Annotated in this window: 50 protein-coding genes and 1 pseudogene (2 of these 51 only partly in view); 25 read left to right on the forward strand and 26 right to left on the reverse strand. The window is 68.5% G+C overall.

From position 1 onward, the window contains the following. The 5 genes from ACSFA5_RS18275 to ACSFA5_RS18295 form a co-directional block, all read left to right on the forward strand. On the forward strand, window positions 1–724 hold the 3' end of the coding sequence (locus ACSFA5_RS18275) for a LamG-like jellyroll fold domain-containing protein (protein ID WP_435445470.1). The gene continues 1,277 nt to the left of window position 1, outside the view; only the last 724 of its 2,001 coding nucleotides appear in the window; its start codon lies off the left edge, out of view; it ends in the stop codon at window positions 722–724. 39 nt (window positions 725–763) lie between these two features. Continuing rightward, window positions 764–976 carry a hypothetical protein gene (locus tag ACSFA5_RS18280; RefSeq protein WP_435445471.1) on the forward strand — a complete coding sequence of 71 codons (213 nt, stop codon included), beginning with the start codon at window positions 764–766 and terminating at the stop codon, window positions 974–976. Between the two features lie 32 nt (window positions 977–1,008). Next, window positions 1,009–3,222, forward strand: coding sequence for a phosphocholine-specific phospholipase C (locus tag ACSFA5_RS18285; RefSeq protein ID WP_435445472.1), 2,214 nt, complete (start codon window positions 1,009–1,011; stop codon window positions 3,220–3,222). Continuing rightward, window positions 3,219–4,226 carry an ABC transporter ATP-binding protein gene (locus tag ACSFA5_RS18290; RefSeq protein ID WP_435445473.1) on the forward strand — a complete coding sequence of 336 codons (1,008 nt, stop codon included), beginning with the start codon at window positions 3,219–3,221 and terminating at the stop codon, window positions 4,224–4,226. The genes ACSFA5_RS18285 and ACSFA5_RS18290 overlap by 4 nt, the downstream gene beginning before the upstream one ends. 65 nt (window positions 4,227–4,291) lie before the next feature. Next, complete coding sequence (locus ACSFA5_RS18295; protein WP_435445474.1) at window positions 4,292–5,875, forward strand: ABC transporter permease subunit; 1,584 nt, start codon at window positions 4,292–4,294, stop codon at window positions 5,873–5,875. Between the two features lie 193 nt (window positions 5,876–6,068). Here the strand turns inward: ACSFA5_RS18295 and kdpE are convergent, their stop codons facing one another. The 9 genes from kdpE to ACSFA5_RS18340 all read right to left on the reverse strand — a co-directional run bounded on the left by kdpE (window position 6,069) and on the right by ACSFA5_RS18340 (window position 14,844). Then, window positions 6,069–6,767: a two-component system response regulator KdpE gene (gene kdpE / locus ACSFA5_RS18300; RefSeq protein WP_435445475.1), complete on the reverse strand. Its 699-nt coding sequence runs from the start codon at window positions 6,765–6,767 to the stop codon at window positions 6,069–6,071. A gap of 19 nt (window positions 6,768–6,786) precedes the next feature. Next, complete coding sequence (locus ACSFA5_RS18305; protein WP_435445476.1) at window positions 6,787–9,549, reverse strand: DUF4118 domain-containing protein; 2,763 nt, start codon at window positions 9,547–9,549, stop codon at window positions 6,787–6,789. A 14-nt stretch (window positions 9,550–9,563) separates the two neighbouring features. Further along, window positions 9,564–9,695, reverse strand: coding sequence for a hypothetical protein (locus tag ACSFA5_RS18310; RefSeq protein WP_435437574.1), 132 nt, complete (start codon window positions 9,693–9,695; stop codon window positions 9,564–9,566). Beyond that, a complete protein-coding gene (locus tag ACSFA5_RS18315) occupies window positions 9,685–9,993 on the reverse strand; it encodes a hypothetical protein (protein ID WP_435445477.1) in 309 nt (102 codons plus the stop codon). The genes ACSFA5_RS18310 and ACSFA5_RS18315 overlap by 11 nt, the downstream gene beginning before the upstream one ends. A gap of 67 nt (window positions 9,994–10,060) precedes the next feature. Continuing rightward, window positions 10,061–10,672 (reverse strand): potassium-transporting ATPase subunit KdpC, encoded by a 612-nt coding sequence (kdpC, locus tag ACSFA5_RS18320; RefSeq protein ID WP_435445478.1) that lies wholly within the window; start codon window positions 10,670–10,672, stop codon window positions 10,061–10,063. Window positions 10,673–10,685: 13 nt separating this feature from the next. Beyond that, window positions 10,686–12,785 (reverse strand): potassium-transporting ATPase subunit KdpB, encoded by a 2,100-nt coding sequence (kdpB, locus tag ACSFA5_RS18325; RefSeq protein WP_435445479.1) that lies wholly within the window; start codon window positions 12,783–12,785, stop codon window positions 10,686–10,688. 13 nt (window positions 12,786–12,798) lie between these two features. Next, a complete protein-coding gene (gene kdpA / locus ACSFA5_RS18330; RefSeq protein WP_435445480.1) occupies window positions 12,799–14,607 on the reverse strand; it encodes a potassium-transporting ATPase subunit KdpA in 1,809 nt (602 codons plus the stop codon). 1 nt (window position 14,608) lies between these two features. After that, entirely contained in the window at window positions 14,609–14,707 is a 99-nt protein-coding gene (gene kdpF / locus ACSFA5_RS18335) for a K(+)-transporting ATPase subunit F (protein WP_093243136.1), read from the reverse strand. After that, window positions 14,704–14,844 carry a hypothetical protein gene (locus ACSFA5_RS18340; protein ID WP_435445481.1) on the reverse strand — a complete coding sequence of 47 codons (141 nt, stop codon included), beginning with the start codon at window positions 14,842–14,844 and terminating at the stop codon, window positions 14,704–14,706. Before ACSFA5_RS18340 ends, kdpF begins: the two co-directional genes overlap by 4 nt. 197 nt (window positions 14,845–15,041) lie before the next feature. Here ACSFA5_RS18340 and ACSFA5_RS18345 point away from each other — a divergent pair, with 197 nt between their 5' ends. The 7 genes from ACSFA5_RS18345 (at window position 15,042) to ACSFA5_RS18375 (ending at window position 24,266) form a co-directional block, all read left to right on the forward strand. Continuing rightward, window positions 15,042–16,160, forward strand: a complete 1,119-nt coding sequence (locus ACSFA5_RS18345) for an efflux RND transporter periplasmic adaptor subunit (protein WP_435445482.1) — start codon at window positions 15,042–15,044, stop codon at window positions 16,158–16,160. Next, window positions 16,157–19,249: a MexW/MexI family multidrug efflux RND transporter permease subunit gene (locus ACSFA5_RS18350; protein WP_435445483.1), complete on the forward strand. Its 3,093-nt coding sequence runs from the start codon at window positions 16,157–16,159 to the stop codon at window positions 19,247–19,249. Before ACSFA5_RS18345 ends, ACSFA5_RS18350 begins: the two co-directional genes overlap by 4 nt. Next, window positions 19,246–20,682 (forward strand): efflux transporter outer membrane subunit, encoded by a 1,437-nt coding sequence (locus ACSFA5_RS18355; protein ID WP_435445484.1) that lies wholly within the window; start codon window positions 19,246–19,248, stop codon window positions 20,680–20,682. The genes ACSFA5_RS18350 and ACSFA5_RS18355 overlap by 4 nt, the downstream gene beginning before the upstream one ends. Before the next feature lie 35 nt (window positions 20,683–20,717). Next, window positions 20,718–21,413, forward strand: coding sequence for a helix-turn-helix transcriptional regulator (locus tag ACSFA5_RS18360; protein ID WP_435445485.1), 696 nt, complete (start codon window positions 20,718–20,720; stop codon window positions 21,411–21,413). 38 nt (window positions 21,414–21,451) lie between these two features. After that, window positions 21,452–22,033: a superoxide dismutase gene (locus ACSFA5_RS18365; RefSeq protein WP_435445486.1), complete on the forward strand. Its 582-nt coding sequence runs from the start codon at window positions 21,452–21,454 to the stop codon at window positions 22,031–22,033. Between the two features lie 156 nt (window positions 22,034–22,189). Beyond that, window positions 22,190–23,173: a Bug family tripartite tricarboxylate transporter substrate binding protein gene (locus ACSFA5_RS18370; RefSeq protein WP_435445487.1), complete on the forward strand. Its 984-nt coding sequence runs from the start codon at window positions 22,190–22,192 to the stop codon at window positions 23,171–23,173. A gap of 61 nt (window positions 23,174–23,234) precedes the next feature. After that, on the forward strand, window positions 23,235–24,266 hold the full coding sequence (locus ACSFA5_RS18375; protein ID WP_435445488.1) for an MBL fold metallo-hydrolase: 1,032 nt from the start codon (window positions 23,235–23,237) through the stop codon (window positions 24,264–24,266). 169 nt (window positions 24,267–24,435) lie between these two features. Here the strand turns inward: ACSFA5_RS18375 and ACSFA5_RS18380 are convergent, their stop codons facing one another. From ACSFA5_RS18380 to ACSFA5_RS18395, 4 genes are all read right to left on the reverse strand, one after another. After that, the gene (locus tag ACSFA5_RS18380) at window positions 24,436–24,693 is read right to left on the reverse strand and encodes a hypothetical protein (RefSeq protein ID WP_435445489.1); all 258 of its coding nucleotides are present in this window, start codon (window positions 24,691–24,693) and stop codon (window positions 24,436–24,438) included. A gap of 32 nt (window positions 24,694–24,725) precedes the next feature. Further along, complete coding sequence (locus tag ACSFA5_RS18385; RefSeq protein WP_435445490.1) at window positions 24,726–25,493, reverse strand: SDR family NAD(P)-dependent oxidoreductase; 768 nt, start codon at window positions 25,491–25,493, stop codon at window positions 24,726–24,728. 62 nt (window positions 25,494–25,555) lie between these two features. Next, window positions 25,556–26,032 (reverse strand): hypothetical protein, encoded by a 477-nt coding sequence (locus ACSFA5_RS18390; RefSeq protein WP_435445491.1) that lies wholly within the window; start codon window positions 26,030–26,032, stop codon window positions 25,556–25,558. Then, window positions 26,029–26,817, reverse strand: a complete 789-nt coding sequence (locus ACSFA5_RS18395; protein ID WP_435445492.1) for a Crp/Fnr family transcriptional regulator — start codon at window positions 26,815–26,817, stop codon at window positions 26,029–26,031. Before ACSFA5_RS18395 ends, ACSFA5_RS18390 begins: the two co-directional genes overlap by 4 nt. An 84-nt stretch (window positions 26,818–26,901) precedes the next feature. On the opposite strand from ACSFA5_RS18395, the gene ACSFA5_RS18400 reads away from it, so the two are divergent. From ACSFA5_RS18400 to ACSFA5_RS18430, 7 genes are all read left to right on the forward strand, one after another. Next, window positions 26,902–28,857, forward strand: coding sequence for an AMP-dependent synthetase/ligase (locus ACSFA5_RS18400; RefSeq protein WP_435445493.1), 1,956 nt, complete (start codon window positions 26,902–26,904; stop codon window positions 28,855–28,857). Beyond that, window positions 28,854–29,639, forward strand: coding sequence for an ABC transporter ATP-binding protein (locus ACSFA5_RS18405; RefSeq protein ID WP_435445494.1), 786 nt, complete (start codon window positions 28,854–28,856; stop codon window positions 29,637–29,639). Before ACSFA5_RS18400 ends, ACSFA5_RS18405 begins: the two co-directional genes overlap by 4 nt. Window positions 29,640–29,800: 161 nt before the next feature. Beyond that, window positions 29,801–30,730 carry a branched-chain amino acid ABC transporter permease gene (locus ACSFA5_RS18410; protein WP_435445495.1) on the forward strand — a complete coding sequence of 310 codons (930 nt, stop codon included), beginning with the start codon at window positions 29,801–29,803 and terminating at the stop codon, window positions 30,728–30,730. A gap of 1 nt (window position 30,731) precedes the next feature. Then, window positions 30,732–31,796, forward strand: a complete 1,065-nt coding sequence (locus ACSFA5_RS18415) for a branched-chain amino acid ABC transporter permease (RefSeq protein ID WP_435445496.1) — start codon at window positions 30,732–30,734, stop codon at window positions 31,794–31,796. Window positions 31,797–31,864: 68 nt separating this feature from the next. Continuing rightward, window positions 31,865–33,196, forward strand: coding sequence for an ABC transporter substrate-binding protein (locus ACSFA5_RS18420; RefSeq protein ID WP_435445497.1), 1,332 nt, complete (start codon window positions 31,865–31,867; stop codon window positions 33,194–33,196). 84 nt (window positions 33,197–33,280) lie between these two features. Next, window positions 33,281–34,093: an ABC transporter ATP-binding protein gene (locus ACSFA5_RS18425; protein WP_435445498.1), complete on the forward strand. Its 813-nt coding sequence runs from the start codon at window positions 33,281–33,283 to the stop codon at window positions 34,091–34,093. Between the two features lie 166 nt (window positions 34,094–34,259). Continuing rightward, window positions 34,260–35,507, forward strand: coding sequence for a phenylacetate--CoA ligase family protein (locus tag ACSFA5_RS18430; RefSeq protein ID WP_435445499.1), 1,248 nt, complete (start codon window positions 34,260–34,262; stop codon window positions 35,505–35,507). Here ACSFA5_RS18430 and ACSFA5_RS18435 read toward each other — a convergent pair. Both ACSFA5_RS18435 and ACSFA5_RS18440 read right to left on the reverse strand, forming a co-directional pair. Beyond that, window positions 35,498–36,517: a hypothetical protein gene (locus ACSFA5_RS18435; RefSeq protein WP_435445500.1), complete on the reverse strand. Its 1,020-nt coding sequence runs from the start codon at window positions 36,515–36,517 to the stop codon at window positions 35,498–35,500. The genes ACSFA5_RS18430 and ACSFA5_RS18435 overlap by 10 nt on opposite strands. A 124-nt stretch (window positions 36,518–36,641) precedes the next feature. Continuing rightward, window positions 36,642–37,835 (reverse strand): M48 family metalloprotease, encoded by a 1,194-nt coding sequence (locus ACSFA5_RS18440; RefSeq protein ID WP_435445501.1) that lies wholly within the window; start codon window positions 37,833–37,835, stop codon window positions 36,642–36,644. A 209-nt stretch (window positions 37,836–38,044) separates the two neighbouring features. Between ACSFA5_RS18440 and ACSFA5_RS18445 the strand changes: the two genes are divergently transcribed. Further along, window positions 38,045–39,019, forward strand: a complete 975-nt coding sequence (locus tag ACSFA5_RS18445; RefSeq protein WP_435445502.1) for a tripartite tricarboxylate transporter substrate-binding protein — start codon at window positions 38,045–38,047, stop codon at window positions 39,017–39,019. Between the two features lie 144 nt (window positions 39,020–39,163). Here ACSFA5_RS18445 and ACSFA5_RS18450 read toward each other — a convergent pair whose 3' ends face one another. Then, complete coding sequence (locus tag ACSFA5_RS18450; RefSeq protein WP_435445503.1) at window positions 39,164–41,278, reverse strand: PQQ-dependent dehydrogenase, methanol/ethanol family; 2,115 nt, start codon at window positions 41,276–41,278, stop codon at window positions 39,164–39,166. A 132-nt stretch (window positions 41,279–41,410) separates the two neighbouring features. On the opposite strand from ACSFA5_RS18450, the gene ACSFA5_RS18455 reads away from it, so the two are divergent. After that, window positions 41,411–42,688, forward strand: coding sequence for a helix-turn-helix domain-containing protein (locus ACSFA5_RS18455; protein ID WP_435445504.1), 1,278 nt, complete (start codon window positions 41,411–41,413; stop codon window positions 42,686–42,688). A gap of 4 nt (window positions 42,689–42,692) precedes the next feature. On the opposite strand, the gene ACSFA5_RS18460 is transcribed toward ACSFA5_RS18455, so the two are convergent. From ACSFA5_RS18460 to xylF, 4 genes are all read right to left on the reverse strand, one after another. Then, complete coding sequence (locus ACSFA5_RS18460) at window positions 42,693–43,856, reverse strand: ROK family transcriptional regulator (RefSeq protein WP_435445505.1); 1,164 nt, start codon at window positions 43,854–43,856, stop codon at window positions 42,693–42,695. Between the two features lies 1 nt (window position 43,857). Beyond that, the gene (locus tag ACSFA5_RS18465) at window positions 43,858–44,673 is read right to left on the reverse strand and encodes an ATP-binding cassette domain-containing protein (protein ID WP_435445506.1); all 816 of its coding nucleotides are present in this window, start codon (window positions 44,671–44,673) and stop codon (window positions 43,858–43,860) included. Window position 44,674: 1 nt separating this feature from the next. Next, window positions 44,675–45,865 carry a sugar ABC transporter permease gene (locus tag ACSFA5_RS18470; protein ID WP_435445507.1) on the reverse strand — a complete coding sequence of 397 codons (1,191 nt, stop codon included), beginning with the start codon at window positions 45,863–45,865 and terminating at the stop codon, window positions 44,675–44,677. A gap of 125 nt (window positions 45,866–45,990) precedes the next feature. Then, window positions 45,991–47,013, reverse strand: coding sequence for a D-xylose ABC transporter substrate-binding protein (xylF, locus tag ACSFA5_RS18475; RefSeq protein ID WP_435445508.1), 1,023 nt, complete (start codon window positions 47,011–47,013; stop codon window positions 45,991–45,993). A gap of 264 nt (window positions 47,014–47,277) precedes the next feature. Here xylF and ACSFA5_RS18480 point away from each other — a divergent pair, with 264 nt between their 5' ends. Continuing rightward, window positions 47,278–47,556 (forward strand): hypothetical protein, encoded by a 279-nt coding sequence (locus ACSFA5_RS18480; RefSeq protein WP_435445509.1) that lies wholly within the window; start codon window positions 47,278–47,280, stop codon window positions 47,554–47,556. A 42-nt stretch (window positions 47,557–47,598) separates the two neighbouring features. On the opposite strand, the gene ACSFA5_RS18485 is transcribed toward ACSFA5_RS18480, so the two are convergent. The 4 genes from ACSFA5_RS18485 to ACSFA5_RS18500 form a co-directional block, all read right to left on the reverse strand. After that, entirely contained in the window at window positions 47,599–48,105 is a 507-nt protein-coding gene (locus ACSFA5_RS18485) for a ferritin-like domain-containing protein (RefSeq protein WP_435445510.1), read from the reverse strand. A 174-nt stretch (window positions 48,106–48,279) separates the two neighbouring features. Beyond that, window positions 48,280–48,966: an alpha/beta hydrolase family protein gene (locus ACSFA5_RS18490; protein ID WP_435445511.1), complete on the reverse strand. Its 687-nt coding sequence runs from the start codon at window positions 48,964–48,966 to the stop codon at window positions 48,280–48,282. A gap of 79 nt (window positions 48,967–49,045) precedes the next feature. Continuing rightward, window positions 49,046–50,326 (reverse strand): phospholipase D-like domain-containing protein, encoded by a 1,281-nt coding sequence (locus ACSFA5_RS18495; RefSeq protein ID WP_435445512.1) that lies wholly within the window; start codon window positions 50,324–50,326, stop codon window positions 49,046–49,048. Window positions 50,327–50,345: 19 nt separating this feature from the next. Further along, window positions 50,346–50,978 (reverse strand): response regulator, encoded by a 633-nt coding sequence (locus tag ACSFA5_RS18500; RefSeq protein ID WP_435445513.1) that lies wholly within the window; start codon window positions 50,976–50,978, stop codon window positions 50,346–50,348. A gap of 304 nt (window positions 50,979–51,282) precedes the next feature. On the opposite strand from ACSFA5_RS18500, the gene ACSFA5_RS18505 reads away from it, so the two are divergent. Further along, a complete protein-coding gene (locus ACSFA5_RS18505; RefSeq protein WP_435445514.1) occupies window positions 51,283–52,254 on the forward strand; it encodes an AraC-like ligand-binding domain-containing protein in 972 nt (323 codons plus the stop codon). A gap of 12 nt (window positions 52,255–52,266) precedes the next feature. Here the strand turns inward: ACSFA5_RS18505 and map are convergent, their stop codons facing one another. Continuing rightward, a complete protein-coding gene (gene map / locus ACSFA5_RS18510) occupies window positions 52,267–53,061 on the reverse strand; it encodes a type I methionyl aminopeptidase (protein WP_435445515.1) in 795 nt (264 codons plus the stop codon). Window positions 53,062–53,153: 92 nt separating this feature from the next. After that, window positions 53,154–53,387: pseudogene (locus ACSFA5_RS18515) on the reverse strand (ParD-like family protein); the annotation flags it as partial. Between the two features lie 136 nt (window positions 53,388–53,523). On the opposite strand from ACSFA5_RS18515, the gene ACSFA5_RS18520 reads away from it, so the two are divergent. Together ACSFA5_RS18520 and ACSFA5_RS18525 are read left to right on the forward strand one after the other, a co-directional pair. Next, the gene (locus ACSFA5_RS18520; protein ID WP_435445516.1) at window positions 53,524–54,546 is read left to right on the forward strand and encodes a thiamine pyrophosphate-dependent dehydrogenase E1 component subunit alpha; all 1,023 of its coding nucleotides are present in this window, start codon (window positions 53,524–53,526) and stop codon (window positions 54,544–54,546) included. Between the two features lie 5 nt (window positions 54,547–54,551). Next, window positions 54,552–55,489, forward strand: the 5' portion of a protein-coding gene (locus ACSFA5_RS18525; protein ID WP_435445517.1) for an alpha-ketoacid dehydrogenase subunit beta. Its footprint extends 40 nt past the window's final position; 938 of the gene's 978 nt are visible here — the first part of the coding sequence; the start codon lies at window positions 54,552–54,554; the stop codon falls past the right edge of the window.

A 55,489-nucleotide genomic window follows, 5' to 3' on the forward strand; every position in this document is an offset into this window, starting at 1 on the left:
GGACTTCTTCGAGAGCGCCTCCACTCTCGCACCGTGGGCGGCCGATGCCGACGGCGGCTCGGTGGTCGACGACGGCTTCCTGGGCCCGCGCAAGGCAAGGGCGCTGCGCGTGGACAACCGGGTGAAAAACGCGACCGGCCTGGCCGGATACAGGCTTGTGCAGGCCACCGACGTCGCGACCAACGCCGCCGTCACTGCTTACACCATCGGCTTCTGGATGCGCACAGATGCCACCTGCAGCCAGGGCGTAGCGAACGCCGCCTCTGTCATCGCCAACAAGGACTACTCCAGCGGCGTTAACGAGGGCCTCGCCATAGGTCTCTTCGGCAGTTGCGAAATCCAGTTCAACGTGGGGGCCGGCCCTGCTGGACCAAGGGCCGATAGCAAAGGCTACAACCTGAGCGCGGGCCAGTGGGCCTACCTGGCGGTGGTGATCGACAAGGCGCCCCCCCAGCTCACCGGCTATCTGTTCGACCCCGTAAGGGGCAAGCAGACAAAAAAACAAGATCTCACGAGCGCGTTGATCGCCAATCTCGGCGGCCTGAAGAACGGCATCGGCCTCAACGAGGACGGCACCGGTCGGTACTACCAGAGCGAGGCCCCCAAGTCGCCGCGTGGCGCGATGGATTTCAACGACTTCGCGATCTGGAACCGCGCGCTCACGGACACAGAGCTGACCAGCATCTTCACGTCGGGGAAGCCCTTGTCGACGCTCACGCGCTGAACGCCTGGCAACACAACAAAGACTCGAGAGGACTCAACCATGCGACTTTTTTCCATTCTCGCGCGGCTCGTGCCTGCGCTGATCGTGGCCTGTGCGCTTACCGCCTGCGGTGGCGGCAGCGACACCAACAACAGCAACAGCAACAGCGGCTTCGTCGGCGGCCTTCCCGCTACCGGCACAAACACGCCTTCCCCTGCGGCGCCGACCCCGGCCGACGACGGCGTGGCCGTCGTGAAGCGCTGCGCACCGTGAACCCCCCTGACATGAACCAACAGGACAACACCATGAACTCGCGCCGCAGATTCATCACCGGCACCGCCACCACCAGCGCCGCCGCCCTCGCGCTCTCGGCCTTTCCGCCCGCGATTCGCCGCGCGCTCGCCATTCCGGCCAACAACATTACCGGCACCATCCAGGACGTCGAGCACATCGTGATCCTGATGCAGGAGAACCGCTCGTTCGACCACTACTTCGGCACGCTGATGGGCGTGCGCGGCTTCGGCGACCGTTTCACCATTCCGCTGCCCAAGGGCCTGACTGTCTGGCAGCAGAGCGACGCCAAAGGCGACGAGCGCCTTCCCCACCATCTGGACAGCCGCAAAGGCAACGCGCAGCGCGGGGAAGGCAACAACCACGCATGGAACGATGGTCAGAACGCATGGGACGGCGGCCGCATCGTCCAATGGCCCAAATTCAAGGATGTAGAGAAGGAGGGAAAGACACCGACTTCGATGGCCTACTTCAAGGAAGCCGAAGTGCCGTTCCAGTTCGCGCTGGCCAACGCTTTCACGCTGTGCGACGGCTACCACTGCAGCATGCACACGGGCACCAACTCGAACCGCTTGTTCCACTGGACCGGCACCAACGGCCCGACCGGCGCAGGCGTGGCCTCGGTCAACAACGAATGGAGCGTTATCGAGGGTTCCGCCAACGGATACGAATGGAAGACCTACCCCGAGCGCTTGCAGGAAGCCAAGGTCAGCTGGATCGTCTATCAAAACATGCCCGACAACTTCACCGACAACCCGCTCGTGGGCTTCAGGCAGTACCGCCGGGCCAACGAGGCCTCGGGCAAGCCGGTGAGCAGCACGCCAAACACCACCTCGCCCGCCTACGACCCCGCCAGCGACGACGTCGGCAACCCGCTCTACAAGGGCATCGCCAACACCATGCCCGACGGTGGCTTCCTCGAGCAGTTCCGCCAGGACATCAAGAACGGCAAGCTGCCGCAGGTGTCGTGGATCATCGCGCCAGAAGCGTATTCCGAACATCCGGACAAGTCGAGCCCCGTGCAGGGCGGTTGGTACATCCAGGAAACGCTGGATGCGCTCACGGCCGTACCGGAGGTGTGGAGCAAGACCGTGCTGCTCGTCAACTTCGATGAGAACGACGGCTACTTCGACCACTGCCCCTCGCCCGCGGCCCCATCGCTCAACCTCGATGGCACGATGGCCGGCAAGACCACGCTGCCCGATGCGGACCTGGCCGTCGAGCGCTTCACGCATCCGAAGCCGCCGGGCAGCATCAGCCAGCCCGGACCCGACGGCCGCGTCTACGGGCCGGGCATGCGCGTGCCGATGTACATCGTGTCGCCCTGGAGCCGCGGCGGCTGGGTCAACTCGCAGGTTTTCGACCACACCTCGGTGCTGCGCTTCATCGAAGCGCGCTTCGGCGTGAAGGAGACGAACATTTCGCCCTTCCGGCGCGCAGTGTGCGGCGACCTCACGAGCGCCTTCAACTTCGCCACCCCCAACAACGAGGCATTGCCCACGCTCGCGGGGCGCATGAGCAAAGGCGATGCCGAAAAACTGCGCAAAGACCAGGAAGCACTGAAACAGGTGGCGTTGCCCGTCGATCAACAATTTCCGCGCCAGGCGACCGGCACGCGCCCTTCACGCGCCCTTCCCTACGAACTGCACGTGAGCGGGCGCTGCGATGCGCTCAGCGGCCAGATGAGACTGGTCTTCAAGAACACCGGCAAGGCAGCAGCGGTATTCCACGTCTACGACAAGCTCCACCTGGAGCGCCTGCCGCGTCGCTACATGGTGGAGCCTGGCAAGACACTGGACGACGCCTGGGCAGCAGCCACCGACGACTTCGGCCTCTACGACCTGTGGGTGCTGGGGCCCAACGGCTTTCACCGCCATTTCATGGGCAACCTCGAAGCATTGCGCACCAGCGCAGCGAACCCCGAGGTGCGCGTGTGCTACGACATCGCCAACGGCAACGTGCACCTGCAGATGCTCAACAGCGGCGAACGCGGATGCAAATTCACGATCCGCGCCGTGGCCTACCGCGTCGATGGCCCGTGGGAGGCCAGCGTTGCCGGCGGTGCCACGGCCGAACAGTTGTGGGCACTGTCCACCAGCGGCCAGTGGTACGACTTCGACGTGACCTGCGACGCCGATCCGGTCTACTACCGCCGCTTTGCCGGCCGCGTGGAAACCGGCCGGCACTCGGTGAGCGACCCGGCCATGGGCATGACGGAGCCGGCATGACACTGCAGATCAAGAATCTTCACAAGAGCTTTGCCGGGCACGTGGCGCTGGATCGCATCGAACTCGAAGTCGGCAGCGCCGAGTTCATGTGCCTGCTCGGCCCGAGCGGCTGCGGCAAGACCACCTTGCTGCGGATCGTCGCGGGCCTGATGGCGGCGGACGGTGGCAGCGCGTCGCTCAACGGTCGCGACCTGGCGGCGATACCGGCGCGCGACCGCGGCTTCGGCATCGTGTTCCAGTCGTACTCGCTGTTTCCCCACATGACCGTGGCGCAGAACGTCGGCTACGGCCTGCGCATCCGTGGGCAGGGCGCGGCCGAGACGGCACGCCGCGTGGCGGAACTGCTCGCGGTCGTGAAACTGCCGGACGCCGAACAACGGTATCCGGGGCAGCTTTCCGGCGGCCAACAGCAACGGGTCGCGATCGCACGCGCGTTGGCCGTCAGTCCGTCGCTGCTGCTGCTCGACGAGCCGCTGTCGGCGCTGGACGCCAGGGTGCGCGCCTCTCTTCGGCACGAGCTTCGGGCGTTGCAGCGCGAGCTCGGCATTCCGACCCTGATGGTGACGCACGACCAGGAAGAAGCCATGTCGATGGCTGACACGATCGTTTGCATGAACCAGGGGCGCATCGAGCAACAGGGGCCGCCGCAGACGCTCTACCTGCAGCCGCGCACGCGCTTCGTGGCCGACTTCATGGGGCACAGCAACCTGCTGCCGCCGGCACTGGCACATCGGCTGGCGCCCCGCCTGCCGGAACTGCCCGCCGGCCTGAGCGCCGACCAGGCGCTGCTGTGCGTGCGGCCCGAGCGAATTCACCTGGGCGGCGACGCGCCGGCAGTCTGGCAGGTGACGGACACGAGTTTTCTCGGAAGCATCCAGCGCATCCGCCTGCAGCACGACGAAGTCGAACTGCAGGCGGAGACCAGCAGTGCGGTATCGCTCGTTCCGGGCCAATGGGTCGCGCCGTCGTTCGGCGCCGAAGACTGCAGCTGGGTTCGCGCATGAAGGCCGAACCGTTGCTCCTGCGCAGAGCCGACGCGTGGCTCTTGCGCGCATGTCTCTGGTTGCCGTTGACTGCGCTCGTCCTGTTCTTCGGCGTGCCCATGCTGGGCATCGCATGGCGCAGCCTGATGCAGGACGCAGGCGGTATCGGGCTGGGCAACTATGCGGCGTTGCTCGACGCGCCGGGCGTCTGGCGCGCCCTGTTCAACAGCATGACGCTGGGGGTCGCCACGACGGGCGTGACCCTGTTGCTGGCTTTTGTGCTGGCCTACGGCATCGAACGCACCTGCATGCCCGGGCGCAGCTTCACGGCCATCGGCATGGCACTGCCGGTGCTGGCCCCGTCGCTGGTGCTGGGCCTCGGCTTGATTTTTCTCCTGGGGCGCAACGGCATCGCCAGCAAGCTGCTGGGGGTGCGCGTGGACATCTACGGCTTCTGGGGGCTCCTGATCGCGGACGTGATGTACGCCTTGCCGCAGGCGGTGTTGATCCTGCGCGCCGCACTGCGGCACGGCGATGCGCGCCAGTACGACGCCGCCGAGGTCCTGGGCGCCACGCCCTGGCGGCAGTTCGTCGACATCACCCTGCCCGGCATGCGGTACGGCCTGCTGGGTGCGGGGTTCGTCGTCTTCACCGTGACCATCACCGACTTCGGCAATGCCGTCGTGATCGGCGGCGACTTCCAGGTGTTGGCCACGGAAATCTACAACCAGGTCAATGGCCAGATGAAGTTCGGACTGGGCGCGGTGATCGGCATCGTGCTGCTCGTGCCGGCGGCGCTGTCCGTGTTCGTCGAGCATCTGGCCACCCGGCGGCAGGCCGGCATCGGGGCCGAGTCCGCGCAAGCGCCGCTGGCCCGGCGCCGGCCGGGCCGCGACGCCGCCTTCTTCGGCGTGGCGCTGGCGGTCGCGGGCTCGATCTTTGCGGTGGTGCTGAACGTGGTGGTGGCCAGCTTCATTCGGCTGTGGCCCTACCGGCTCGACCTGACGCTCAAGCACTACGACATCGGCATCGCCGGAGGCTATGCCCCCTTGTGGACATCGATCGGTGTTTCGCTTGCGTCGGCTGTTTTCGGCACCGCCATGCTCTTCCTGCTGGCCTTCGGGGTGCAGCGGCTGCCTGGTGCCGCAGCACGTGCGGCGCGCCTGCTGAGTGCGTTGCCCGTCGCGGTTCCGGGTCTGGTGCTGGGCCTGGCGTATGTGTTCACCTTCAACTCCGCCGACATGCCCTGGGGGGCGCTGTACGGGTCGGCTGCGCTCCTGGTGTTGTGCAACTGCTATCACCACCACACACAGGGTTTCGTCAGCATGATGACCGGCATGCGCACCGTTCCGACCGCCCTGGACGACGCCGCCACGGTTCTGGGCGGTGGCATTGCCCGCCTGCTGGGCGATGTCTACGGGCCCGCGCTGCGCACCACCTTGCTGGCCGTGGCGGTGTTTCTCTTCATGCGCTCGATGGTCACGCTGTCGGCCGTGATCTTTCTGATCACGCCTTCGCTGTCGGTCGGCGCGGTGACCGTGATGCGACTGGACGAAGCCGGCGTGACCTCCCAGGCCGCGGCGTTCTCGACCTGCATCATGGCGGTGGTCGGCGCCATGGCCATCGTGCTGCACCTGTTGACGCGCAGACCCTCGGCGCTGCGGCACTGACCCCGCCGATTCGCGATACCTGCCGACCACGCCAGGATCGGCCAGGCCAGCCGGGTGAGCCATCTGCACCCGGCGCGGCTTGGCGTGGCGAGCGGGCTGCCCTCACCCCAACCCTCTCCCGCCAGCGGGAGAGGGAGCAAGACAGCAAGACAGCAAGACAGGACGCAGCACACATCGCCGCACCCCGGACGAACTACACCACCAGCCGATACCCCACAGCCGTCTCCGTCAACAGATGCCGCGGCTGCGCCGGGTCTGCTTCCAGCTTCTGCCGCAGATGCCCCATGTAGATGCGCAGGTAGTGGCTCTGGTCGGTGTGCGACGGCCCCCATACCTCGCGCAGCAGCTGGCGCTGCGTCAGCACGCGGCCCGCGTTGGTGGCCAGCACCGACAGCAGGCGGTACTCGGTCGGCGTCAGGTGCACCTCGGCGCCGGCACGGCGCACGATGCGCGCGGCGCGGTCCAGCTCGATGTCGCCGAAGCGAAACACCGCTTCGGCGGGCTCGTCGCTGCCGCCGCCTGCGGCACGCGGGCGCCGCAGGTTGGCCCGCACGCGCGCCAGCAGCTCGCCGGTGCCGAAGGGCTTGGTGAGGTAGTCGTCGGCGCCGGCATCGAGCGCGGCGATCTTGTCGGCCTCGTCGGTGCGGGCCGAGAGCACGATGATCGGCACGGCCGACCAGCCGCGCACATCGCGAATCAGCGACACGCCGTCGCCGTCGGGCAGGCCGAGGTCCAGCACCAGCAGGTCGGGCTGGCGCGTGCCGGCGGCCGCCAGGCCTTCGCGCAGCGTGCCGGCCTCGTGCACCACCCAGCCTTCGGCCTCGAGCGCGCCGCGCACGAACCGGCGGATCTGCGGCTCGTCTTCGATCACGATGGCGGTGGGCGATGGCATGGGAGGCTGGGGCCTGGGCTCAGAGTTGCGCTTCGGCCGACTCGGGCGGCTCGCGGCGGGGCAAGGTGACGGTGAATTCTGCACCGCCGCCGGGTGCATTGCCCGCGGCGATGTCGCCGCCGTGCGCGCTCACCACCGCCTTGCAGATCGCCAGGCCCAGGCCCACGCCGGGCGTGGCGGACTCGGCTTCGCCGCGCGTGAACTTGTCGAACAGCTTCTGTTCATGGCCGAGCAGCGCGGCCGGCAATCCGGGGCCATGGTCGCGCACCGTCAGCACCAGCGTGCCGGGCTCGGCCCGCGCACCGACCACGATGGGCGGCGCGCCGTACTTGGTGGCGTTTTCCAGCAAGTTGACCAGCACGCGCTCGATCAGCACCGCATCGAACTCGACCAGCGGCAGCTCGGGGGCCAGCGCGGTCTGCACGACGATGCTGCCGAGCGAAGTGCGCGCGGCGCGAATGGCCGAGCCCACCACCTCTTCCACCGACTGCCAGTCGCGCCGCAGGTTCACCGCGCCGCCCGCAATGCCGCTTTCGAGCCGCGCCATGTCGAGCAGGTTGTTGACCAGCGCATGCAGTTCGTGCGCCTGCGCGACGATGGCGCGCGCGGCGGCTGCATGTTCGTCGGGCGGCAGGGTCTGCAGCGACTCGGCCAGCGCGATGAGCGCGGTGAGCGGCGTGCGCACGTCGTGCGAAATGGCACCGAGCAGCGCGTTGCGCAGGCGCTCCGATTCCATCTCGACCACCGCCTGCTGCGCCACCTCGACGTAGTGCACGCGCTCCAGCGCAATGGCGATCTGCCGCGCCAGCGTATCGAGCTGCTGCGCCTGCTCGGGAATGAGCAGCCAGCGCGGCTGCGCGGGCGACAGCGCCAGCACGCCGCGCACGCGCATCGGCGCCTGCAGCGGCACGTAGTGCCAGGGCTGCGCGGCGAGCGTGGCGGTCGCCAGGCCGGCGGGCTGGCCGTGGCGAAAGGCCCAGTCGGCCACCTGCGCGTCGAAGCCCTCGGGCGGCTCGGCGGGAAGCAGCAGCTGGTCGGCCGCGTCGGTCACCAGCACCAGCGCCTGGCCGCCGAAGTGGCCTTGCACCGCGGCGCCGCCGAGCGCGACCACCTGCGAGCTTTCGAGCGCGGCGGAAAGCTCGCGCGTGAGCTCGAACAGCGAGCGCGCGCGCCGCTCGCGGCTGGTCGATACGCCCGCTGCGAAGCGCAGGCCCGCCGTGAGCTGGCCCACCAGCAGGCCCACGCCCAGCATGATCGCGAAGGTCAGCACGTACTGCACGTCGCTCACGGCGAAGGACATGCGCGGCGGCACGAAGAAATAGTCGAAGGCCGCCACGTTGAGCAGCGCGGCCAGCGCCGACGGCCCGCGCCCGAAGCGCATGGCCACGCCCACCACGCCGAGCAAAAACAGCATGACGATGTTCGACAGCTCCAGCACGCTGGCCAGCGGCGTGCAGACCAGCGTGAGCGCGATGCTGGTGGCTGCCGCCCATGCGTAGGCGGGCCAGTAGGTCGGCGCCTTCTCGTGGTCGTCGCTGTCGATGCGCGCGCCCTCCAGGGGTGCGCGCGACAGGCGGCGCGAGCTGTCGGCCCGCGCGACTTCCATGATGTCCAGCGCGGGTGCGTGCTTCGCGAGCGCGCCCGACAAGGGTTGCGCCGCCGCGGGCCACCAGCGCCGCCAACCGGTGGCCGGCTCCGAGCGCCCCACCACCAGCGTCGCGCAGTTGAGCCGGCGCGCCTGTTCGGCCAGCTGCTCGGCCACGTCGGCGCCGGTGAGCACGGCGGTGGCCGCGCCCAGTTCTTCGGCCAGCTTGAGCACGGCCAGGATGCGGTCGCGCTCCGCCGCGGCCAGGCGTTGCAGCCGGGGCGTCTCGACATACGCGGCATGCCAGCGCACATTGAGCTGGCCCGCCAGCCGCGCCGCGGTGCGCACCGTTTGCGCGGCCCCTTCGTGCGGGCCGACGCAGGCCAGAATGGCGCCCGATGTGTTCCAGGCCTGCAGGCCGCGGCCCTTGCCCTTGCTGTTGCCGTTCGCGCTGCCCGCGGCGCCCGACTGCTCCACGCGCCAGCCGCGCACATCGTCTTCCACATGCTCGGCCGTGCGGCGCAGCGCAATCTCGCGCAGCGCGATGAGGTTGCCCTTGCGGAAGAAGTTCTGCGCGGCGCGCTCGGCCTGCTGCGGCAGGTACACCTTGCCGGCCGCGAGCCGCGCGGTGAGTTCGTCGGGCGTGACGTCGACCAGCACCACCTCGTCGGCCTCGTCCAGCACGGTGTCGGGCACGGTCTCGTGCACGCGCACGCCGGTGATGGCGCCGACCGTGCCGTTCAGGCTCTCCAGGTGCTGCACGTTCAGGGCAGACCACACCTCGATGCCGGCGGCCAGCAGCTCCTGCACGTCCTGCCAGCGCTTGGCATGGCGCGAGCCGGGGGCGTTGGTGTGGGCCAGTTCGTCGACCAGCAGCACGGCGGGCTTGCGCAGCAGTGCGGCGTCCAGGTCGAACTCGGCCAGGGTGCGGCCGCGGTAGGCCAGCTCGCGCAGCGGCAGCGCGGCGAGCCCAGCGAGCAGCGCGGCGGTTTCGCTGCGGCCGTGGGTCTCGATGACGCCGATCAGCACGTCGCGCCCGGCCGTGCGCTCACGCTGCGCGGCGCTCAGCATGGCCCAGGTTTTTCCCACGCCGGCGCTGGCGCCGAAGTAGATGCGCAGCTTGCCGCGCTGCGCGCGCGCCTCGTCGTTGCGCAGTTGCGCAATCAGGGCGTCGGGGTCGGGGCGGTCGTCGTGCATGGGTGGCGCGCAGGTTATCGCATCGGGCGGTCCTTGCGGCGGCCGGCGTGGCGCCGCGCGGTGCGCGAGAGCACCCACCAGGCAAAGCCCAGCGGCACGAACAGCGCCGCCAGGGCCAGCAAGGCCAGCAGCAGGTCAGTGACCATGGCGCAGGCCGCAGCGCGCGAGGTGCTCGCGCCAGCTCACGAGCCGGCCGATTTCGCCGGAGGGCACGCACTCGATCAGGCGGTGCAGCACGTCGGCATAGCGCGCCAGCGGCAGGCGGATCATCAGGCGCACGCAGGGCGCGTCGCTTTCCTGCGAGCAGCAGCCGTGCAGCAGCGGCTCGCAGCGCACCACGCCCGCGTCGGGGCAGCCGGCGATGCTGCGGCGCACGCGCAGGGCGTCGGCGCAGCAGACGGTGACGTCGAGCACGTAGAACGGGCTGGTGCTGTTGGTGTTCATGGGTGCGTGCGTTCGCGGCACGCCGGGGTGTTCTCGGTAGGCGGCATAGGCCATTTTTTGTTTCTCCTCAACGCGGGGTCGAAGGACTGAAGGCACCGGAAGAAGCGTCGAGCGCAATGTTCAGCGCCAGCACGTTGACGCGCGACTCGCCCAGGAAGCCCCAGGTGGGGCCCTGCGTGTTGTTAGCGATCAGCGCGTTGACCTGTTCGAGCGGCACGCCGCGCACCCGCGCCACGCGTGCCGCCTGGTACTTGGCGGCGGCCGGGCTGATGTCGGGGTCCAGCCCGCTGCCCGAGGTGGTGACCAGGTCGACCGGCACCGGCGCGGTGTTGCCCGGATCGGCGGCGCGCAGCGCCTCGACGCGGCCCTTGACCGCGTCGGTCAGCGCCGGGTTCAGCGGGCCCTGGTTGGAGCCGCCCGAGGCGCTGGCGTTGTACGGCTGCGGCGCGGTGGCCGACGGGCGGCCCCAGAAGTGCTTCGGGTCGCTGAAGTTCTGCCCGATGAGTTTCGAGCCCACGGTGGTGCCGTCCAGCACGATCAGGCTGCCGTCGGCCTGCGCGGGGAACACCGCTTTCGCGGCGCCGGTGACGGCCAGCGGGTAGATCAGGCCGGTGAGCGCGCTCATCAGCACGAAGAGCACGAGCGCGGGGCGAAAGATATTGCCGTTGTTGTCGTTCATGACGAAGAACTCCTCAGACCAGGTGGACTGCAACGAGCAGCCAGTCGATCAGCTTGATGCCGATGAAGGGAACCAGCAGGCCGCCCAGGCCGTAGATGGCCAGGTTGCGGCGCAGCAGCGCGGCGGCGCCCACGGGCCGGTAGCGCACGCCCTTGAGTGCCAGCGGAATCAGGAACACGATGACCAGCGCGTTGAAGATCACCGCGCTCAGAATGGCCGACGACGGGCTCGCCAGGCGCATCACGTTCAGCGCGCCCAGCTGCGGGTAGGTCGACACGAAGATCGCCGGAATGATCGCGAAGTACTTCGCCACGTCGTTCGCAATCGAGAAGGTGGTGAGCGAGCCGCGCGTCATCAAGAGCGCCTTGCCGGTTTCCACCACCTCGAGCAGCTTGGTCGGGTTGGAGTCCAGGTCGACCATGTTGCCGGCCTCCTTGGCGGCCTGCGTGCCGCTGCCCATGGCCACGGCCACGTCGGCCTGCGCGAGCGCGGGGGCGTCGTTGGTGCCGTCGCCGGTCATGGCCACCAGGCGGCCTTCGGCCTGGTACTGGCGGATGAGCGCCAGCTTGTCCTCGGGCGTGGCCTCGGCCAGGAAGTCGTCCACGCCGGCTTCCGCGGCGATGGCGGCGGCCGTGAGCTTGTTGTCGCCGGTGATCATCACCGTCTTGATGCCCATGCGGCGCAGCTCGGCGAAGCGGTCCTTGATGCCGGTCTTGACGATGTCCTTCAGCTCGACCACGCCGAGCACGCGGTTGCCTTCGGCCACGGCCAGCGGCGTGCTGCCGCGGCGCGAGGCTTCCTCGGCGGCGCGCAGCACCTCGGGCGCCATGGTGCCGCCCAGGGCCTCGACGTAGCGGCGCACCGCTTCCACCGCGCCCTTGCGCAGCAGCACGTCGTCGGTGTCCAGGCTGTTGGGCGCGGCCGGCAGGTCGACACCGCTCATGCGGGTCTGCGCGGTGAAGGGCACGAAGCGCGCGCCTTCCACGGCGGCGGCCTCCAGCCCGTCGCGGCGGGCCAGCTCGACGATGCTGCGGCCTTCGGGCGTTTCGTCGGCCAGCGAGGCGAGCATCGCGGCGCGTGCCAGCCGGGCCTTGGTGATGCCCGGTGCGGGCAGGAACGACGTGGCCTGGCGGTTGCCGTGCGTGATGGTGCCGGTCTTGTCCAGCAGCAGCACGTCGACGTCGCCGGCGGCTTCCACCGCGCGGCCCGAGGTGGCGATCACGTTGGCCTGCATCATGCGGCTCATGCCGGCCACGCCCACGGCCGACAGCAGCCCGCCGATGGTGGTCGGAATCAGGCACACCAGCAGCGCGACCAGCGCGGTGAGCGACACCACGGTGCCCGCGCCGGCGGCCTCCACGCTGAACACCGAGAACGGCAGCAGCGTGACGGTGACCATCAGGAACACCAGCGTCAGCGCCACCAGCAGGATGGTCAGCGCGATCTCGTTGGGCGTCTTCTGGCGCTTGGCGGCCTCGACCATGCCGATCATGCGGTCCAGGAACGACTCGCCCGGGTTCACCGACACGCGCACCACCAGCCAGTCGGACAGCACGCGGGTGCCGCCGGTCACGGCCGAGAAGTCGCCGCCCGATTCGCGCACCACGGGGGCCGATTCGCCGGTGATGGCGCTTTCGTCCACCGAGGCCACGCCTTCGATGACTTCGCCGTCCAGCGGAACCACGTCGCCGGTTTCCACCAGCACGACGTCGCCCTTGCGCAGGTTGGGCGCCTGTTCAGGCAGCCACTGCGCGCCATGGTGCGGCTCGGTCAGCTTCTTGGCCCAGGTGTCCTTGCGCAGGCCGCGCAGGGAGGCGGCCTGCGCCTTGCTGCGGCCTTCGGCCAGGGCTTCGGCGAAGTTGGCGAACAGCACGGTGAACCACAGCCACACGGTGATGGCCAGCACGAAGGCGGGCTTCATGCCGGTGTCGCCCGGGAAGCTCAGCGCGTGCACCCAGAGCATCGTCGTGAGGATGCTCCCGATGTACACGATGAACATCACCGGGTTGCGCCACTGCGTGCGCGGGTTGAGCTTGGCGAAGGCGCTCCACAGGGCGGGCTTGACCAGCGCTGCGTCGAACAGCGAAAGAGATGTCTTGGTAGTAGCGGTCATGGTGGGCTCCTTCTTATTTCCAGAGCACCAGGTGTTCGACGATCGGGCCCAGGGCCAGCGCCGGCACATAGTTGAGCAAACCGACCAGCAGCACCGTGCCGATCAGCAACGAAACGAACAGCGGGCCGTGCGTGGGCAGCGTGCCGCTGGTGACGGGCAGTCGCTTCTTGGCCGCGAGCGAGCCGGCAATGGCGAGCACCGGCACGATCATCGCGAAGCGGCCCAGCCACATGGCCAGCCCGAGCAGGCCGTTGTAGAACGGCGTGTTGGCCGACAGGCCCGCGAAGGCGCTGCCGTTGTTGTTGGCGGCCGAGGTCAGCGCGTACAGGATTTCGGAGAACCCGTGCGCGCCGGGGTTCGCGATGCCGGCCTTGCCGGCGCCCGCGACCACCGCCACCGCCGTGCCCGCCAGCACCAGGATGGGCGTGACCAGGATGGCGATGGAAATCAGCTTCATCTCGCGCACCTCGATCTTCTTGCCCAGGTACTCGGGCGTGCGGCCGATCATCAGGCCGGCGATGAACACCGCCAGCATCGCGAAGATCAGCATGCCGTACAGGCCCGAGCCCACGCCGCCGAACACCACCTCGCCGAGCTGCATGAGCACGATCGGCACCATGCCGCCCAGCGGCGTGAGCGAGTCGTGCATCAGGTTGACCGCGCCGCACGAGGCGGCCGTGGTCACGGCGGCGAACAGCGCGGAGGCGTCGATGCCGAAGCGCAGTTCCTTGCCTTCCATGTTGCCGCCGGACTGCAGCGCACTGGCCACCTGGTCCACACCCAGCGAGGCGAGCAGCGGGTTGCCGGCCTGCTCGGCGGGCGTGATGACGATCACGGCAATGACGAACATGACCGTCATCGCGGCGAGCACGGCCCAGCCCTGGCGCATGTCGCCCACCACGCGGCCGAAGGTGAAGCACAGCGCGGCCGGGATCAGGAAGATCGCGATCATCTGCAGCAGGTTCACCAGCGCGTTCGGGTTCTCGTAGGGGTGCGCCGAGTTGGCGTTGAAGAAGCCGCCACCGTTGGTGCCCAGCATCTTGATGGCCTCCTGCGAAGCCACCGGGCCCATGGCCAGGGTCTGCGTGGCGGTGGTGGCGTCTTCCATCACCGGCTGGCCCTTGTCGTCCTTCAGCGGCTGGCCGTCGGGGCCGTTCTTGGGTTGCTGGAAGGCCGTGGTCTCCAGCGTGTTCACCGTCTTGTAGGCGTCGAAGTTCTGAATGACGCCCTGGCCCGCGAACACCATGGCAAGCACGAACGAGATCGGCAGCAGCACCCACAGCGTGATGCGCGTGACGTCGGCCCAGAAGTTGCCCACCAGGCCCTTGCCCTCGGCCCCGTCACCCCTGCGCGCGAAGCCGCGCACCAGCGCGAAGGCCACCGCGATGCCGGTCGCGGCGGACATGAAGTTCTGCACCGTGAGCCCGAGCATCTGCGTGAGATAGCTCATGGTCGACTCGCCGGCGTAGCCCTGCCAGTTGGTGTTGGCCACGAAGCTCACCGCGGTGTTGAAGGCCGAGTCGGGCGACACGGCGGTCATGCCCGCGGGGTTCAGCGGCAGCCAGCCCTGCAGGCGTTGCAGCGCGTACAGGAAGATCGCGCCGATGGCGTTGAAGGCCAGCAGCGCGAGCGCGTAGCGCAGCCAGTGCATCGACTGCTCGGGCCTGGTGCCCGCGAGCTTGTAGAGCGGCGCCTCGACGCGCTGCATCCAGCGCGGCAGGCGCTCGTTGCACATCGCGGCAAGGAATTTGCCGACGGGCCAGGCGAGCATGCCCAGCACCGCGAGAAAGAGGGCCAGCAGGCCCCAGGCGGAGGCGGTCATGTCAGAACTCCTCCGCGCAGATCAGCGCGAACACGAGGTAGGCGAAGAGGATCACGGCGATCAGGGCGCCGAAGCCGTACAGGACTTCGAGGCTGATCACGATGCGGCTCCGTCAGCGGCGTTCGACGCCTTCGACACTTTCGATGGGTTCGGCGCGTCGAGCTTGTTCAGCCCGACCACCATGGCCCCCACCACAGCCCACAGCGCCAGCAAGGCGCCCATCCAGACGATGTCCATTCAATTGCTCCTGGAGCGAAACACAAGGCCTTCAGTCTCGGGATCGGTGCGTAAAAACGGGGAACAGAGTGGTCGGGGCCGCATAAAGAAAGCGTAAAAACGCGCCCCTGCCGGGGTCATTGCCACGCCACGCTCGACAGCACCGTCGGCGTCGTTTAATAATCAAAGCAATTACTTTGATAAATGACGGACTGACGATGAAGACACGTTCAAGGGCCTGGCTCGGCGCCGGCCTCGCGGTGGTGGTGCTGGGGGGCGCGGGCTACGGGCTTGCCGGCAAGCTGAAGCCTGCGCATGCGCAGGCCGGCGGCATGCCGCCGGCCAAGGTGGCGGTTGCCATCGCCAGGAAGACCGAGGTGGCGCGCTTCCTCGGCGGCATCGGCACACTGGAGGCCCACCGACAGGTCGAGGTGCCGGCCGAGGTGGAGGGGCGGGTGTCGAAGATCCTGTTCACGCCCGGCGGCGCGGTGCGCGCGGGCCAGTTGCTGGTGCAGCTGAACGACGCGCCCGAGCAGGGCGACCTGGCGCGCCTGACGGCCCAGCGCGCCAACGCCCGCGCCCTGCTGGAGCGCACGCGCCGCCTGCTGCCGCAGCAGGCCGCCACGCAGGAGCAGCTCGAACAGGCGCAGGCCGCCTTCGACCAGGCCAGCGGCGAGCTGAAGCGCGCGCAGGCAGTGCGCGAGCAGAAGCAGATCAAGGCGCCGTTCGACGGCGTGCTGGGCATCCGCCGCGTCAACCTCGGGCAGTTCGTGCGGGCGGGCGACGCGCTGGTGTCGCTCACCGACGCGCGCACGCTGTTCGCCAACCTCACGCTGCCCGAGAACGCCCTGCCCGTGCTCCAGCGCCACCAGCAGGTGGCGCTCTCGGTCGATGCCTATCCGGGCCGCGTGTTCCAGGGCCGGCTCAGCATCATCGAGCCGCAGATCGGCACCGACACGCGCACCGTGCGCCTGCAGGTCAGCGTCGACAACGCCGACGGCGCACTCGCTCCGGGCATGTTCGTCAACGGCAAGGTGGCGCTGCCCGCGCGGCCTGACGCCATCACCGTGCCCGAAACGGCGCTGACCTACAGCACGCACGGCGACTCGGTGTTCGTGGTGCGCGCCGCCGACCAGGGAGACGGCAAGGGCGACGGCTTCAGCGCCCAGCAGGTGTTCGTGAAGGCCGGCGACCGGCAGGACGGCCGGGTCGTCATAGAAAAAGGCCTGATGCCCGGCGACAAGGTCGTCACCTCGGGCCAGCTGCGGCTGTACAGCGGCGCCCCGGTGGCGCCGACCGAGAAGGACACGCTGGCCCTGCAGGAGTCCCGGCCATGAAGTTCACCGACCTGTTCGTGCGCCGGCCCGTGCTGGCGCTGGTGGTGAGCACGCTCATCCTGCTGCTGGGCGCCCGCGCGCTGGGCGACCTGCCGGTGCGGCAGTACCCGCTGACCGAAAGCACCACGCTCACCATCACCACGCAGTACCCCGGCGCCTCGCCGGAGCTGATGCAGGGCTTCGTCACGCAGCCCATCGCGCAGGCGGTGGCGACCATCGAGAACGTCGACTACCTGTCGTCGTCTTCCACGCTGGGCCGCAGCGTGATCAGCGTGCGCATGAAGCTCAACGCCGACGCCAACCAGGCGCTCACGCAGGCGATGGCGCAGGTCAGCCAGGTGAAGTACCGGCTGCCGGCCGAGGCCTTCGACCCGGTCATCCTGAAGTCGTCGGGCGAGGCCACGGCCGTGGCCTACGTCGGCTTCTCGAGCAAGACGATGCCGATGCCCGCGCTCACAGACTACCTGTCGCGCGTGGTGCAGCCGCAGTTCGCGTCCATCCCCGGTGTGTCGGGCGTGGAGGTGTCGGGCGGGCAGACGCTGGCGATGCGCGTGTGGCTGGACCCCGCCCGCATGGCCGCGCGCGGCATCTCGGCCGGCGAGCTGGCCGACGCGCTGCGCCAGAACAACGTGCAGGCCGCACCGGGCCAGGTGAAGGGCCTGTACGTGGTGTCGAACATCCGCGTGAACACCGACCTGGTGAACGTGGCCGAGTTCCGCGACATGGTGGTCAAGCGCCAGGCCGACGGTGGGGGCGACGCCCTCGTTCGCCTGGGCGACGTGGCCACGGTGGAGCTGGGCGCCGCGAGCGCCGACAGCAACGCCACCATGGACGGCGTGCCCGCCATCTACCTCGGCCTGCAGGCCGCGCCCAACGGCAACCCGCTGGTGATCGTGAAGCGCATCCGCGACCTGCTGCCCGGCATCCGGCAGAACCTGCCGCCGGGCGTGGAGGTGCAGCTGCCCTTCGAGCTGGCGCGCTTCATCGAGGCGTCGATCGACGAGGTGCAGCAGACGCTGCTGGAGGCCATCGCCATCGTGGTGCTGGTGATCTTCCTGTGCCTGGGCTCGGTGCGCGCGGTGCTGATTCCGGTGGTGACCATTCCGCTGTCGATGCTGGGTGCCGCCGCGCTGATGCAGCTGTTCGGCTTCAGCATCAACCTGCTGACGCTGCTGGCGATGGTGCTGGCCATCGGGCTGGTGGTGGACGACGCCATCGTGGTGGTGGAGAACGTGCACCGCCACATCGGGGAAGGCAAGTCGCGCGTGCAGGCCGCATTGATCGGCGCGCGCGAAGTGGCCGGCCCGGTGATTGCCATGACGCTCACGCTGGCCGCGGTGTACGCGCCCATCGGCCTCATGGGCGGGCTCACGGGCTCGCTGTTCAAGGAGTTCGCCTTCACGCTGGCCGGCGCGGTGGTGGTGTCGGGCGTGATCGCGCTCACGCTGTCGCCGGTGATGAGCTCGTTCCTGCTGCCGCGGGACACCACCGGCAGCCGCATGGCGCGCGCCGCCGAGTCGTTCTTCCACCGGCTGTCCAGCGCCTACGGCGGACTGCTCGACGTGTCGCTGCACCACCGCTGGGTGACGGGCGCCTTCGCCGCGGTGGTGCTGGCGAGCCTGCCCTTTCTGTACAACGCGGCGCAGCGCGAGCTGGCACCGGGCGAAGACCAGGCCATGGTGCTCACGGCCATCAAGTCGCCGCAGCACGCCAACATCGACTACGTCGAGAAGTTCGGCAAGAAGTGGGACGAGGTGTTCGCCACGCTGCCCGAGAACACCGGGCGCTGGCTGATCAACGGCTCCGACGGGGTGGCCAACAGCATCGGCGGCGTGCAGCTTTCGGACTGGAAGAGCCGCCAGCGCAGCGCCGACCAGATCCAGGGCGACACACAGGCGCGCATGAACGACGTGGAAGGCAGCAGCGTGTTCGCGTTCCAGCTGCCCTCGCTGCCGGGCTCCACCGGCGGGCTGCCGGTGCAGATGGTCATTCGCAGCGCGGGCGGCCACGCCGCCGTGTTCGAGGCGATGGAAACGCTGAAGAAGGCGGCGCGCGACAGCGGCAAGTTCGCCGTGGTCGACAGCGACCTGGAGTTCAACAACCCCACGGTGGAGATTCGCGTGGACCGTGCCAAGGCCAACAGCATGGGCGTGACCATGAAGGCCATCGGCGACACGCTGGCGGTGCTGGTGGGGGAGAACTACGTCAACCGCTTCGGCATGGACGGCCGCTCTTACGACGTGATTCCGCAGTCGCCGCGCGACCAGCGCCTGACGGGCGAGGCGCTGTCGCGCTACTTCGTGAAGAGCGCGAGCGGCCAGAGCGTGCCGCTGGCCAACCTGGTGCAGTTGTCGACCAGCGTGGGGCCCAACAAGCTCACGCAGTTCAACCAGCTCAACGCGGCCACCTTCCAGGCCATTCCGATGCCGGGCGTGAGCATGGGCGACGCCGTGGCCTTCCTGAGCGAGGAGGCAAAGAAGCTGCCCGCTGGCTTCAGCTACGACTGGCAGTCGGACGCGCGGCAGTTCACGCAGGAGGGCTCGGCACTGGTGATGGCCTTCGTGTTCGCCATCGTGGTGATCTACCTGGTGCTGGCCGCGCAATACGAGAGCCTGCGCGACCCGCTGATCATTCTGGTCAGCGTGCCGATGTCCATTTGCGGCGCGCTGGTGCCGCTGGCGCTGGGCTTCGGCACCATCAACATCTACACGCAGATCGGGCTGGTGACGCTCATCGGGCTCATCAGCAAGCACGGCATCTTGATGGTGGAGTTCGCCAACGAGATCCAGATGCACAAGGGCTTCGACCGGCGTACGGCGATCGAGGAGGCCGCGCGCATCCGGCTGCGCCCCATCCTGATGACCACGGCCGCGATGGTGATGGGCCTGGTGCCGTTGCTGTTCGCCAGCGGCGCGGGCGCCAACAGCCGCTTCAGCATCGGGCTGGTGATCGTGGTCGGCATGCTGGTGGGCACGCTGTTCACGCTGTTCGTGCTGCCCACGATGTACACGCTGCTGGCGCGCGACCACCGTCCGGCCAGCCGCTCGCAACGCGCGGCCGAACTCGACGGCCTGGCCGAAGGCGCATGACCATGAACAGACTTTTCAACTCCCTTCCCTTTGCATTGAGCACGCTGGTGCTTGCGGGCTGCGCGGTCGGCCCGACGTACACCGCGCCTGCCGATGTGCCTGTCGTCATCTCCGCGCCCGAGCGTTCGCTGTTCGCCGACGACGCGGTGCAGCGCGACTGGTGGCATCAGCTCGACGACGCGCAGCTCGATGCGCTCATCGACCGCGCGCTGGCCGGCAACCACGACATCCGCATCGCACAGGCCCGCCTGCGCGAAGCCCGCGCCACGCAGACCGAGGCGGAACTCGACCGGCTGCCGGTGGTCACCGCCGGCGCCAGCAAGACACGCGGCATCGCGCAAGGCAACAGCAGCACGCAGACCGACGTGCGTTCGCTGTCGCAGAGCAGTCGCGCGGGCTTCGACGCCGCGTGGGAAATAGACCTGTTCGGCCGCCTGCAACGGCTCGACGACGCCGCCACCGCGCGCACCGAGGCCAGCGCGGCCGACCTGGAGCAGGTGCGCATCGTGGCCGTGGCCGAACTGGCCCGCAACTACTACGAGATGCGCGGCGCCGAGCAGCGCATGGCCGTGACGCGCCGCACGCTGGACAGCCTTCGCAGCAGCCTTCGCGTGACCGAGGCGCAGGTGCGGACCGGCCGCGCGCTCGAAGGCGACCTGGCCAGCGCGCAGGCCAACCTGGCGACCACCGAGAGTCAGCTGCCCGCGCTGGAGACCGCACGCCGGCAGGCCGCCTACCGCGTCGCGGTGCTGGCCGGCCTGCGCCCCGCCGAACTGGCGCCCCTGCTGCAGCCGCGCGCGCTGCGCGTGCTCGACAAGCGCCTGCCCATCGGCGACCTGGGCGAGCTGCTGCGCCGCCGGCCCGATGTGATGCGCGCCGAGCGCGGCCTGGCGGCCAGCACGGCCGACGTGGGCGCGGTCACGGCCGAGCTGTACCCGCGCTTCGACATCGGCGGCTTCCTGGGCTTCATCGCGCTGCGCGGTGCCGACCTGGGCAGTTCGTCGAGCCGGGCCTTCAGCGTGACGCCCGGCGTGAGCTGGCCCGCCCTGAGGCTGGGTTCGGTGAAAGCCCGCGTGCGCGGCGCCGAGGCCCGCGCCGAGGGCGACCGCGCGCTGTACGAGCAGACCGTGCTGCGCGCCATCGAGGACGTGGAAGGCGCGCTCACCGGCTACGGCCAGAACCAGTTGCGCCTGCAGCGGCTGGCGCAAGCCTCGGCGCGCAGCGGCCGCGCCGCCGAACTGGCCGAGGTGCGCTACCGCGAAGGGGCGGCCCCCTACCTGAGCGTGCTCGACGCGCAGCGCACCCTGCTGCGCGCCCAGGACGCCGTGGCCGAGGCCGAAACCGCCTCCTACACCAGCCTGGTGGCGCTCTACAAGGCGCTGGGCGGCGGCTGGCAAGCACCCGCACAGGCAAAGGGCGGTCCAACCACCTGACAATGGCAGCGTTGACCTCCACGACCGAACCCGCCATGTCCGCACCCGATGCCAAGCCCGCGTGGATGCCGCACCAGCCGGCAGACCGCATCCTCTCCACGCTCAAGACGCGCGGCGCGCTCGGCATTCCCGACATCGCCAAGGTGCTGAACGTGACGGTGGAGGCGGTGCGCCAGCAGATGAGCAAGCTGGAGGCCGACGCCCTGGTCGACGCCGAGAGCCGCTCCAGCGGGCGCGGCCGGCCCACGCAGATCTGGCGGCTCACCAGGGAAGGCCACAAGCGCTTTCCCGACACCCACGCCGAGATGACGGTGCAGATGATCAGCGCCGTCATCAGCGTGTTCGGCGAGAAGGGCATGGAGCAGCTCATCGGCGCGCGCGAGGCCGCCATGCGCACCGCCTACACCGAGGCCCTGCGCGGCGCGCGCAGCCTGAAGACGCGGCTGGAGCGGCTGGCCGAAATTCGCAGCCGCGAGGGCTACATGGCCGAGTTCCGGCCGGACGAGGAGGGCCAAGAGGGCCCGGGCCAGGCCTTTCTCTTCATCGAGAACCACTGCCCCATCTGCACCGCGGCACAGGCCTGCACGGGTTTTTGCCGCAGTGAACTGCAACTCTTCGACGAAGTGCTGGGGCCGGACGTGACCGTCAGCCGCGTCGAGCATGTCCTGGCGGGCGCGCGGCGGTGCGCCTACCGGGTCGAACCGAAGGCGAACGCGCCCGAAGCTGCGTGAACGCCGAATCCGCTTTCAACAACCACAAAGGAACCACGATGGAACACAAGCTCCCACCCCTGCCGTACGCGCTCGACGCCCTGGCCCCCGAGTATTCGAAGGAAACCCTCGAGTACCACTACGGCAAGCACCACAACGCTTACGTCGTGAACCTCAACAACCTGCAAAAGGGCACCGAGTTCGAAGCCCTGACGCTGGAAGAAATCGTGAAGAAGGCCAGCGGCGGCATCTACAACAACGCCGCGCAGATCTGGAACCACACCTTCTTCTGGAGCTGCATGAAGCCGCAGGGCGGCGGTGCACCGACGGGCGCGCTGGCCGCGGCCATCGATGCCAAGTGGGGCAGCTACGACGCCTTCAAGGAAGCCTTCGTGAAGTCGGCCGTGGGCAACTTCGGTTCGGGCTGGACGTGGCTGGTGAAGAAGGCCGACGGTACGGTGGACATCGTGAACACCGGCGCCGCCGGCACGCCGCTGACGACCGCAGACACCGCGCTGCTGACCGTGGACGTCTGGGAACACGCCTACTACATCGACTACCGCAACCTGCGTCCGAAGTTCGTCGAGACCTTCCTGGCCAAGCTGGCCAACTGGGACTTCGCGGCCAAGAACTTCGGTTGAGTCGGTATCGGGGGGAGCACACAGCCCCCCGCCGGTCGATACGGGCCCCATCGCGAATGAAGAGAACCGATGGGCGTCCCTTGCGGCACACTGCACCCTCGGTGCAGTGACGACGACAACTGCAAGCCCGCATCGACCCCTACAAAGAGACATCCCATGATCCGCAGACACCTCGGCGCGCTGGCCATCGCATTGGCACTTCCGTTGGCCCTCACGGCCACCGCGCACGCACAACCCGCGGCCTACCCCGCCAAGCCGATCCGCATGATCGTGCCCTTCCCGCCCGGCGGCGGCACCGACATCCTGGCGCGCCTGGTGGCCCAGAAGCTCACCGAGACCAACCACTGGACCGTGGTGCCCGACAACCGCGGCGGTGCCGGCGGCACCATCGGCATCGCCGAGGCCGCGCGCGCCGCGCCCACGGGCTACGACATCGTGATGGGCCAGAAGGACAACATGGTCGTGGCGCCCTGGCTCTACAAGAACCTGAGCTACAACCCCGTGAAAGACCTGACCGCGGTGGCCCACGTGGCCTACACGCCGGTGGTGATCGTCACGCAGGCCAACTCCAAGTTCAAGACGCTCGACGACGTGGTGAAGGCCGCGCGCGCCGCGCCCGACACCATCACCTACGGCTCGCCCGGCAACGGCACCACCATCCACCTGGCCGGCGAGATCTTCAACGGCGCCGCGAAGATCAAGATGCGCCACGTGCCCTACAAGGGCTCCAACGCGGCCATGATGGACGTGCTGGCCGGCAACGTCGACCTGATGGTGTCGTCGGTGCCTTCGGCCATGGCGCAGATCAAGGCCGGCAAGCTGCGTCCGCTGGCCGTCACCTCGGCCAGGCGCAGCACCTCGCTGCCCGACACGCCCACCGTGGCCGAGCTCGGCTACAAGGACTTCGACGTGAGCACCTGGTACGGCATCTTCGTGCCGGCCGGCACGCCCAAGGACGTGGTGAGCCTGCTCAACGCCGAAATCAACAAGCTGCTGGCCACGCCCGAAATGAAGGCCGCCATCATCGCCCAGGGCGCGGAGCCGCAAAGCATGACGCCGGCCCAGTTCGGCACGCTGCTGAAGACCGACTACGAGAAGTGGAAGGGCATCGTGCAAGCCTCGGGCGCGACTATCGAATAACCCCCCGGCGTCGCAGAATGGTGTCTCCAGAACAAGCCGCACCGACGGCACGGAGACACCGATGGTTCATTCGCCTTTCCTGAAGACAGCCGCCCTGGCAGCGGTCGTCGCCTTCGTGCAGGGCTGCGCGCAGACGCCTGCCCAGTCCTCGCTTCAGCCCCCTTCCGACGCCAGCGTCGCCGCCCACGTCGCGGCGGCCACCCGATCGGCAGGCACCGACCTGGGCCCCCTGCTGACGCTGTGCAAGCCCGCGCCCGCCGCGCAGCCGCCGCAGGCCGAGCTCGACAAGGGCCTCACCGCCCTCATCGACAAGCCGGCACCGCCGCCCGGCAAGGCCTTCGACAACCTCTACTTCGTGGGCGCCGACTGGGTCAGCGCCTGGGCATTGCAGACCTCTGACGGCATCATCCTCATCGATGCGCTGAACAACCAGGTGGAAGCCGCCGCGCTCATCGAAGGCGGCATGCGCAAGCTGGGCCTGGACCCGGCGCAGATCAAGTACGTGGTGGTCACGCACGGCCACGGCGACCACTACGGCGGCGCGCCCTACCTGGCGCAGAAGTACGGCGCGCGCGTGGTGATGAGCGAGGCCGACTGGACGATGACCGAGACCAAGCTCGAATTCGCCACGCCCGTCTGGGGCGCCCCGCCCAAGCGCGGCGCGCGCGACGTGTCGGCGAAGGACGGCGACCGCCTGACGCTGGGCGACACCACCGTCACGCTGTACGTCACACCGGGCCACACCATGGGCACCCTGTCGCCGGTGTTCGACGTGCGCGCGGGCGGGCAGACGCACCGCGCCATGCTGTGGGGCGGCACGGCCTTCAACTTCGGCAAGAACGTGCCGCGCCTGGGCAGCTACATCGACGCCACGCGGCGCATGGGCACGGTGGCGCAGGCGCAGAAGATCGACGTGCTGGTGTCGAACCACTCGGGGTACGACGGCTCGCAGGGCAAGCTGGCCGCGTTGCGGCAGCAGCCGGCGGGGGCGGCGAACCCGTTCGTGCTGGGCACGCCGACGGTGGAGCGGGCATTGAACGTGATGGGGGAATGCGCGCAGGCGCAGCGCGACCGGTTCGCGATGGCGCAGTGACAAGTTGAGAGAGCGCGCGCCCCGCTGCGGCTCTTGCTCCCTCTCCCCTTGGGGAGAGGGCCGGGGTGAGGGCGGCAGCGATGAAGACCGTGCGATGTTGTCAGGCCGCAGGCCCTCACCCTAACCCTCTCCCCGAGGGGAGAGGGGACAAGTCAATGAAGCCCCCCGCTCAGTCCGGCACGAACTTCGTGTTGAAGATATTGACGTCCGTCTCCAGCTCGAACGTCACCACCTGCCCCATCTTCCCGTCGCTCATCCGGCAGGCCGAGAACAGGCTGGCACGGCCCTTGAAATAGAACTCGTCGATCACGATCAGCGCGTACGGGTACGGCACGAAGACCTGGTGTTCGAAGATGACGCGGTGCACGTTGCGCGGCGACGGAAAGAGCTTGTAGTCGTTGGTGTCGATCGACTTGGAGGTGGCCATGGTGTGCTGCCGTTTCTTCTTTGAAGCGAGGCTCAGGCCGGGTCGCGCACGTCGGCCACGGGGTTCGCGCCGAAGTCTTCGCGCGCGAGGTACTTGAGCACCTTGGCGGCCGCGGTGGCGGGACTGTCGAGACGGCCGTCTTCCTTCATGCTCACGAAGCGCGTGCGGTCCGGAAAGTTCTCGGCCGAGGCGCCGCGCAATTGCACCTGCATGTCGGTGTCGATCACGCCGGGCGCGAGCGAGACGATGCGCGCACCGTTCGGCGCATGGGCTTCCTCGAGCGCCACGGCGCGCGAGAAGTGGTCCATGCCGGCCTTGGCGCCGCAGTACGGCGCCTGGCTGCCCATGGCGTTGCGGCCCAGGCCCGAAGAGATGTTCAGCACCTTGCGCGCACCGCGCCATTCGCGCGTGGCGCCCAGGAAGGCCGAGGTCAGCAGCATCGGCGCTTCGAGGCCGATGCGCAGCGCCAGCGACAGCTCGGCGGCCACGGCACCCGACAGCGGCGCGGGGTTGCCCACGGTGCCCGCATTGTTGATGAGCGTGACGCTGTCGAAGCGCTGCGCATCGACGGTCTGCAGCCAGGCCGACAGGCGCGCGGCGGCGGCGACCGGGTCGGACAGGTCCTGCTCCCATTGCGTGAGTTCGACGCCGGCGGCCTGGGCCTCTTCGGCCAGCGCGGGGCTTTGCTTGCGCGAAATGCCCAGCACCGTGTGGCCGGCCTGCAGCAGCTGTTCGGCCATGGCCTGGCCCAGGCCGCGGGAGGCGCCGGTGATGAGGGTGAGGTGGGAAGAAGCGGTCATCGGGGAATAGGTCTTTCTGGAAAGAAGGCGGGAGGTTAAGGGGTAACGAAAAGCCTCGCGGCTCAACCGGTCCTGAATTGCTTGCGCAGGAAGGCGCGATGCCTGGCGATGTGCTGCAGCTGCGCGGGCGCCACGGTGCCGCCCAGGTCGATTTCGTCCGCGCCATTGAGCACCGCGTTGGCATTCGTCATGGCACGCGCCACGACCTCTTCCTCGCTCACGCCGAGTTGCGCCGCCAGGTCGAGCGCCACGCGGCGCATGGCGCGCTGCGACAGCATCCACATGGCGCCGAAGCGGTCCCAGGCGAGCGCGGCCTCGTCGGCGTTCTCGCGGTCGGCCAGGATCTCGCTGAGCGGCTTGGCGAGCACCGCGTCGAGCGCCTCGAGCTTCTCGGCCAGCTGCTCGTTGCGCGCCATGGCTTCCTCAAGCGTGGGGCCGCTGCTGTCGGCCTTGGCCTTGGCCGTAGGCCCCTGCGTCGGCGCAACGAAGTCCGGCTGCGCGTTCGCGGGCACGATCTGGATCTGGTCTTTGAGGGTCATTGGGTTTCAGCCTCCGCGGAGGAAGGGTTGTTCTTCTTGTTCGACATCGCGCTCACGCGCAGGCCCGGCAGGTCGAGCACGCGCAGGCCACCGTACTCCACGCGGATCAACCCCTGCGCGGAAAGGCCGTTGAGCGCCTCGTTCACGCGCTGGCGCGACAGGCCGACCAGGTAGGCCAGCTCCTGCTGCGTGATGCGCAGCACTTCGCCCACGCCCGGGTACAGCACCGGGTTGAACAGCGACACCAGGTTGCGCGCCACGCGCGCGTCGGGGTTGTTGAGCCGGTCGATCTCCAGCGCCGCGATGAACTGGCCCAGCCGCTCGTTGAGCTGGTTCATCACGAAGCGGTTGAAGCCGATGGAGTGGTCCAGCAGCCAGTGAAAGCTCTCGATGGGCAGCCCCGCCACCACGCTGCGGCGCAGCGCCTGGATGTTGTAGCGGTAGGGCTCGCGCTTCATCACCGTGCCTTCGCCGAACCAGCCGCCGGGCGGCACGCCGGTGTAGGTGACCGAGCCGCCGTCGGCGTTGTCGTTGCTCATCTTGAGCAGGCCCTCGACCACGCCGAACCAATAGGTGGGCGAGCGGCCGACGCGGCACACTAGGTCGCCGGGCTCGGCCTCGCCCACCACCAGCGTGGCCTCGGCGCGGCGGCGCTCGGCAGGCGTGAGCGTGGGCAGCCAGGGAATGCCGTCGAGCTCCCCCGCATTGGGGGAACGCACGCGGTCCTTGATCGAACCGCCGAGCACGCTGTGAGACGCACCGTGTTGAGTGTTGCCTTGAGGCATCGGGAAACTCCGGGGAGTAGTGTCCCTAGGATTGTCGTTGGAACGACACCCGGGCGTCAAAGTGAGACCTACGATCCGCCCACTGTGCAAACAACCGCCCCCACCTTCCCCCGTCTGCTGCTCGCGCATGCCGAGGCCCGACCCGAGTCGCCCGCCGTGCGCGAGAAAGACCTCGGCATCTGGCAAACCTGGACCTGGAACGCCGTGGCGCAGGAGGTGCGCGAAATGGCCTGCGGTCTCGCGAGCCTCGGCTTCAAGGCCAACGACCACCTGGCCATCGTGGGCGCCAACCGCCCGCACCTGTACATGGCGGTGGTCGCCGCGCAGAGCCTGCGCGGCGTGCCGGTGCCGCTGTACCAGGACGCGGTGGCCAGCGAGATGGTGTTCATGCTGGAAGACGCGGGCATCGAGTTCGTCTTCGTCGAGGACCAGGAACAGGTCGACAAGCTGCTGGAGTGCCGCGAGATCCAGAAGGAGCGCTACCCCGCGATCCGCCACATCGTCTACGACGACCCCAAGGGCCTGCGTCACTACGACCAGCCGGGACTCATCAGCTACGACCAGCTGCGCGAACTGGGCCGGGCCTTCGACAAGGCCCATGTCGGCCACTACGACCGCGCCGTTGCCAGCGGCGAAGCGACGGACGTGGGCGTGATCCTCTACACATCGGGCACCACAGGCCGCCCCAAGGGCGTGTGCCAGACGCATGCCAGCTTCATCGCGGCGGGCCGCGGCGGCGTGGAGACCGACCGGCTCGGCCCCGGCGACAACATCATGAGCTACCTGCCGATGGCGTGGGTGGGCGACCACCTGTTCTCCGTGGCGCAGTGGCTGGTGGGCGGCTTCACGCTGAACTGCCCCGAGTCGGCCGAGACGGTGATGAACGACATGCGCGAGATCGGCCCGAGCTACTACTTCGGCCCGCCGCGCACCTTCGAAGGTTTGCTCACCGCGGTGTCGATCCGCATGGAAGACGCGGCCCGCCCGAAGCGCTGGCTGTATGCGAAGTTCATGGTGCTGGCGCAACGCGTGGGCGCGGACATCCTCAACGGCGCGCCTGTGAGCACGGGCGACCGGCTGATGTACGGCCTGGGCAACCTGCTGGTCTACGGGCCGCTGCGCAACGTGCTGGGCATGAGCCGCATCCGCGTGGCGTACACGGCGGGCGCGGCCATCGGGCCCGACCTGTTCCGCTTCTACCGCTCCATCGGCGTGAACCTGAAACAGTTCTACGGCCAGACCGAGACCTGCGCCTACGTGTGCCTGCAGCAGGACGGCAAGGTCAAGCTGCAGACGGTGGGCACGGCCGCACCGGGCATCGAGCTGAAGATCGCCGAAGACGGCGAGGTGCTGGTGCGCGGCGTGTCGGTGCTCAAGGAGTACTACAAGCGCCCCGACGCCACCGCCGAGGTGCTCGACGCCGAAGGCTACTTCCACACGGGGGACGCGGGCGTGCTCGACAGCGAGGGGCACCTGCGCATCATCGACCGGGCCAAGGACGTGGGCAAGCTCGTGGGCGGCGCGATCTTCGCGCCCAACTACATCGAGAACAAGCTCAAGTTCTTTCCGCAGATCAAGGAAGCCGTGTGCTTCGGCAACGCGCGCGACGAGGTGTGCGCGGCCATCAACATCGACTTCGAGGCCGTGGGCAACTGGGCCGAACGGCGCGGGCTGGCCTACGGCGGCTACGTCGACCTGGCGGGCAAGCCCGACGTGCTGGCGCTCATTGCCGAGTGCATCGGCAAGGTCAACGCCGACCTGGCGGGCGAGGACGGCATGGGCGAGACGCAGATCGCGCGCTTCCTGGTGCTGCACAAGGAGCTGGACCCCGACGACGACGAACTCACCCGCACGCGCAAGGTGCGCCGCGGCTTCATCGCCGAAAAATACGCGGTGCTGCTCGACGCGCTCTACGGCGGCAGGACCGAGCAGTACATCGAGACCCAGGTCAAGTTCGAGGACGGGCGCACGGGCGTGGTGAATGCCACGCTGAAGATCGTCGAGGCGAAGACCTTTCCCATCGTGAAGGCGGCTGCATGAGCGCGCGAAAGACCGGCGAGGTCATCCTCGACGTGCAGAACATCAGCTTGAGCTTCGGCGGCGTGAAGGCGCTGACGGACATCAGCTTCGACGTGCGCGAGCACGAGGTGCGGGCCATCATCGGGCCGAACGGCGCGGGCAAGAGCTCGATGCTGAACTGCATCAACGGCGTGTACTGGCCGCAGCAGGGCTCCATCACCTTCCGCGGCCAGACCTTCAAGCACATGAACTCGCGCCAGGTGGCCGAGATGGGCGTGGCGCGCACCTTCCAGAACCTGGCGTTGTTCAAGGGCATGAGCGTGCTCGACAACATCATGACGGGGCGCAACCTGAAGATGAAGAGCGGCCTGCTCGCGCAGGCCTTCCGCTGGGGCCCGGCCGAGCGGGAAGAGCTCGCACACCGCGAGTTCGTCGAGCACATCATCGACTTCCTGGAGATCCAGGCGCACCGCAAGACGCCGGTGGGCCGCCTGCCCTACGGCCTGCAGAAGCGCGTCGACCTGGGCCGCGCGCTGGCCATGGAGCCGCAGGTGCTGCTGCTGGACGAGCCGATGGCCGGCATGAACGTGGAGGAGAAGCAGGACATGAGCCGCTTCATCCTCGACGTGAACGACGAGTTCGGCGCGACCATCGTGCTGATCGAGCACGACATGGGCGTGGTGATGGACATCTCCGACCGCGTGGTGGTGCTGGACTACGGCAAGAAGATCGGCGACGGGACGCCGGACGAAGTGCGGAACAACGAAGACGTGATTCGGGCTTATCTGGGTGTGGAGCACTGACATGACACCGCACGACGGCCTCCGGTCTTGCCCCCTCTCCCGCTTGCGGGAGAGGGCCGGGGTGAGGGCCGACGGCCTCACTACCTTCAGCGGCTTCTTAAACGCCGCTCGCCCTCACCCCAACCCTCTCCCGCAAGCGGGAGAGGGAGAAAGAAACTGACATGGGCTTTTTCCTCGAAACCCTCTTCGGCGGCCTCATGGTCGGCATGCTGTATTCGCTGATCGCCATCGGCTTCGTGCTGATCTACAAGGCCTCGGGCGTCTTCAACTTCGCGCAGGGCGCGATGGTGCTGTTCGCGGCGCTGGCCATGGCGCGCTTCTCGGAGTGGTTCCCGCTGTGGTTCGGCTTCCAGAGCCTGATCCTCGCGAACATCCTGGCCTTCATCGCGGCCATGGCGGTGATGATCGTCGTGGCATGGCTCATCGAACGGCTCGCGCTCAGCAAGCTGGTGAACCAGGAAGGCATCACGCTCCTGATGGCCACGCTGGGCATCGCCTACTTTCTCGACGGCCTGGGCCAGACGATCTTCGGCAACGACATCTACAAGATCGACGTGGGCATGCCCAAGGAACCGCTGATGGTGCTGCAAGGCACCTTCGAAGGCGGCCTGCTGCTGAGCCAGGAAGACCTGGTCGCCGCGCTGGTGTCGGCGGCCCTGGTGGTGGTGCTCGCCGTCTTCTTCCAGAAGACCGCCACCGGCCGGGCGCTGCGCGCAGTGGCCGACGACCACCAGGCCGCGCAGTCCATCGGCATTCCGCTGTCGCGCATCTGGGTGATCGTGTGGTCGGTGGCCGGCTTCTCGGCGCTGGTGGCCGGGATCATCTGGGGTTCGAAGCTGGGCGTGCAGTTCTCGCTCTCGCTGGTGGCGCTGAAGGCGCTGCCGGTGGTGATCCTCGGTGGGCTCACTTCGATACCGGGCGCGATCATCGGCGGGCTGTTGATCGGCGTGGGCGAGAAGCTGTCTGAAATCTATCTGGGGCCCATGCTCGGTGGGGGCATCGAGATCTGGTTCGCGTATGTCCTCGCACTGGTCTTCCTGCTGGTTCGTCCGCAGGGCCTATTCGGCGAAAAAATCATCGATCGGGTCTGAAATGTTTTATAGAGAAAACGGCCAGTTCAAGTCGAGCTACCGCGCCGATCAACAGATCTTCCCTATCGCGCAGGACCGCATCGCGATGCTCGTGCTGCTGCTCGTGGCATTCATCGTGGTCCCGCTCGGCGTGTCCGACTACTGGATGCGCGCCATCCTCACGCCCTTCCTCATTCTTTCGCTTGCCGCGCTGGGCCTGAACATCCTGGTCGGCTACTGCGGCCAGATCTCGCTGGGCACCGGTGCCTTCATGGCGGTGGGCGCCTATGCGGCCTACAACTTCCAGGTGCGCATCGAGGGCATGCCGCTCATCGCATCCTTGCTGCTGGGCGGCCTGTGCGCCACGGTGATCGGCGTGCTCTTCGGCATTCCGAGCTTGCGCATCAAGGGCCTGTACCTCGCGGTGGCCACGCTCGCGGCGCAGTTCTTCACCGACTGGGCGTTCCTGCGCATCCAGTGGTTCACCAACAATTCTTCTTCGGGCTCGGTGAGCGTGGCGGGGCTCAACGTGTTCGGCGTGCCGATCGAGTCGCCGATCCAGAAGTACCTGTTCTGCCTGAGCTTCGTGGTCGTGTTCGCCCTGCTCGCCAAGAACCTGGTGCGCAGCGCCATCGGCCGCGAGTGGATGGCGATGCGCGACATGGACGTGGCGGCCGCGGTGATCGGCATTCGCCCGGTATACGCCAAGCTCACGGCCTTTGCGGTGAGCAGCTTCATCGTCGGCGTGGCCGGCGCGCTGTGGGGCTTCATTCACCTGGGCGCGTGGGAGCCGGCGGCGTTCAGCATCGACCGCTCGTTCCAGCTGCTGTTCATGGTGATCATCGGCGGGCTCGGCTCGATCATGGGCAGCTTCTTCGGCGCGGCGTTCATCGTGCTGCTGCCGCTGTTTTTGAACCAGCTGCCCGCGTGGCTGGGCTTCTCCATTTCGACCGCGTTGGCCTCGCACCTGGAGACCATGATCTTCGGCGCGCTGATCGTGTTCTTCCTGATCGTCGAGCCGCACGGCCTCGCGCGGCTGTGGTCCACGGCCAAGGAGAAGCTGCGGCTGTGGCCCTTCCCGCACTAGTTCGTTTCCAGCATTCCCGTTCGTTCGTAAAAAACCCGGCACCGAGGTGCCCACATAAGGAGACAGGCATGAAACTGAAATCGCTCGCTCTGACCGCCGCCCTGGTGGCCAGCACCCTCGGCGCCATGCTCGCGCCATCGATGGCCAGCGCGCAGGCCAAGGAGCAGTTCTTCCCGCTGCTGGTGTACCGCACCGGCCCCTACGCGCCCAACGGCACGCCATGGGCCAACGGCAAGCAGGACTACATCAAGTACATCAACGCCACCGGCGGCATCAACGGCGTGAAGATCGCTTATGAAGAATGCGAGACCGGCTATGCCACCGACAAGGGCGTCGAATGCTATGAGCGCCTGAAGGGCCGCCCGGGCGTTGCCCTCTTCGATCCGCAAGCCACCGGCATCACCTTTGCGCTGACCGACAAGGTGCCCACCGACAAGATCCCGCTGATCACGCTGGGCTACGGCCTCTCGGCGTCTCAAGACGGCGGCGTGTTCAAGTGGAACTTTCCGCTCATGGGCAGCTACTGGACCGCGGCCGACATCCTGATCCAGCACATCGGCAAAAAAGAAGGCGGCATGGACAAGCTCAAGGGCAAGAAGATCGCCCTCGTGTACCACGACTCGCCGTTCGGCAAGGAGCCGATTCCGCTCTTGCAGGAGCGCGCCAAGCAGAACGGTTTCGAGCTGTCGCTGATCCCGGTGACTGCGCCCGGCGTGGAACAGAAGTCGGCCTGGCTGCAGGTGCGCCAGCAGAAGCCCGACTTCGTGTTGCTGTGGGGCTGGGGCGTGATGAACTCCACCGCGCTCAAGGAGGCCGTGGCCACCGGCTACCCGCGCGAGAAGATGTACGGCGTGTGGTGGGCCGGCGCCGAGCCCGACGTGAAGGACGTGGGCGCCAACGCCAAGGGCTACAACGCGCTCGCGCTCAACACCTCGGGCACGCAGCCCAAGGTGATCCAGGACATCCTCAAGCAGGTGCACGACAAGGGCCAGGGCACAGGTCCGAAGGACGAAGTGGGCTCGGTGCTCTACACCCGCGGCGTGATCATCCAGATGCTCGGCGTCGAGTCCGTCAGGCGCGCGCAGGAACGCTTCGGCAAGGGCAAGGTCATGACCGGCGAGCAAGTGCGCTGGGGCATGGAGAACCTCGCGCTCGACCAGAAGAAGCTGGACGCGCTGGGTTTCTCGGGCGTGATGCGTCCGGTGAGCACTTCGTGCCAGGACCACATGGGCTCGAGCTGGGCGCGCGTGCACACCTGGGACGGCGCCAAGTGGGGCGGCATGTCCGACTGGTACGAGGCCGACGAACAGATCATCAAGCCGATGGTGAAGGCCGCCGCCGAGAAGTACGCCGGCGAAAAGAAACTGGCGCGCCGCGACGCGGCCGACTGCCAGTCCTGATGCACTGACTTGCCGTGGCGGCTCGCAAGAGCCGCCATTCAAAAGAGCAGCCCCGCTGTTCTTTCGAATGCTTCGGACCACACCATGAGCGAACCCAACATCCTTCTCAACGTCAACGGCATCGAGGTCATCTACAACCACGTGATCCTGGTGCTCAAGGGCGTGTCGCTCTCGGTGCCCGACGGCGGCATCGTGGCGCTGCTCGGGGGCAACGGCGCGGGCAAGACGACCACGCTGCGCGCGGTGAGCAACCTGCTCGCGGGCGAACGCGGCGCGGTGACCAAGGGCACCATCGAACTGCGCGGCGACCGCATCGAGGCGCTGTCGCCGGCCGAGCTGGTCAGGCGCGGCCTGATCCAGGTGATGGAAGGCCGGCACTGCTTTGCGCACCTGACCATCGAGGAGAACCTGATGACGGGCGCCTACACGCGCACCGACGGCAAGGCCGCGGTGCAGCAGACGCTCGACAAGGTCTATGCCTACTTTCCGCGCCTGAAGACGCGGCGCACGTCGCAGGCGGCCTACACCTCGGGCGGCGAGCAGCAGATGTGCGCCATCGGGCGCGCGCTGATGGCCAACCCGACGATGGTGCTGCTCGACGAGCCCTCGATGGGCCTGGCGCCGCAGATCGTGGAAGAGGTGTTCGAGATCGTGAAAGACCTCAACACCAAGGAGCGCGTGACCTTCCTGCTGGCCGAGCAGAACACCAACATGGCGCTGCGCTACGCCGACTACGGCTACATCCTGGAGAACGGCCGCATCGTGATGGACGGCGAGGCGAAGAGCCTGCGCGAGAACGAGGACGTGAAGGAGTTCTACCTCGGCGTCGGCGGCGCGGACCGCAAGAGCTTTCGCGATGTGAAGAGCTACAAGCGGCGCAAGAGGTGGCTGGCTTGACGGGTCTGTTGCCTTGTCCCCTCTCCCGCTTGCGGGAGAGGGTCAGGGTGAGGGCATCGGCCTTTGCACAGACACCGCCTCCGCCATCGCCGCCGACCCTCACCCCAGCCCTCTCCCGCACGCGGGAGAGGGAGCAAGACCGAACCGAAAGACAAAGGGTAGGGACATGACCGACCACTACGACCACCTGGAAATCCGCGACCCCGCCGAACGCGAACGCGACCTGCTGGCAGCGCTGCCCAGGCAGATCGCGCAGGCCCAGACCGCCGCACCGGCGTTCACGAAGATTCTCGACGGCGTGAAGCCCGCGGACATCGCCACGCGCGAGGCACTGGCGAAACTGCCGGTCACGCGCAAATCGGAATTGCTCGACCTGCAGAAGGCACGCCGCGCCGACGACCCCTTCGGCGGCTTCTCCTCCATCGTGCGCGGGCCGCGCATGCCGCGCGTGTTCGCGAGCCCCGGCACCATCTACGAACCAGAGGGCGAGGCGCGCGACTACTGGCGCACCGCGCGCGCGCTGCATGCGGCGGGCTTTCGGGGCGGCGAGCTGATCCACAACAGCTTCAGCTACCACATGACACCCGCCGGCTCGATCATGGAAAGCGGCGCGCATGCCATGGGCTGCAGCGTGTTCGCGGGCGGCACCGGCCAGACCGAGCAGCAGCTCGAAGCCATCGTCGACCTCCAGCCCGAAGGCTATGCGGGCACGCCGAGCTTCCTGAAGATCCTGCTTGAAAAGGCCGAAGAGAAAGGGCTGAAGCTGCCCTCGCTCACCAAGGCGCTGGTCTCCGGCGAAGCCTTTCCACCCAGCCTGCGCGACTGGATTGCCGCGCACGGCGTGAAGGGCACGCAGTGCTACGCCACCGCCGACCTGGGCCTCGTCGCCTATGAAACCAGCGCGCGCGAAGGCCTGGTGATCGACGAAGGCGTGCTGGTCGAGATCGTGCGGCCCGGCACCGGCGACCCGGTGCCCGAGGGTGAGGTGGGCGAGGTCGTCGTGACCACCTTCAACCCCGACTACCCGCTGGTGCGCTTCGGCACCGGCGACCTGTCGGCCGTGCTCGCGGGCACCTGCCCCACCGGGCGCACCAACCAGCGCATCAAGGGCTGGCTCGGCCGCGCCGACCAGACCACCAAGGTGCGCGGCATGTTCGTTCACCCCTCGCAGGTGGCGGAGGTCGTGCGGCGCTTTCCCGAAGTGCAGCGCGCACGGCTCGTGGTGTCGGGCGAGATGGGCGACGACCGCATGACCTTCAGGCTCGAATGCGCGGGCACGCCCGACGGGCTCGACGCGCGCATTGCCGATGCGGTGCGCGAAGTGACCAAGCTGCGCGGCACCATCGAGCTGGTGGCGCCGGGCAGCCTGCCCAACGACGGCAAGGTGATCGAGGACGCGCGCAGCTACAAGTAGCGCCGGTACAGCACGCGCGTGGCGGCGCGCGCGAGCACGACCGCCAGCGCCGTGTAGAGCAGCACCACGGCCAGCACGAAGCCGACGATGCCGCCGCCGCTGTAGAAGCTGAACGACGTCGTCGCCGCCACGAACAGCCATGCGAGCGCGACGACGATGCAGCTCAGCTGCACCAGCAGGAACGCCGACACCGCGGCCGCCACGGCCCTGAAAGGGCGCACCAGCGACAGCCCGGGCCGCGTGCCGAGCCAGCCGCCCCAGCCCGCGAGCGCGAAGGTCACGAACGCCGGCAGCACCCAGGTCAGCAGCAGCATGGCCACGCCCACGTCGCTGCCCGGCGGCGCCCAGCGTGCGACGGCCAGGCCGCTCCACAGCTGCAGCGCCGCGAAGATGGCGCCCACCACCAGCGCAACGGCGCGGCGTGGCGATCCACCGGCCGGCTCCGCGGACGGCGCCTCCTCTTGCGCAGGACGCGTCGCGACGCGGCTCTTCAGCAACGCGATGCGTGCCGCGAGCCACAGGCCGAACACGAGCACCACCATCTGCACCAGCGACTGCAGCAGCATGGCCACGCCCATGTAGACGCGCGGCGAGTAGGCGAAGACGTCCTCCAGCCGGCCGCCGGGCATGAACATCACCTGGACCTCGTAGAACAACGGGGTCAGCGCGTAGTAGTTCAGCACCATCGCCAGCACCCACACACCGCCGAAGCGCAGCCGCGCATCGTGGGCCAGCGCCACGCGGGCCGCGCCCTGGCGCTCGAGCGCATGGCGCCCGTGGCTCCACGACAGCGCCGCGGCCAGCAGCCAGGACATCGCCATGCCCGCGAGCAGCGTGACCCAGACGCCGGGCATGGCATACGCGCCGCGCATCTGCTCGGCCTCGGGCGTGGAAGGCGCCAGCAGCAGCGCCATGTTGATGACGAACATCATGGCGTCGAGGCCCACCGCGATGAGCGCGAAGTCGCGGGGCAGGCGCAGCGCGCGTTGCAGGGAGGGGTTCGCCGTCATGGGAGTACTTTCGCGTTGAATCGCACATGCCGCAGCGGCATGCGAAGACAGCGAGGGTATCGGATGACGGCCGGCGCGACGTGCAGGTTCAGCGCGCGACTGCACGTGGCTGCGGCGGCAACCCCTACTTGCGGCAGCCCTTCGGCAGCGCCTTCTCCGGCAGGTCGTCGCCCGCCACGCAGTGCCAGGCGATGCCGCTGTCGGCCTCCGAGGGCTCCATGCGCAGGGTGCCCTTCACGCCCTTGGGCAGGCTCGCCTCGACGACCATGCTCTGCGGGTCGAGCGTGAGGGTGGCACCGCCGGGCAGCGTGTCGCTCACGCGGGCGGCGGCCAGGGACTCGGGCATTTCTTCCTTCTCGGTGTAGTAGTTGCCGAGCGCCTCGCGCACCGAAGCGCCTTCGGACCAGGCCTGCGCCACGACCGCGCGGCTCGTGTACTCCTGGTAGGCCGGAATGGCCACGGCCGCCAGCACGCCGATGACGGCCACCGTGATCATCGCGCCGAGGGCACCCCCGCCCGCACGCCCGGTGTAGGGCACGAAGATCGCCAGCACATAGGCCAGCGGGTTGCGGCTGGGCAGCCGGGCGTCCCGGTCGAGCACGCGCGCCACGCGCTTGGTGAGCCAGGGGTAGCCGGCGATCAGCTCGTGGAACGAGGCCCAGAAACCGCTGTTGCCCGCCGACTGCGCCGCATAGGCCTGCAGGTTGACGTTGCGCCACTGGTGCGCGCCGGCGGCCAGCGCCACGAGCGCGCGCGGCGCGGAGTCGGGCTCTTCGCAGCAGGCCTCGCCGTGCAGGTCGCAGGTGTATTCCTTGGCGCGCGCATAGGCCGCGCCCAGCAGCGGCAGCCACAGCACAGGGGCGCGCCAGATGTGGCCCGTGAGGTGGCCGCGGCGGATGTGGCCGAGCTCGTGGCCGATGTAGAAGTTCACGCCGTCGGGCTGCGGCTCCATGGCGTCGACCACGTCGGACAGCAGCACCACGAAGTTGCGCCCGAAGAAGCGCGTGGCGAAGGCGTTGAACATGCCGTCGCCGTGCAGCAGGTAGGCCTCGGGCGGCTTCTCGATGCCCAGGAAGCCGCAGCAGGCCTGGAAGCGCGCATGCAGCTCGGGCAGCTGGGTGGGCGAGAGCTTCACGCCCGTGCCCTTGATCCAGGCGATGACGGCCGACTGTGCGAACACATAGCCGATGAAGCCCAGCAGCACGTAGACCAGCGCAATGCCCAGCGTGCCGACCACCAGCAGCAGCCAGACCAGCAGGCCGAGCCACAGCGTGATGTTGCCGAGCCAGCGCTCGCGCGGACAGACCCATGGATCCATTGGAATTTCCTCCTCGTTGCGGCCTTGGAGACCGCTTGGTTCGTGGTTCTTTTGCGCGCCCCCCCGGCGCGGTCTGCAGGCGCCGATCATGCCCCAGCCAAGTGCAGATTTCGTTGCAGGCCTAAGGGCTATTCGCTATAGGTCAGGCCGTAGTCAGCCGATAAGATCGCGGCCGTTTGACACCCCCCATCACGCAAATCGGAGACTTCATGAAGAAATTGTTCGCCCTCGCGGCGATTGCCGCCGCCGCTGCCGGAGCCCACGCCCAGGACTTCCCTGCGGGCAAGACCGTCACGCTCGTGGTGCCTTTCGCAGCCGGCGGCCCGACCGACCGTGTTGCGCGCGACCTGGCGGAAGCCATGCAGAAGACGCTCGGCACGACGATCGTGGTGGACAACACCGCCGGCGCGGGCAGCTCCATCGGCACGGCCAAGGTGGCGCGCGCCAACCCCGACGGCTACACGCTGCTGCTGAACCACATCGGCATGTCGACCATGCCGGCGCTCTACCGCAAGCTGCCGTTCAACGTCGAGACCGACTTCGAGTACCTGGGCATGGTCAACGAAGTGCCCATGACGCTGATCGGCAAGCCCACGCTGCCGGCCAACAACTACAAGGAACTGACGGCCTGGATCGCGGCCAACAAGGGCAAGATCAACCTGGGCAACGCCGGCCTGGGCGCCGCGTCGCACCTGTGCGGACTGCTGTTCCAGAGCGCGCTGAAGGTCGAGATGACGCCCGTTCCCTACAAGGGCACGGCCCCGGCCATCGCCGACCTGCTGGGCGGCCAGATCGACCTGCTGTGCGACCAGACGACCAACACCACGTCGCAGATCGAGGCCAAGAAGGTCAAGGCCTACGCCGTGACCACGGCCAAGCGCCTGACCACGCCGGCCCTGAAGGACCTGCCCACGCTGGACGAGTCGGGCGTGAAGGGCTTCGAGGTGTCGATCTGGCACGGCGTGTACGCCCCCAAGGGCACGCCGGCACCGGTGCTGAAGAAGCTCAACGAGGCCATCAACGCCGCCATGAAGGACCCGGGCTTCATCAAGCGTGAAGAGGCGCTGGGCGCGGTGATCACCACCGACAGCCGTACCCAGCCGGCGGAACACAAGAAGTTCGTGTCGGCCGAAATCGCCAAGTGGGGCCCGATCATCAAGGCCGCAGGCGTATACGCCGACTGAGCTTTTCGGTCGCCACGAAAAAACCCGCCGGTCGTTGCGACCGGCGGGTTTTTTCATGGCGGCGACGGCAAGACGAATCAGGGCGCAGGCCCCCCTGGCCGAACGGCGATCAGGGGCTCATCACCCCAATCACCCCATCACCGGTCACTTCGGCCGCACCGCGTCCGCAGTCCCCTGGATGAAGGCCTTGATGCTCTCGATGTCGTCGCCCGAGAGCTTGCCCGTGAAGTCCGGCATGCCGCGCGCCATGGCCGGGCCCTTCAGGATGAACTTGTCCAGGTTCTCGATGTAGGCCGCGTCCATGTAGCCGAGGTTGGGAATGTTGCCGCCGCGGTCCACGCCCGGCACGCCGTGGCAGAACACGCAGTTGCTCACGTAGAGCATGGTGCCGGCCTGGACCTTGGCGGGGTCGTACTTCACGCCCTGCACCAGCTTGTCCATGCGGTACTGCACGAAGTCGGGCATCTTGGCCGTGCCGCCCACCGCGAAGGTGTAGACCGTGCCGGGGCCCTGCTTTTCGGTGGCGCGCTGCGCCAGGCCGTACACGCCGCCCCAGCCCACGGCCACCGAGACGTACTGCTTGCCGTCGACCATGTACGTGGAGGGCGCCGCCACCACGCCGGTGCCGGTGGGTGTTTCCCAGAGCTTCTCGCCGGTCTTCGCGTTGTAGGCCAGCAGGCGGCCGTCGGCCGTGCCCTGGAACACCAGGTTGCCGGCGGTGGTGAGCGTGCCGCCGTTCCAGGGCGACACGTAGTCCACGCCCCAAACCTCCTTCTGCGTCACCGGGTCCCAGGCCACCAGCCGGCCCGAGGGCTTGCTCTTGGGCGGCTCCACGTTGGCGAACTTGGCCGTGTTCCAGCCCAGCGCGGAGTGCGGGCGGCCGGGCACGTCTTCGTTGAACTTCCAGTCCTTGTCGTCCATCAGGTTGATCGGCACGTGCTGCGAGGGCAGGTAGGCCAGGCCGGTCTGCGGGTTGAACGACATCGGATGCCAGTTGTGCGCGCCGAAGGGGCCGGGGATGGCGTCGTTGGGCTTGGTACCGTCGCGCGCCGACGCGACGCCGATCGGCCGGCCGTCCTTGTCGTAGCCGGTGGCCCAGTTCACTTCGGTGAAGTTCTTCGCCGAAATGAACTTGCCGTTGGTGCGGTCGATGACGAAGAAGAAGCCGTTCTTGGGCGCATGCAGCAGCACCTTGCGCGGCTTGCCGCCCACCTTCACGTCGGCCAGGATCATCGACTGCGTGGAGGTGTAGTCCCAGTTGTCGCCGGGCGTCTCCTGGTAGTGCCACTTGTACTTGCCGGTGTCCGGGTCCAGCGCCACCACCGAGCCCAGGTAGAGGTTGTCGCCGCCCTTGGGGCTGCGCGCCTTGTGCGACCACGGCGAGCCGTTGCCGGTGCCCACGTACATCAGGTTGAGCTCGGGGTCGAAGGCGAAGCTGTCCCAGGCGGTGCCGCCGCCGCCGGCCTCCCAGTATTTGCCGCTCGGGTCCCAGGTCTTGGCGGCGCGCGCCATGGAAGCGTCCTCGAAGGGCTTGCTCGGGTCGCCGGGCACCACGAACCAGCGCCACTTCTGGTCGCCGGTCTTCGCGTCGTAGGCGGTCACGAAGCCGCGCACGCCGTACTCGGCGCCGCCGTTGCCGATGATGACCTTGCCCTTGAACACGCGCGGCGCGCCGGTGATGGTGTAGCTGCCCTTCTGCCCGTCGAGCGTGTTCTTCTCCCACACCGTCTGGCCGGTGGCCGCGTCGAGCGCGATCAGGCGCCCGTCGTAGGCCGCCACGTACACCTTGCCCTCGTAGAGCGCCACGCCGCGGTTCACCACGTCGCAGCAGCCCTTGTAGCCTTTCGATTTATCGACCTGCGGATCGAAGGTCCACAGCTTCTGCCCGGTGCGCGTGTCGATGGCGTGCACCACGCTCCACGAGGCGGTGACGTACATGATGCCGTCCACCACCAGCGGCGTGGCCTCCACGCCGCGCGTCGACTCCAGGTTGTACGACCAGACCAGCCCCATGTCCTTCACGTTGGCCGCGTTCACCTGGCCGAGCTTGCTGAAGCGCGACTCGGCGTAGTCGAGGCCGACGCTGGGCCAGTCGGGGGTTTTCTTCTGCGCGGCATTGGCGCGGATGAAGCCGCCGTCGACGCGTTTGATCGCGGCCGCTGCGCGGTCCTGTGCGTTCTGGGCCGTGGCCGCTGTCGCCGCGCCCAGGCACAGCAATGCGCCGGCGAGCACGCGCAGCCCGGTGGGTGTTTTTGTCATCGCAGGTCTCCTGTTGTGCCGCAAGGATCGTTCGCGCGGGCCTCGGCTTCATCTTGGGGATTTCCCCAGTCCGGCGATGTTCCATTGCGGAACACATTCGATGCTGGTCCCGAACCGGGAGGCAACGAACCCATGGCCCTCGACATCCTCGGCACGGCGGATGCGCCGCGCCAGCTCTTTGCCAGCACGCCCGCGCAGCGCGTGGCGCTCGCGCGGCAGCAGTTCTTCGAAGAAGGGGTGCGCCCCTCGGGCCTCGTGGGAGAGGCGGTGATCCAGTCGTGGCTGCGCTGCAGCCGCACCCACGCCGACCGCCAGCGCATCGTGCCCTTCGACGCCGTCACGCCGAGCCGGCTGCATGCCACGCTGGCGCGCAACCGCGAGCTGCTCGAGGTCGCGCGGCAAGAGCTCGCGCAGATGGAGAACATGCTCGCGGGCACCGACTGCCGCGTGATCCTGACCGACCGCGAAGGCGTGGTGGTGCACGTCACCGACCAGCCCGCCGCCGCGCACCAGCCGGTTCTGCGCAAGACGGCGCGCGTGGGCGTGAACATTTCCGAGCGCATCGTCGGCACCACGGCGCCGGGCATCGTGGCGAGCACCGGGCAGGCCTGCACGGTGGACGGCGCGGAGCACTACTTCGACGTGCTGTGCCACATGCAGTGCGCGGCCGCGCCGATCCGCGGCGTGAACGGGCAGCTCGCCGGCGTGCTCGACCTCACGGCCGAGGCGCGGCGCTTCGGCTTCGACGCGGCGTCGGTGGTGGCGCTCTATGCCACGACCATCGAGAACCGGTTGCTGCAGGCGCAGTCGCGCGACCACCTGATCCTGCGCTTCCAGGCCAGCCCCACGCTGCTGGGCACGCCGCTCGAAGCCCTGGCCGGCATCGCGCCCGACGGCACCATCGCGTGGCTCAACAACGCGGGCGCGCGGCTGCTGGGGCGGCTGCCCGAGGCGGCGCACGCGCGAGACGTCGAATGCCTGCTGGGGCACGACCTGGCGAGCCTGCTGCGGCTGGGGCGTCGCGATGCGGCCCAGCCCCTGCGGCTGGCGAGCGGCCTGGGCGTGTGGGTGCAGGCGCATCTGAAAGGCTCGGACGGTGTGGACTTCAGGCATGCGGTGGCGATGCCGGGCGAGGCGTCGGCCATCGCCCTGGAACGCGGGGCGCAGGAGGCGGCGGCCGAGGGCGGCGCGGGCGCCGGCCAGAACGAGCCCGCGCCGCACGCAGAAACGCTGCGCGCGCACAGCCGCAAGCTGATCGAAGACACGCTCGCCGCGCACGGCGGCAATGTGTCGCAGGCGGCGCGGCAACTGAACGTGTCGCGCGGCACGCTCTACCGGCGGCTGCGCGGCTGGCGCGATGGAGAGGAACGCGATGAACGCGAAGGCGGCGTCGCGCCCGCTTCGGATTGAGGGATCAGACCGCCGCGCGGGCCAGCGCACGCGCGCGGCGCGCCTTCGCATCGGGTTGCAGCGGCCGCAGGTACTCGTGCAAGGCCAATGCCGCGGCGCCCACCGCCGGTGCCAGTTCTTCATAGCGCGCGGTGCGCAGCTCCGGCGGCGGCATGCCCGCGCGGTCGGCATGCTGCTTGACGCTTTCGAACGCCGCCTGCGCAAAGCCGCGATGGTCCGCGCACGCCTTGCCGCCCAGCACGATCGCGCGCGGGTTGAACGTCACCCACAGGTTCTGCAGCAGCACGCCGAAGAAGGCCGCGGCGCGCGGCATGTCGGCGCCCTGGCGTTCCAGCACGCGCGAGCCGAAGAAGGCCTCGGCGCAGCCGCGTCGCCCGCAGGAGCACAGCGGCCCGTCGAGTTCGAGGATGGTGTGGCCTATTTCGCCGGCCATGCCCTGCGCACCGGTGAAGAGCCGGTCGTTCAGCACCACGCCCGCGCCCACGCCCACGTCGCAATTGACGAAGATGAGCGGGTCTTCGCCGTCCTTGCCTGCACCGGCCGCGAACTCGTACTCGCCGAGCGCGGCGGCGTCGGCGTCGTTCTGCAGCTGCACCGTGACGCCGGGCAGGCCGACGGCGGCAAAGGCCTTTTCGAGCGCGGGCAGCAGGCTCACGTTGCGCCAGCCGAGGTTGGGCGCGAAGCGAACCACGCCGGTGCAGTCGTCCACCGCGCCGGGCACGCACACGCCGATGCTCGACAGGCGCAGCGCGAGCTTCTTCAGCTGCGCGTGGGCGGCCGACGCCATGCGCGCGACCTGCGCGCACACGCCGGCCGGCGAGCCGTCGGTCAGCGCGTGGGTGTCCGCGTACAGCACCTCGCCCTGCAGCGAGACGCACACGAGGCGCACGGTTTCGACGGCGATCTCCACGCCCATGAGCGCGCGCACGCCGACGTCGATCTGCAGCGGCGTCGAGGGGCGGCCCAGCCCGTCGGCCACGGCCGCATCGGATTCTTTCAGCCAGCCTTCGTCGAGCAGTTCGCGCACCAGCAGGCTCACGGTCGATTTGGTGAGACCGCTTTCGGTGGCCAGCCGTGCCCGCGACAAACCGGGCTGTGCGCGCAGCAGCCGCAGCAGCACGCTGCGGTTCATGCGCTTGAGCAGCTGCTGGTCGCCGATGGTGGTCACGTCAGGCCGCCGTCGCCTTTGTCGTGGCTGTCGTTGCGTGAGGTGCCTGTTCCCTGCCCTCGGGCCGCTTGCCCGCGATGATCATGCCGAGCACTTCGTCTTCGGTCACGTCGGCGGTGCGGTAGGTGCCCACGAGCTTGCCGTTCTTCATGACGGCGAGACGGTCGCTCAGCGAGAACACATCGGGCATGTCGTGGGTGATCAGGAAGATGCCCACGCCGTCGTCCTTCAGCTGCTTCACGAGCCGCCCGACCATGGCGGTTTCTTCGGGGCCCAGCGCGGCGCAGGGCTCGTCCATGATGAGGATGCGCGCGTTGAAGTACAGCGCCCGCGAAATGGCCACCACCTGCCGCTGCCCGCCCGACAGCCGCCGCACCGGAATGCGGATGTTGGTGAAGTTCTTGTTCAGGCGCTGGAACACCTTGCGCGCCTGCACTTCCATGAAGTGGTCGTCCAGCGTGTTCCAGCGGGTCATCTTCTCGCGGCCGAGGAACAGGTTCGACACCGAGTCGAGGTTGTCGGCCAGCGCAAGCGTCTGGTAGATGGTCTCGATGCCTTGCGACTGGGCTTCGGCGGGGCTGCGGATGTTGACCTTCTGGCCGGCGATGAGCGTGTCGCCGGAGTCGATGGGGTACGCGCCTGCCAGCATTTTCATGAGCGTGGACTTGCCCGCGCCGTTGTGTCCCAGCAAGGCCACCACTTCGCCGGGATAGAGGTTGACGCTCACGCCGTCCACGGCCTTGACGCCGCCGAAGGACTTGCGGATCTCCTTCAGTTCCACCAGCGGGCTGGAGGTGTCGATGTTCTCGATGGCCATGTCAGTTCTCCCCGAACTTGCGGCGGTACAGCACATCGAACACCACCGCCACGATCAGCACCTGCCCGATGATGACCATGCGCTTGCCGATGGGCACGTCCAGCAGCAGCATGCCGCTGTCCAGCGACTGCATGATCAGCGCGCCCAGCACCGAGCCGAAGATCGAGCCGCTGCCGCCCGCCAGCGCCGTGCCGCCGATGACGGCCGCCGCAATCACGTACAGCTCCATGCCCGTGCCCAGCGAGTTGGTGCCCGCGTTGAGCCGCGCGATCGACACGATGGCCGCAATGGTCACCAGCACCGCCAGCAATGCGAACAGCGTCAGCGTGACGCGCTTGACCGGAATGCCCACCAGCGCCGCCGCATCGGGGTTGCCGCCCATGGCGAAGATGTAGCGCCCGAAGCGGGTGCGGTGCACGATGAACGACAGCACGATCACCACCGCGGCCCAGATCAGCACCGGAATCGGAATGCCCTGCGGCGCGTCCTTCGAATCGATCTTGTAGTGGTTCATGACCGCCGCGAAGGCAACCACCACCGCCGCCGGCACCGCCGTGAGCAGCACCTCCAGCCACAGCGGCTCGTTGGGCATGTCGTGCCGCGCGCGCGCTCGGCGCTTGTGCACCATGCGCGCGAACAACACCAGCGTGACCAGGCCCGCGATCACCCAGCTTGCAGTGACGCCGATGCCGCCGTCGTAGCCGCCGCCCAGGCGCTGGAAGAACTCGTCGTTCACGGGCTGCGTCTTGCCGTCGGCCACCAGGAAGGCCGCGCCGCGAAACGACATGAGGCCGCCCAGCGTGACCACGAAGGAAGGCACGCCCAGCACCGCCGTGAGCCAGCCCTGGTAGATGGACACCAGCAGCGCCACGGCCAGGCCCGCGAGGCAGGCCGTGGGCCACGACCAGCCCGAGGTGTATTGCAGGTAGGCGATGAGCACGCCGACGAAGCCCATCACCGAACCGACCGACAGGTCGATGTGGCGCGCCACGATGATCAGCACCATCACGGTCGACACGATGCCGACCACCGCCGTCTGCTGCGCCACGTTGTACAGGTTCTCGGGCGAGAGGAACACGCCGCCCGACATCACGCTGAACACCACGGCCATGACGACCAGCAGCAAGCACATCAGGATCAGCCGCAGGTCGATGCCCGTGCGGCGCCACCAACCCGGTGTCGGATCGCTCATTTTTCAAACCTCCTCAGGACTGCGGGTGCGCGACCGGCCGCCCGCCGGGCCCTTGCGGGCCGGCCGGCGGCTGCGTTGCGAAGATGGTGGGACGCGTCGTCTTCAAGACGATCGCGCCGGTTGCGTTACTTGCAGGCCGCGGGCGCGCTGGCGCCCGTCACGCCCTTGCACAGCTCGTCTTTCTTGATCCAGCCGGCCGTGACCACCACGTCGAGGTTGTCGCGCGTGACGGGCACGGGCGTCAGCAGGCGGGACTGCAGCGAGATCTTCTTCGGGCCGCTGGCCCAGGCCGCGGCCTTGTCGACCGGCTTGCCCTGCGACATGGCGACGGCCGCCGAGGCGGCTTCGCGGCCGAGCTCGCGCGAGTCCTTGAAGATGGTCGCGGTCTGCGTGCCCAGCGCGATGCGGTTGAGCGCCGCGAAGTCGGCGTCCTGGCCCGACACCGGAATGCCGCGCAGGCCCTTGGCCGTGAGCGCCGCCACCGCGCCGCCGGCCGTGCCGTCGTTGGCGGCCACCACCGCGTCGACCTTGTTGCCGTTCTTGGTGAGGATCTGCTCCATGTTCTTCTGCGCGACCTCGGGCTTCCAGCCTTCGGTGTATTCGTCGCCGACGATCTTGATGTCGCCCTTCTTGACGGCGTCTGCGAGCACCTCCTGCTGGCCCGCGCGCAGGAAGTCGGCGTTCGGGTCGCTCGGCGAGCCCTTGATGATCACGTAGTTGCCCTTGGGCTTGACCTTGAGCACCTCGCGCGCTTCCATGCGGCCGACCTCGACGTTGTCGAAGGTGATGTAGAACACGCCCGGCGCCTCGATGAGCCGGTCGTACGCCACCACCGGCACCTTCTGCCGCGTGGCCTTCGTCACGGCGGGAAGAATGGCGTCCTTGTCCATCGCCAGCACGATGAGCGCCTTGGCGCCCTTGGCCATCAGGCCCTCGATGTCGCCGAGCTGCTTCTCGGGCGAGCCGCCCGCATCTGCGCTGATGTACTTGGCGCCGAGCTTCTCGAGCTGGGCCTTGATGGCGGCCTCGTCGGTCTTCCAGCGTTCTTCCTGGAAGTTGGACCAGCTCACGCCGACCACGGTCTGCGCCATCGCGCCCACGGCCGTGAAACCGAAGGCCATGGCGGCCAGGGTGTGTTTCAGTTGCATCGATGTCTCTCCTGTATGGGTGCGCCCCGCAGCCATCAACCCATGTACGAAATTAGTTAGTTTGAAGGGCGAACTAACTATCCCATCGCGGCAAGGCTCTGGGCATTCGGGAATTCCCGGAGCGCTTCGAAGGGCATGCCGGGGCTGCGCATTTTGTCCGCGCGCGGCTGGATGCGGTCCTACGCCGGGCGCGTCTGCCGGCCGGTATGTTTTCCACCCGTCCAGGCCCTGCCCCCTGCAAACCCGACAAGAAGGAAGCCCACCATGCCGTCCGAAATGCTCAAGCAGATTGCCGCCTCGCGGCTGCCATTGGTCATGTCTGCGTCGAAGGACGTCGATGCGGTGCTGAAATTGCGCGCCGCCGGATTGGTGCTGGCGCTGGTGCCGTCCGCCGCCGACATCGCGAAGATGCCGGGCCTGCGCGTGGTGCAGGTGCTGGCCGTGACGCAGAAGGGTTGCGAGGAACTTCAGCGCATTCGCTACCCGGGCGAGCGTGCGCACGACGCCCATGAAAAAGGCCGGGGGACCCCGGCCTTCTCTTGATCTTCAGAATCAGGCGGCGCGAGCCGCCCGACCTGCAATCACTTACGAAGCGTCGCGTTCGCGTGCGGCGTTGCGCAGGTCGCGAATCTGGTCGTGGTTGTGCTGCGCGCCTTCGGCTTGCGCCGCGATCACGGTGCGCACGTCGGCCGGCAGGTTCTGCTTCAACGCCTTGCGATAGCGCGCCACGGCGCTGTCTTCGCCGCGTTCGCACGATTCGAGAATCGACAGTTCGCTGTTGGCGCCCAGCGAGCCCTTCACATGCACCCAGCCGCGATGCAGCGCACCACTGGCGGTGCCGCCTTCGGCGGGCTTGCCGCCATAGGCCGTGACCAGCGCGACCAGTTCGGCCTCGGCCTTCTTGCACTGCTCGGCGCGGCTGGCGAAGAGCTGCTTGGCCGCCGGGCTCTTCACTTCTTCGGCGCAGGCGCGAAAGCCGTATTCGCCGTCGCGGGAGTTTTCGAGCAGGTCGTTCAGCACGCCCACGACGTCGTCGTTGGCGAGCACGGTGCCGGTGTTCAGGGTGTCTGCGGTGGTGTCGTTGTAAGCCATGTCTGGAGTCCTTTCGTTGCCTGTATGCGCTACAGGAAGGGTTGGGGTTTCAGCCGTCTCGTTTGTTGTGTGGCTGATCGAAGCTTCATGGTTGAAAGATTCGCGGCGCACGGGCGTCGTCCCATCGGGCAACCGGGCGTAGGCGAAGGACGACCCTGCGCGCACGACCCGGAATCAGCCGATGCGCCAGGCCTGCATCCACACGGCGATGCCGTCGAGCAGGTCGTCCAACGCTTCTTCGTCGGTGCGCCCGGAGCGCTTGAGCACATGAAAGCCGTGGTCGGCGCCGTCGATGTCCAGCACGGTGGCCAAGGGGCCCAGCGCCTGCGTGGCAACGCTGAACGCGCCGGTTTCGGCCAGCGTGTCGCGCGGGCCGTGCGCGAAGAGCATGGGCACCTCGACATCCTGCAGATGCGCCGCCCGCGCCGCGGCGGCGGACGGCTTGCCCGACGGATGCAGCGGAAAGCCGAGGAACACCAGGCCTTGCACGCCGGGCAACGGCGCCAGCGCCTGGGCTTGCGAGGTCATGCGGCCGCCGAAGGACTTGCCGCCGGCAAAGAGCCGCATGCCTTCGAAGCGTGCCGACGCGCAGGCCACCGCCGCGCGCACGGTTGCATGCGCCAGGGCCGGTGCGTCCGTGCGTTTGCCGCCCTGTTCCATGTAGGGAAACTGGTAGCGCAGCGTGGCGATGCGGCGCTGCGCGAGCCCCTCGGCCACGGCGTGCATGAACGGATGCGTCATGCCCGTGCCGGCGCCGTGCGCCAGCACGCAGCAGGCCTCGGGCTTCGGTGGCGACACGGCGAGCGCGGACACGGCGATGTCCGGCGATACGGCAATGGAAAGCTTTTGGGTGCTGGTCATGGCCCCAGTTTGCCCAATGCAGGCGGTCTTCAGTCAGCCCTGGCCGCCGCGTGCGCGCCGCCTGCGGCGCGCGCACCCGCTAGAGCTGCGACGACAGCAGCGCTGCCAGCCGCTCCAGCGCCTTCTCGTGCAGGGGGCGGTCTTTCCAGGCGTCGTACGTGAGGCGCTTCGACTGGCCCAGGTCGGCCTCGAACTGCACCGTCTGCGCGGCGGCGAAGGCCTCGTCGTAGATGTTGAGGTTGGCCTCGTCGTTCAGGCGGAACGACCGGTTGTCGAAGTTGGTCGAGCCCACCGACACCAGCAGGCCGTCGACCGTGAAGACCTTGCAATGGAACATGGTCGGCTGGTATTCGCTGATCTGCGCGCCGGCCTCCAGCAACGGACCCCAGGCCGCGCGCGAGGCGCCGCGCACGGTCTGCGAATCGATGATCGGCCCGGGCGTGATGATGCGCAGCCGCACGCCGCGCTTCATGGCCGCCACCAGGGCGCCCACGGTCAGGTCGTCGGGCACGAAGTAGGCGCTCGACAGGTCGATGGTCTTCGTGGCCGCCGCGATCGACAGCAGGTACATGAGGTGCATGCTCTCGCTGCCGCCCGAGGGCGAGCTGCTGAACACCTGCGCGCGGCCCTCGCCCACGGCGGGCAAGGGCGGAAAGTAGCGCTCGCCGTGCAGCACGTCGCCCGACACCTTCGCCCAGTTGTCCATGAAGACGGCCTGCATCTGCGCGACCACCGGCCCTTCGACCTTGTAGTGCGAGTCGCGCCAGTGGTCGGGGTCCTGCGCATGGCCCGTCCATGCGGGCGCGATGCCCACGCCGCCGGTGAAGCCGGTGCGCCCGTCCACCACCAGCAGCTTGCGGTGCGTGCGGTTGTTCATGCGGGCGATGTCGTACCAGCTCGGCTCGTGGAACTTGCGGATCTCCACGCCCGAGCGTTCCATCTCGCGGATGAAGTCGGCGTCGACCTTGGCGCTGCCGACCCAGTCGAGCAGCACATGCACCTTGACGCCCGCGCGGGCGCGTTCGGACAACGCGTCGGCAAAGGTGCGGCCGATGTCGCCCGACCAGTAGATGTAGGTCTCGAAGGTGATGCTGTTGCGCGCACCGCGTATGGCGGCGAGCATCGGCGGAAATATCTGGTCGCCGTTCTGCATCGCCTCGAAGCGGTTGCCGCCGGTGATGGGCGGCCCCAGCATCACGCCCAGCGCGCGCTGGTACTGGGCGTCGTGCAGCGCGTACTCGCGCTGGACCTGCTCGTCGAGCTTCTTCTCGCCGCTGTTCAGGTTGAGCACCAGCAGCGTGGCGGCCAGCGTCAGGACGAAGGTCCAGACGACGGTCCTGATCGTTCCCCGGTGGACCACGTGAGGGCGCGGCGCCTGCTCAGTCGATCAGCTGCGTCTTGATCGCGTAGTACGTCAGGTCGCTGTTGGTGGACAGGTTCATCTTCTCCATGAGGCGCGTGCGGTAGGTGCTGATGGTCTTCACCGAGAGCGACAGCGCCTCGCCGATGCTGCCCACCGACTCGCCCTTGGCCAGCTTCAGGAACACCTGGAACTCGCGCTCCGACAGGTGCTTGTGCGGCGGCGCGTTGTCCTTGCGCTCCAGCTGGCCGGCCAGCAGTTCTGCCACCGAGGGCGAGATGTAGCGCCGGCCCAGGGCCACGGTGCGGATCGCCTTGGCGATTTCTTCCGGCTCGCACTCCTTGTTCAGGTAGCCCGAGGCGCCCTGGCGAATGAGGTTCACCGCGTAGTGTTCCTCGGGGTAGCCGCTCAGGATGAGCACGCCCAGGTCCGGCGCCTTGGCGCGCACCATGGCGAGCGCGTCGATGCCGCTCTGGCCGGGCATCGACAGGTCCATCACCAGCACGTCGATGTCGCAGGTGCGCACCAGGTCGATGGCCTCGCGGCCGGTGGCGGCCTCGCCGACGACGCGGAAATCGACGAAGGTGGAGAAGAACGCCTTGAGGCCTGTGCGGACGACGGCGTGGTCGTCGACGATGCCGATCTTGATCATGGTGTGCTCCTGCTGCTTGAACGGTGGGCGCCTGCGGTTCGGCGCGATAGGGTGGGGACGATGCCACAGGCCCGTGCCCCCCGGAGGCCCGAAACGCAGGATGCGGCGTTGTCCTGCACGGCATCGCAGCAATGGCTGTCGCTGGCGTCGGACACGGGCGACGCGCAGCGTCCCGAAGGGGGGCTAAGGGAATCCGCCAAGGGTGGGGTGGCCGGTGCCTTTGGTACATTTTTTGCGACGGCATGCGTTGCACCTGCAGCAGCCAGCGTCCGGCCCAGGCCCCATGTTCCCTCGGAAGGCACCCATGCACTTCAACTACTCGACAGCGGATGTTTCCGGCGCCCGCAGGCTCGACTACTGGGCCGAGTCGGTCTGCAAGCGGCTGATTCCGGCGGCCGGCAAGTTCAGCCACGCGGGCGACTTCCAGGGCTCGCTCACGGGCCACACGCTGGGCAACCTCACGGTGTGCCGCATGAGTTCGCAGCCGCACACCTTCGACCGCACGGCCCACCACGTGCGCGTGGCACCCGAGGAAGACTTTGTCGCCGTGCTGATGCAGGAGGGCTCGGCCATGCTGCAGCAAGGCGGGCGCGAGGTGCAGGTGCGCCCGGGCGACATCGTGCTGTACGACGCGGCGCGCCCGTTCGTGCACCACCTTGCGCCGGCCTCGGCGCTGCTGGTGCGCATGCCGCGCCAGCAGTTGCTGTCGCGCTTCGCGCGGGCCGAGTCGATGGCCACGGTGCGCATTGCCGAGGGCCGCTCGATGGCCACGCTGCTGATGCGCATGGCCGAGGAGGCGTTCGACTTTTCTTCCGTCGGCGCGCCGGGCGCGGCGCAGGCGCGGCTGGCGGGCGCCTTTCTCGACACGCTGACCGCAGCCATGGAAATGCAGGACGGCCACGGGACCGACGGCGCGCAGGGCTCGCGCTACGGCTCGGTCTACCAGCGCGCCGGCCAGTACATCGACGCCCACCTGGACGACTGCGAGCTCGACGGCGACGGCATCGCGGCGGCGGTGCACATTTCGCCGCGCACGCTGGCGCGGGTGTTCGCGACGCAGGGCACCACGGTCATGCACCACGTGTGGCAGCGGCGGCTTGCGGCCAGCTTTCGCGTGCTGGAAGAAGGCCGGGTGCACCAGGTGTCGCAGGCGGCGCTGCAGTGCGGCTTCAACGACCTGTCGCACTTTTCGCGGGCGTTCCGGAACGCCTTCGGCGTGACGCCCAGCAGCCTGCTGGCGGCGCCCGGGGAGCCGGGCGTTTCAGGCGGCCACTGAAAGCCGCCGGCCTCAGGCCAGCGGTGGGTAGTGCCCCGTGCCTTCGGGCCAGGGCGTGAGCACCTCGAACCCCGTGGGCGTGACCGCCACCATGTGCTCCCACTGCGCCGACAGCGAGCGGTCGCGCGTGACCACCGTCCAGCCGTCGGCCGTTTCCTTGGTCTCGCGCTTGCCGGCGTTGACCATCGGCTCGATGGTGAAGATCATGCCGGCCTCCAGCCGCAGGCCCTGGCCGGGCTGGCCGTAGTGCAGCACCTGCGGATCGTCGTGGTAGATCTGCCCGATGCCGTGGCCGCAGTACTCGCGCACCACGCTGAAACGCTCGCGGTGCGCCACCTTCTGGATGGCGTAGCCCACGTCGCCCAGCGTGGCACCGGGGCGCACCTGCAAAATGCCCGCGCGCATGGCCTCGTAGGTGGTGTCTACCAGCCGGCGCGCCAGCGCGCTCGGCTCTCCCACGAAATACATGCGGCTGCAGTCGCCGAACCAGCCGTCCTTGAGCACGGCCACGTCGATGTTGACGATGTCGCCGTCCTTCAGCGTCTCGCCGGCCGACGGAATGCCATGGCAGACGACGTTGTTGACCGAGGTGCAGACCGTCTTGGTGTACCCGTGATAGCCGATGTTGGCCGCAATGGCGCCCTGCACCTGCACGATGTGGTCGTGGCAGATGCGGTCGAGCTCGCCGGTGGTAATGCCGGGCTTGACGTGCTCGCCGATCATGGCGAGCACCTCGGCGGCCAGGCCGCCGGCCGTGCGGGCCATGGCGATCTCGGCCGGCGACCTGAGCGTGACGGTGGCGTTCATGCGGTGGCTCCGGCCTTGCGGGGCGCGGGGGCGCGGGCGGGCGCGGTGGGCGCGGATGCCGCGGAAGAGGCCGCAGAAGAGGCCGGCACAGGCGCTGCGGACAGCGGCGCCAGGGAGGCGGCCACCGTCGCCATGTCGAACCCGCCGGCCTGCTCGGCGCGAATCAGCACCTGGCAGATCTCGCGGTGATCGAGCGCGGGGTGCAGCTCGGCCAGCATGCCGATGCGCATCCAGTGCTCGGCCTGCGCGTTGATGGAACGGCTCAGCGCGTTGCCTGCGATGCGCAGGTTCTCGTGCATGAGGTCTGAAATCTTGACGATGCCCATGATGAAATCTATATATGAAACGTATATGAATCATATCGTGCTTTGCCGGTGCGGAGGGTAAGCCCGGTAACGCCGATTCGCTCTCGCTTGATACGATTTTTGCCAAAGCGCCCGTTCCAGGCGCGTTGGAGACAAGATGGACCTGCCCACATCCGGCGCCGCCGCCCTGGCGCTGTACCGCGTCATGGTGCGCATCCGCGCCTTCGAGAACGCCGCCGAGGCGGCCAGCCAGGGCGGCGTGAGCGCCTATGGCCAGCAGGCCGGCGGCGCCGCCAAGGTGCGCGGGCCGCTGCACCTGTCGACCGGCCAGGAAGCGGTGCCGGCCGGCGTGTGCGCGCACCTGCGCACCACCGACTACCTCACCTCCACCCACCGCGGCCATGGGCACACGCTGGCCAAGGGCGCCGACCTCGCGCGGATGATGTGCGAGCTGTTCGGCAAGGCCACCGGCTTCAACGGCGGCAAGGGCGGCTCGATGCACATCGCGGACTTCTCGGTCGGCATGCTGGGCGCCAACGGCGTGGTGGCCGCGGGGCTGCCCATCGCCGTCGGGGCGGCGCATGCGCAGAAGCTGCTGAAGAAGCCGGGCGACATCACCGTGTGCTTCTTCGGCGACGGCGCCATCAACCGCGGGCCCTTTCTCGAAGCGCTGAACTGGGCGCGCGTGTACGAGTTGCCCGTGCTCTTCGTCTGCGAGGACAACCGCTGGAGCGCGACCACGGCGAGCGGGCCGATGACGGCGGGCGACGGCGCGTCGGCGCGCGCCGCGTCGATGGACATCGCGGCCACGCAGGTCGACGGCAACGACGTGTTCGCGGTGCACGAGGCCGCCGCCCGGCTGGTGGCCGAGGTGCGCGCCGGCAGCGGGCCGCGCCTGCTGCATGCGCTGACGTACCGCGTGAAGGGGCACGTGTCGGTCGACCTGGCCGCCTACCGCGACCCGGCCGAACTGGCCGCCGCGCTGCACACCGACCCGATCGCGCGGGCGCGCGGTCGTTTGCTGGGCGCGGGCATCGCCGCCGCCACGCTCGACGCCATCGAGAACGCGGCGCGCGACGAGGTCGACACCGCCCTGGCCGTGGCCGACGCGGCGCCCTGGCCCGACGCTGGCGCCGCCTTCACCGACGTGCAGACCACCGGCGCAGGCCAATGGAAATGAAGGCAATGAACGCAATGAACGCCACGACGCAGAACCTGAGCTATGCCGAAGCCGCCGTGCTCGCGCTGCAACGCGAGATGCAGGCCGACCCGCGCGTGGTGGTGCTCGGCGAGGACGTGGGCCGCGGCGGCATCTTCGGCCAGTACAAGGGGCTGCAGCAGATCTTCGGCCCCGAGCGCGTGATCGACACGCCGATCAGCGAGGCCGCGATCATGGGCGCCGGCGTGGGCATGGCGCTGGCCGGGCTGCGCCCCGTGGTCGAGATGCGCGTGGTCGACTTCGCGCTGTGCGGCATGGACGAGCTGGTGAACCAGGCCGCCAAGAACCGCTTCATGTTCGGCGGCCAGGGCCGTGTGCCGCTGGTGGCGCGCATGCCGGGCGGCATCTGGGACGCCTCGGCGGCACAGCATTCGCAGTCGCTCGAGGCGTGGTTCGCGCACCTGCCGGGCGTGGTGGTGGTGTGCCCGTCGACCCCGCAGGACAACCACGGCCTGCTGCGCTCGGCGCTGCAGTGCGGCGACCCGGTGGTCTACATCGAGCACAAGGCGCTGTGGGGCGTGCGCGGCGAGGTCGACGAAGCCGTCGCCGTGCCGCTGGGCAAGGCCGCGCGCGTGCGCGAGGGCAATGCGCTCACGCTGGTGAGCTGGAGCAAGCAGATGCAGGCCTGCGCAACCGCCTGCGACGCGTTGGCGGCGGAGGGCATTGCGGTCGACCTGATCGACCTGCGCACGCTGTGGCCGTGGGACCGCGACACCGTGCTGTCGTCGTGCGCGCGCACCGGGCGCCTGCTGGTCGTGCACGAGGCGGTGCAGGCGGCGGGCTTCGGCGCCGAGATCGCGGCCAGCGCGGCGGAGGCCACGGGCTGCCGCGTCGCGCGGCTGGGCGCACCGCGCATTCCGGTCGGCTATGCGCCGGTGCTGGAGGCGCAGTCGCGCGTGGGTGT

The sequence above is a fragment of the Variovorax monticola genome (assembly GCF_051216855.1).
In the GTDB taxonomy this organism is placed as follows: domain Bacteria; phylum Pseudomonadota; class Gammaproteobacteria; order Burkholderiales; family Burkholderiaceae_C; genus Variovorax.

What these genes read in the sequence shown, in the direction of transcription:
- ACSFA5_RS18280 (WP_435445471.1), top strand. Translation starts at nt 764, where the DNA reads ATGCGACTTTTTTCCATTCTCGCGCGGCTCGTGCCTGCGCTGATCGTG.
- ACSFA5_RS18285 (WP_435445472.1), top strand. Translation starts at nt 1,009, where the DNA reads ATGAACTCGCGCCGCAGATTCATCACCGGCACCGCCACCACCAGCGCC.
- ACSFA5_RS18290 (WP_435445473.1), top strand. Translation starts at nt 3,219, where the DNA reads ATGACACTGCAGATCAAGAATCTTCACAAGAGCTTTGCCGGGCACGTG.
- kdpE (WP_435445475.1), bottom strand. Translation starts at nt 6,767, where the DNA reads ATGCCATCGCCCACCGCCATCGTGATCGAAGACGAGCCGCAGATCCGC.
- ACSFA5_RS18305 (WP_435445476.1), bottom strand. Translation starts at nt 9,549, where the DNA reads ATGCACGACGACCGCCCCGACCCCGACGCCCTGATTGCGCAACTGCGC.
- ACSFA5_RS18310 (WP_435437574.1), bottom strand. Translation starts at nt 9,695, where the DNA reads ATGGTCACTGACCTGCTGCTGGCCTTGCTGGCCCTGGCGGCGCTGTTC.
- ACSFA5_RS18315 (WP_435445477.1), bottom strand. Translation starts at nt 9,993, where the DNA reads ATGAACACCAACAGCACCAGCCCGTTCTACGTGCTCGACGTCACCGTC.
- kdpC (WP_435445478.1), bottom strand. Translation starts at nt 10,672, where the DNA reads ATGAACGACAACAACGGCAATATCTTTCGCCCCGCGCTCGTGCTCTTC.
- kdpB (WP_435445479.1), bottom strand. Translation starts at nt 12,785, where the DNA reads ATGACCGCTACTACCAAGACATCTCTTTCGCTGTTCGACGCAGCGCTG.
- kdpA (WP_435445480.1), bottom strand. Translation starts at nt 14,607, where the DNA reads ATGACCGCCTCCGCCTGGGGCCTGCTGGCCCTCTTTCTCGCGGTGCTG.
- ACSFA5_RS18340 (WP_435445481.1), bottom strand. Translation starts at nt 14,844, where the DNA reads ATGGACATCGTCTGGATGGGCGCCTTGCTGGCGCTGTGGGCTGTGGTG.
- ACSFA5_RS18345 (WP_435445482.1), top strand. Translation starts at nt 15,042, where the DNA reads ATGAAGACACGTTCAAGGGCCTGGCTCGGCGCCGGCCTCGCGGTGGTG.
- ACSFA5_RS18350 (WP_435445483.1), top strand. Translation starts at nt 16,157, where the DNA reads ATGAAGTTCACCGACCTGTTCGTGCGCCGGCCCGTGCTGGCGCTGGTG.
- ACSFA5_RS18355 (WP_435445484.1), top strand. Translation starts at nt 19,246, where the DNA reads ATGACCATGAACAGACTTTTCAACTCCCTTCCCTTTGCATTGAGCACG.
- ACSFA5_RS18360 (WP_435445485.1), top strand. Translation starts at nt 20,718, where the DNA reads ATGTCCGCACCCGATGCCAAGCCCGCGTGGATGCCGCACCAGCCGGCA.
- ACSFA5_RS18365 (WP_435445486.1), top strand. Translation starts at nt 21,452, where the DNA reads ATGGAACACAAGCTCCCACCCCTGCCGTACGCGCTCGACGCCCTGGCC.
- ACSFA5_RS18370 (WP_435445487.1), top strand. Translation starts at nt 22,190, where the DNA reads ATGATCCGCAGACACCTCGGCGCGCTGGCCATCGCATTGGCACTTCCG.
- ACSFA5_RS18375 (WP_435445488.1), top strand. Translation starts at nt 23,235, where the DNA reads ATGGTTCATTCGCCTTTCCTGAAGACAGCCGCCCTGGCAGCGGTCGTC.
- ACSFA5_RS18380 (WP_435445489.1), bottom strand. Translation starts at nt 24,693, where the DNA reads ATGGCCACCTCCAAGTCGATCGACACCAACGACTACAAGCTCTTTCCG.
- ACSFA5_RS18385 (WP_435445490.1), bottom strand. Translation starts at nt 25,493, where the DNA reads ATGACCGCTTCTTCCCACCTCACCCTCATCACCGGCGCCTCCCGCGGC.
- ACSFA5_RS18390 (WP_435445491.1), bottom strand. Translation starts at nt 26,032, where the DNA reads ATGACCCTCAAAGACCAGATCCAGATCGTGCCCGCGAACGCGCAGCCG.
- ACSFA5_RS18395 (WP_435445492.1), bottom strand. Translation starts at nt 26,817, where the DNA reads ATGCCTCAAGGCAACACTCAACACGGTGCGTCTCACAGCGTGCTCGGC.
- ACSFA5_RS18405 (WP_435445494.1), top strand. Translation starts at nt 28,854, where the DNA reads ATGAGCGCGCGAAAGACCGGCGAGGTCATCCTCGACGTGCAGAACATC.
- ACSFA5_RS18410 (WP_435445495.1), top strand. Translation starts at nt 29,801, where the DNA reads ATGGGCTTTTTCCTCGAAACCCTCTTCGGCGGCCTCATGGTCGGCATG.
- ACSFA5_RS18415 (WP_435445496.1), top strand. Translation starts at nt 30,732, where the DNA reads ATGTTTTATAGAGAAAACGGCCAGTTCAAGTCGAGCTACCGCGCCGAT.
- ACSFA5_RS18420 (WP_435445497.1), top strand. Translation starts at nt 31,865, where the DNA reads ATGAAACTGAAATCGCTCGCTCTGACCGCCGCCCTGGTGGCCAGCACC.
- ACSFA5_RS18425 (WP_435445498.1), top strand. Translation starts at nt 33,281, where the DNA reads ATGAGCGAACCCAACATCCTTCTCAACGTCAACGGCATCGAGGTCATC.
- ACSFA5_RS18430 (WP_435445499.1), top strand. Translation starts at nt 34,260, where the DNA reads ATGACCGACCACTACGACCACCTGGAAATCCGCGACCCCGCCGAACGC.
- ACSFA5_RS18435 (WP_435445500.1), bottom strand. Translation starts at nt 36,517, where the DNA reads ATGACGGCGAACCCCTCCCTGCAACGCGCGCTGCGCCTGCCCCGCGAC.
- ACSFA5_RS18440 (WP_435445501.1), bottom strand. Translation starts at nt 37,835, where the DNA reads ATGGATCCATGGGTCTGTCCGCGCGAGCGCTGGCTCGGCAACATCACG.
- ACSFA5_RS18445 (WP_435445502.1), top strand. Translation starts at nt 38,045, where the DNA reads ATGAAGAAATTGTTCGCCCTCGCGGCGATTGCCGCCGCCGCTGCCGGA.
- ACSFA5_RS18450 (WP_435445503.1), bottom strand. Translation starts at nt 41,278, where the DNA reads ATGACAAAAACACCCACCGGGCTGCGCGTGCTCGCCGGCGCATTGCTG.
- ACSFA5_RS18455 (WP_435445504.1), top strand. Translation starts at nt 41,411, where the DNA reads ATGGCCCTCGACATCCTCGGCACGGCGGATGCGCCGCGCCAGCTCTTT.
- ACSFA5_RS18465 (WP_435445506.1), bottom strand. Translation starts at nt 44,673, where the DNA reads ATGGCCATCGAGAACATCGACACCTCCAGCCCGCTGGTGGAACTGAAG.
- ACSFA5_RS18470 (WP_435445507.1), bottom strand. Translation starts at nt 45,865, where the DNA reads ATGAGCGATCCGACACCGGGTTGGTGGCGCCGCACGGGCATCGACCTG.
- xylF (WP_435445508.1), bottom strand. Translation starts at nt 47,013, where the DNA reads ATGCAACTGAAACACACCCTGGCCGCCATGGCCTTCGGTTTCACGGCC.
- ACSFA5_RS18480 (WP_435445509.1), top strand. Translation starts at nt 47,278, where the DNA reads ATGCCGTCCGAAATGCTCAAGCAGATTGCCGCCTCGCGGCTGCCATTG.
- ACSFA5_RS18485 (WP_435445510.1), bottom strand. Translation starts at nt 48,105, where the DNA reads ATGGCTTACAACGACACCACCGCAGACACCCTGAACACCGGCACCGTG.
- ACSFA5_RS18490 (WP_435445511.1), bottom strand. Translation starts at nt 48,966, where the DNA reads ATGACCAGCACCCAAAAGCTTTCCATTGCCGTATCGCCGGACATCGCC.
- ACSFA5_RS18500 (WP_435445513.1), bottom strand. Translation starts at nt 50,978, where the DNA reads ATGATCAAGATCGGCATCGTCGACGACCACGCCGTCGTCCGCACAGGC.
- ACSFA5_RS18505 (WP_435445514.1), top strand. Translation starts at nt 51,283, where the DNA reads ATGCACTTCAACTACTCGACAGCGGATGTTTCCGGCGCCCGCAGGCTC.
- map (WP_435445515.1), bottom strand. Translation starts at nt 53,061, where the DNA reads ATGAACGCCACCGTCACGCTCAGGTCGCCGGCCGAGATCGCCATGGCC.
- ACSFA5_RS18520 (WP_435445516.1), top strand. Translation starts at nt 53,524, where the DNA reads ATGGACCTGCCCACATCCGGCGCCGCCGCCCTGGCGCTGTACCGCGTC.